This window comes from Pseudomonas sp., assembly GCF_049590575.1.
Taxonomy (GTDB): domain Bacteria; phylum Pseudomonadota; class Gammaproteobacteria; order Pseudomonadales; family Pseudomonadaceae; genus Aquipseudomonas.
Genome location: NZ_JBAWDE010000221.1, coordinates 1 through 56,643 on the forward strand (window position 1 = coordinate 1; position 56,643 = coordinate 56,643).

Consider the following 56,643-nt stretch of genomic DNA (forward strand, 5'->3'; position numbering starts at 1 on the left):
GGTGGAAGCGGCGGCGGCGCAGGACGCAATTACCCAGCGCCGCATTGAAGCGCGGGAATCGCCTTACAAGCCGTTGGATGTGCTCGTACAGCATCTGGTGAGCATGGCCCTGGGCGGCGGCTTTACCCCCGACGCCTTGCTGGCGGAAGTCCGCGAGGCCTGGGCCTACCGCGACCTCACCGACGCTGATTGGGCCTGGGCCCTGGGGTTCGTGCGCCATGGTGGCCTGTCGCTGACCGCCTACCCGGATTACCGCCGCGTGGAGCCCGACGAGCACGGCATCTGGCGCGTCCCCGACGCCCGGCTGGCGCGCCGCCATCGCATGAGCGTGGGGACTATTGTCAGCGACGCGAGTATCCAGCTGAAATTCTGGAGCAAGGGCGGCGGCGGCAAAAACCTGGGCAGTGTCGAGGAAGGTTTTATTGCGCGACTCAAGCCCGGTGATGGTTTTTTGTTTGCCGGGCGTTTGCTGGAGTTGGTGCGGGTCGAAAACATGACCGCCTACGTGCGCCGCAGCACCGCCAAAAAAGCCGCCGTGCCGCGCTGGAATGGCGGGCGCATGCCGCTTTCCAATGAGTTGGCGCAAGCCGTGGTGGAACGCTTCGACGCCGCAGCGCATGGGCATTACGAGGGCCCGGAAATGCAGGCGGTGCAACCTTTGTTGCAGACGCAGTTGCGCTGGTCGGGCCTGCCGACGCGCGAACATTTGCTGGCCGAAGATTTAAAGTCGCGGGAGGGATGGCACCTGTTTTTGTACCCCTTCGCCGGGCGCCAGGTTCATCTGGGGCTTGCGAGTCTACTGGCGTGGCGGGTCAGCCAGCGCCAGCCGGTGACCTTTTCGATTGCGGTGAACGATTACGGCCTGGAGCTGTTGAGCGCCACCCCGGTGGATTGGCCGGTTTTATTGAACGAAGCGCTGCTGAGCCCCGAGCATTTGCTCGAAGACGTGATCGCCAGCTTGAACGCCGGGGAGCTGGCCTTGCGGCGCTTTCGCGAGATCGCACGTATCGCCGGGCTGGTGTTCGCCGGTTACCCCGGGGCGCCAAAAAGTACACGCCAGGTGCAGGCGTCCAGTGGGTTGTTCTTCGAGGTGTTCAAGCAATATGACCCGCAGAACCTGTTGCTGACCCAGGCCGGGGAAGAAGTCCTGCGTGATGAGTTGGATATTCGTCGGCTGGAACAGACGTTGCGTCATCTGTCGGCACTGAAACTGAACCTGCACCGCATCGAACGGCCTACGCCCCTGGCCTTTCCCCTGCTGGTGGAACGAATGCGCGAAAGCATGAGTTCGGAAAAACTCTCGGAGCGCATTGCGCGGATGGTCAAGGACCTGGAAAAAGTCGCGGATAACGGGAAGCGCTGATGCATTGCACACTGACACTTGAGGGCGAAGAGCTGTGGCTGATGGCAGACAAGGCCGTGTATTGGCCAGTACGCCAGTGCCTGCTGATCGCCGATGCGCATTTTGGCAAGGCGTCAGCCTATCGCAGCCTGGGGCAGCCGGTGCCCCAAGGCACCACTACCGAGAACCTGCAGCGGCTGGAACGGCTGATAACGGCTTTGCCATGCACCCAGGTGATCTTTCTCGGTGACTTTCTGCACGGCCCCGGCTCGCATGCCAGTGGCACCCTGAGCGCGTTGCGCGGCTGGCGCGCCCGGCATCCCACACTGCCCATGACCCTGATTCGCGGTAATCACGACAAACGCGCTGGCGACCCGCCTGCGGACCTGAACATTGAAGTGGTGCCGGAGCCTCTTCTGCTGGGTCCGTTCGCGCTACAACACGAACCCGACGCCCATCCCAGCCACCACGTGCTGGCAGGGCATGTGCATCCGGTTTATCACCTGCGCGGCAGGGGCCGGCAGCGATTGCGCCTGCCGTGCTTCCAGATCGGAACGCGGGTAAGTCTGCTACCGGCGTTTGGAGCCTTTACGGGAGGCTATGCAGTGGAAGCCGAGAATGAGCACCGGATCTATGTGATCGGCGATCAGGAAGTCTGGCCAGTCCGCTAAGGGACTGACCGGGCTCCTACCCTGCCAGGTCAGGCGACAGGCGCGGGTGGCGGCTCATCTGGAATGGTTGGCACACCGGGTTCGGTGGGCTGTGGGTAGTCTTCATCGGGTTGGCCGGGAATGCCGCCCGCATAGGCGGGGTCGGCCATCAGGGACCAGGCCAGAACGCCAATCTGGTTGGGTTCAAGTCGGGCAAGTTCGGCGCTGATTCGCGGGTCGATCTTCATAAGGTACTCCTCAAGCGTGGCCCGGCGCGTTTTGCACGCGCCGAGGCAGTACACCCAATAGAGTCACTTTCCGCAGACTAATTCCCTTGGCGTGTAGGACCTTTCGATCAAGCGCGTGGGAGAGTGACGCCGCGCTGGCCCTGGTACTTGCCGGCGCGGTCTTTGTAGGACACTTCACAGGCTTCATCGGACTGCAGGAACAGCATCTGCGCCACGCCTTCATTGGCGTAGATCTTCGCCGGCAACGTAGTGGTGTTGGAGAACTCCAGGGTAACGTGGCCTTCCCATTCCGGCTCAAGCGGCGTGACGTTGACGATAATGCCGCAGCGCGCGTAAGTGCTTTTACCCAGGCATATAGTCAACACGTCGCGTGGAATGCGGAAGAACTCCACGGTACGCGCCAGGGCGAAGGAGTTTGGCGGGATGATGCACACGTCGCTTTTTACGTCGACGAAGCTCTTTTCGTCGAAGTTTTTCGGATCGACGATCGCCGAGTTGATGTTGGTGAACACCTTGAACTCATCGGCACAGCGCACATCGTAGCCGTAGCTGGAAACCCCGTAGGAAATCACGCGCTCGTCGCCTTCGCCACGAATCTGGCGCTCGACGAAGGGCTCGATCATGCCGTGCTCTTGCGCCATGCGGCGAATCCACTTGTCCGATTTGATGCTCATGGCGGGTGTCCTGAATAGCGAGGTGGAAAAATTCTGTTGGGCATCTTACCGGGGCCGGCGTTGTGGTTCAAAGGGCCCGGGGCTTTTGTTGATGAATGTCTGACGAATGCGCCCGCCGCTATAAGCCGCAGCCAGCGGGGCCGGGGCCCGGTTGCCGCAGCCGGTGACTGTAAATACCACCGCCAGTCACGAAAATAGAGAAACCTTCGGAAATACCATTGGCACATCCCGGAAAAACGGTTAAGGTGACGTCACTGTGTTGCTTGTGTCACTGAGAATCTCTACACGATATGTTGAATTTCGATCCAACCATCTCCAAGAATTTTTCCTGCTCTTTGCACTCAGTCTCGGCCAGGGCTTTTCCTGAGTCGCAGTTAACTTTGTTCAAGGAGTTACACCATGTCTAATCGCCAAACTGGTACCGTTAAGTGGTTCAACGATGAAAAAGGCTTCGGCTTCATCACTCCACAATCCGGTGACGACCTGTTCGTTCACTTCAAAGCTATCCAATCCGACGGCTTCAAAAGCCTGAAAGAAGGCCAACAGGTTTCTTTCATCGCTACCCGCGGTCAGAAAGGCATGCAAGCTGAAGAAGTTCAAGTTATCTAACTTGTACTGACTTAGTCGAAAAAACCCCGCCCTCAAAGCGGGGTTTTTTTATGCCTGTAATTCGGCAATTCGGCGCTACCGCCAGCGTCATGGTCAGGCACAAAAAATAAGGGAGGGGGCTTGCCCCCGATAGCGGTGGTTCAGTCGATTTTTTAATGACTGTTCCACTGCCATCGGGGGCACGCCCCCTCCCACATTCAAGCTGCGTCGTTATTGAAACAACGACTCACTCGACAAGCCGTTCTTCTCCAGGATCTCACGCAAGCGCTTGAGCCCTTCTACCTGGATTTGCCGCACCCGCTCACGGGTCAGGCCGATCTCCAGGCCTACGTCTTCCAGGGTGCTGCTCTCATGGCCGCGCAGGCCGAAGCGGCGAATCACCACCTCACGCTGCTTGTCCGTGAGTTCCGACAGCCACTGGTCAATACTTTGGGAAAGATCATCGTCCTGCAACAGCTCGCAGGGATCTGTAGGGCGATCATCCGTCAGGGTGTCCAACAGGGTTTTATCCGAATCCGGACCCAGCGAGACGTCGACCGACGACACCCGCTCGTTAAGGCCAAGCATACGCTTGACCTCTCCTACCGGTTTTTCCAGCAGGTTGGCGATTTCTTCGGGCGAAGGTTCATGATCGAGTTTTTGTGTAAGCTCACGCGCCGCCCGCAGGTAAACGTTGAGCTCCTTGACCACATGGATCGGCAGCCGGATCGTACGGGTCTGATTCATGATCGCCCGTTCGATGGTCTGGCGGATCCACCAGGTGGCATAGGTAGAAAAGCGGAAGCCCCGCTCCGGGTCGAACTTCTCCACGGCCCGGATCAAGCCCAGGTTGCCCTCCTCGATCAGGTCCAGCAGCGACAGCCCACGATTGACGTAGCGTCGGGCGATTTTCACCACCAGGCGCAGGTTACTTTCAATCATGCGCTTGCGCCCAGCCGGATCGCCTTTTTGCGACAAGCGCGCAAAATGGACTTCTTCTTCGGGGGTAAGCAGAGGGGAAAAGCCGATTTCATTGAGGTACAGCTGGGTGGCATCGAGCGCCCGTGTGTAATCAATGTATTTGTGTTGCTTTAACGCGGTGGAGTTCTTGGATTTGGTGCGAACTGAAGGTACAGCAGGTCCCTCATTCGACATCGATTCCGTAGCGATGCCGGTCTCCATAAGGAGAACCTCATCGTCGATGTCAAACTCCGGCGCTTCTTTACTGAGAGCCATTGTTATAGTCCTTTGGTGAGTTCGACCTCAAGCTCAAGCGACGCCTTTATCCTTGGCAACGCTGGAGCCTGTTCCTTCTACGTGAGGGAACAGGCTGTGCAACACATCAACGACGGGGTAGGAATTGCAGCGGATCTACAGGCTTCCCTTGACGGCGAATCTCAAAGTGCAGTTTCACCCGGTCTGTACCAGTTGACCCCATTTCGGCAATTGTCTGTCCGACTTTGACCTGCTGCCCCTCCCGAACCAACAGCCTGCGGTTATGACCGTAAGCACTGACGTAGGTATCGCTGTGTTTGATGATGACCAGCTCGCCGTAGCCCCGTAAACCACTCCCGGCGTATACCACTGTCCCATCAGACGCAGCTAAAACAGGCTGTCCCAAATCCCCGGCGATATCAATGCCTTTATTCAAACTACCGTTTGAAGAGAATTTTCCAATCAACACCCCGTTTGAAGGCCACCCCCAACCGGTCGGCGCGGGCCCTGCAGGTGGCAGCGGTGCGGGTGCCGGCTTGCTCGCAACGGTAGGCGCAGCGGTACCTGCAGGCCGGGTAATGATGGTGGTTTTGCTCGACGACGACGGCGAAGATCCAGTGTTTGTCACAACTGTCACCGCCGTTGAACCGGTACGCCCGTCGAAGCGAATGGTCTGACCCGGATGGATGGTATACGGCACCGGAATGTTGTTACGTGCTGCGAGGGCTTTGTAGTCCCAGCCATAACGGAAGGCAATCGAGAACATCGTATCGCCCTTGCGTACCACGTATTGCCCGGTAGTGACCGTCGGCTTTTGCGGGGCCGCACTGTTGCGGTCAACCACCCGTGCACCACTGCTTGGCGAGCTGGAGCACGCCGCCAACAGGGAACTCAAGACAAGGCCAAGCACCAGTCGCTGAAAGCTTGTTTTACTCATACGCTGCGCAAGACCTGTGAGACTCACCCGCCGCTCCCTTTGTGGTGGCTGAACATGAACGCCTGTATCAGGCCTGAAATATGACGCAAGTATAACTGGGCATTGGATTTTTACCGGCACACGACTGAAACGAAAAATTCATCATGTTGAATGTTGTCGTCAATCATGTTGACTCGATAGACCCCGCCGTAAGACACATCCTCACGGGCAGAATTCACTGCCTGCGCACAAATGATCAGGCCAGCGGGCCGTTAAGCAACGGCACAAAGCGCACAGCTCCCAGCACATGCCGGGAAAAGCCGTCGTCCTCACGGATAATGAGCATCAATTGTTGCACTTCGCCGGAACCCACCGGGATGACCAGACGCCCGCCCGGGGCCAGTTGGTCGAGCAATGCTTGCGGAACATCGGTGGCCACCGCCGTGACGATAATGCCGTTGTACGGCGCCAGCGCCGGCCAGCCTTCCCAGCCATCACCCCAGCGGAACACCACGTTGCGCAGGTTCAACTCAACCAGGCGTTCCTTGGCACGGTCCTGCAGCACCTTGATGCGCTCGACTGAGAATACCCGCTCCACCAGTTGCGCCAATACGGCGGTCTGGTAACCGGAGCCGGTGCCGATTTCCAGCACTTTGTCCAGGGGCCCCGCCGCCAGCAGCAGCTCGCTCATGCGCGCAACCATGTAGGGCTGGGAGATAGTCTGGTTATGCCCGATCGGCAACGCCGTGTCTTCATAGGCACGGTGTGCCAGGGCCTCATCGACAAACAGATGCCGCGGCGTACGTCGGATCACTTCCAGCACCTGGGCGTTGGACAAACCCTCTTCGTACAGGCGCTGGATCAAACGCTCGCGGGTACGCTGGGAGGTCATCCCGATACCGCGGCGCAGCAGGTCGTCTTGTTCACGAGCCATCAGCGCAGGTCCTCCAGCCATCCATCGAGACTACTGAAGGCATCACTGAAGGTGCGATCAAATTGCAACGGGGTAATCGAAACATAACCTTGCATCACCGCATGAAAGTCCGTGCCCGGGCCGCCGTCTTCGGCGTCGCCCGCAGCAGCGATCCAGTAGCCTTCCTTGCCACGCGGGTCGACCACCTTCATCGGTGGTTTTGCACGGGCGCGATGGCCCAGACGCGTGAGCTGAATGCCACGGATATGGTCCAGGGGCAAGTTGGGAATATTGACGTTGAGCACCGTGCGCGGCGGCAGGTCCAGGGACCCATGGGCCTCCACCAGCTTGCGCGCGAAATAGGCAGCGGTCGGCAGGTTATCCAATTGGCGCGATGCGAAGGAAAAGGCGAACGCGGTACGCCCCAGGAAGCGCCCCTCGAGGGCTGCCGCCAAGGTACCGGAATACAGCACGTCATCCCCCAGGTTCGCACCAAGGTTGATACCCGACACCACAATGTCCGGTTCCTGCTCCAACAAGCTGTTGATTGCCAGGTGCACGCAGTCGGTGGGGGTGCCGTTGACGCTGATAAAGCCGTTGGCCAGCACCTGCGGGTGCAACGGACGGTCGAGCGTCAGCGAACTGCTGGCGCCGCTCTTGTCCTGGTCGGGGGCAACCACCACGCACTCGGCATAATCCTGCAGCGCAGCATAGAGCGCGGCAAGACCGGGTGCGGTGGCACCGTCATCGTTTGATATCAGAATACGCATGGGTTGTCCGTCTGCCCCACCGGCACCAGATCAACAAGCTCGCGCACCAAGACAGTGGCGAAGCATCCGGCCGGCAGGACGAATTCCAATTGCAGAATGTCCAGCGACGGATAATGCCACGTCAACCCGCCAATGGGCAGTCGCAGAATACGACGTTCCTGGCTCATGCCGGCATTCACCAGCCAATCGCGCAGGTCAGCTTCACTGGCGGCAACCGCCTGCTCCAGCTCAAAGGTTGCGCCCGTCGCCGGCGAGTCACCCTCGCCCCACTGCGGGCCGGTGGGGTGCAGGTCCAGAATCGCCAGGCGCGGATCGCTGCACTCAGCCTCCCCGGCCGGGAAAAAACTGCGGCTGTCGGTGAAAGCCAGCAGGTCGCCGACCTGGGCGCGCTGCCAGGAACCGTCGGCGACACGCGCCGCCAGCACTTTGTTGAACAGGTAGCTGCGCGCGGTGGACAGCAACCGTGAACGCACATTGCGCTGTTCCGGCAGGGCCTTGCGGGCGGCCCACTCGCGGGCGTCGGTGACGTTGCCACCGTTGTGGCCGAAGCGCTGGGCGCCGAAGTAGTTCGGGATGCCATGCTGTGCAATCAGCTGCAAGCGCGCGTCGATGGCGGCGGTGTCGCCGGCCAGCTGAGTCAGGCGCAGGGTGAAACCGTTGGCCGAATGTGCACCACGCTGCAGCTTGCGTTTATGCCGGCCGGTCTTGAGGATCTTGAGCGTGTCGTTTTCCGCGCTGCTCATATCCGGGTCGGCCTTGCCCGGCAGTTGCACGCTGAACCACTGGCGGGTCAACGCCTGGCGGTCCTTGAGCCCGGCATAGCTGACGGTACGCAACGGCACACCGGCGGCCTTGGCGATCCGGCGCGCGGCTTCTTCGGTATTCAGACCGCGCTTTTCCACCCACAGCCACAGGTGTTCACCCTCGCCGCTGAGCGGGATGTCGAGCACCTCGTCGACCTGGAAATCTTCAGCCGTGGCCTTCAGGACTGCGCTGCCCAAAGCCTCGCCGTAGGCCCGCGGACCCAGCAGTTGCAGGTCATTCATGCGCGCAGCAACAAGGCGACGGAGTGCACCGCGATGCCCTCTTCACGACCGGTAAATCCGAGCTTTTCGGTGGTGGTGGCTTTCACGTTGACTTGATCCAATTCAATTTGCAGGTCTGCGGCAATCAACGCGCGCATCGATTCGATATGCGGCGCCATTTTCGGCGCTTGGGCGACGATGGTGGTGTCGACGTTGCCGACCTTCCAGCCTTTGGCATGGATCAGGCCAACCACGTGACGCAGCAATACACGGCTGTCCGCGCCCTTGAACGTTGGGTCGGTGTCTGGAAAGTGCTTGCCGATATCACCCAGCGCCGCCGCGCCGAGCAAGGCATCGCTCAAGGCATGCAAGACAACGTCGCCGTCGGAATGAGCCAGCAACCCATGGTGGTGTGGAATGCGCACGCCGCCCAGGGTGATGAAATCGCCTTCAGCGAAACGGTGCACATCGTAGCCGTGGCCAATACGCATAAAAAAACGCCCCGATTTAATTCAGGGCGTGATTCTACCTACTTTTGCCTCACATTAACCGAGCAAAGCACGACCATGGTGTCGCAAATGATCTTCGATGAAGCTGGCGATAAAAAAGTAGCTGTGGTCATAGCCGGGCTGCAAGCGCAGTTCCAGCGGATGCTGGGCTGCCTTGGCCGCCTGGATCAGCGCTTCAGGCTTGAGCTGCACGGCGAGGAAGTCGTCGCGGTCGCCCTGATCCACCAGCAATGGCAGCTTTTGCGCGGCTTCGCCGATCAGCATGCAGGCATCCCATTCGCGCCATTTGGCGCGCTCTTCGCCCAGGTAACGAGAGAAGGCTTTCTGGCCCCACGGGCAATCCATCGGGTTGTTGATCGGCGAAAACGCCGACACCGACAGATAGCGCCCCGGGTTGCGCAAGGCGCAAATCAGCGCACCATGGCCGCCCATGGAGTGGCCGCTGATGCCGCGCTTACCCGAAGCAGGGAAATGCGCTTCTACCAGCGTCGGCAATTCCTGCACCACGTAGTCGTGCATCCGATAATGCTTGGCCCAGGGTTCCTGCGTGGCATTCAAATAGAAGCCCGCGCCCAGGCCAAAATCCCAGGCATTGTCCGGGTCGCCCGGCACGCCGGGGCCGCGAGGACTGGTATCCGGCGCGACGATGATCAGGCCCAGCTCGGCGGCCATGCGCTGGGCGCCCGCCTTCTGCATGAAGTTTTCATCGGTGCAAGTGAGACCAGACAGCCAGTACAGCACCGGCAACTTGCCGCCCTGCTCCGCTTGCGGCGGCAGGTAGACGGCAAAGGTCATGTTGCAACCCAGCACATCGGAATGATGCTTGTAGCGCTTATGCCAGCCGCCGAAGCTTTTCTGGCACGACAGGTTTTCCAGGCTCATGGGTGACCTCAGAAGTGGATGACGGTGCGGATGCTCTTGCCTTCATGCATCAGGTCAAACGCTTTGTTGATGTCTTCCAGGCCCATGGTGTGGGTGATGAACGTATCCAGCGGGATTTCGCCGGTCTGGGCCATTTCCACATAGCTCGGCAACTCGGTGCGGCCGCGCACGCCGCCAAACGCCGAACCGCGCCAGACGCGACCGGTCACCAGTTGGAATGGGCGGGTAGAGATTTCCTGGCCGGCACCGGCCACACCGATGATCACCGACTCGCCCCAGCCTTTGTGGCAGCACTCGAGGGCTGCGCGCATCAGTTGGACATTGCCGATGCACTCGAAGGAAAAGTCCACGCCGCCATCAGTCAAATCGACAATTACGTCCTGGATCGGGCGGTCGTAGTCTTTCGGGTTGATGCAGTCGGTGGCGCCCAATTGCTTGGCGATTTCGAACTTGGCCGGGTTGATGTCGATGGCAATGATGCGACCTGCCTTGGCCTTGACTGCGCCGATGATGGCCGACAGGCCGATACCGCCGAGGCCGAAGATGGCCACGGTGTCACCCGGCTTGACCTTGGCGGTGTTGATTACCGCACCGATGCCGGTGGTGACGCCACAGCCCAGCAGGCAGACTTTTTCCAGCGGCGCTTCTTTAGCGATCTTGGCCACGGAAATTTCCGGCAGCACGGTGTATTCGGAGAACGTCGAAGTACCCATGTAGTGGAAAATCGGCTGACCCTTGTAGGAAAAGCGCGTGGTGCCATCCGGCATCAGGCCTTTGCCCTGGGTGGAACGGATGGCCTGGCACAGGTTGGTCTTGCCCGACAGGCAGAATTTGCACTGTTTGCATTCCGGGGTATACAGCGGGATCACGTGGTCGCCCACGGCCACCGAGGTCACGCCCTCGCCGATCGCTTCAACCACCGCGCCGCCTTCATGGCCGAGGATCGACGGGAAGATGCCTTCCGGGTCGGCGCCCGACAGGGTGTAGGCGTCGGTATGGCACACGCCGGACGCGACCACCCGCAAGAGCACTTCGCCGGCCTTGGGCATGGCGACATCCACTTCAACAATCTCGAGAGGTTTCTTGGCTTCGAAGGCTACGGCAGCGCGGGACTTGATCATCCAGGTTTCTCCAATGGGCTGAAAAATGATGAGGTGAGTGTAAAACATAGCCCAGTGATGAATAATCCAGACAAAAGCAAAACTTTATTGCTGTACAGGGATAATCACCATGCAGGAAAACCGCTGGGAAGGCATCGACGAGTTCGTCGCCGTGGCTGAATGCAGCCAATTTACGGCGGCAGCTGAACGGTTGGGGGTTTCGTCGTCACATATCAGCCGGCAGGTGGCACGCCTGGAAGAGCGCCTGCAAACGCGCTTGCTGTATCGCAGCACGCGGCGGGTGACGCTGACCGAAGCCGGGCAGACCTTCCTGCAACATTGCCAACGTTTGCAGGATGGCCGCGAAGAAGCCCTGCGGGCGGTGGGCGATCTGGCCAGCGAACCCAAGGGCATGTTGCGCATGACCTGCGCGGTGGCTTATGGCGAGCGTTTTATCGTGCCGCTGGTGACGCGCTTCATGGCGCTTTACCCGCAATTGCGCGTGGATGTGGAGTTGAGCAACCGCCAGTTGGACCTGGTCCACGAAGGGCTGGACCTGGCAATCCGCCTTGGGCGCCTGGCCGACTCGCGGATGGTCGCCAGCCGCCTCGCACCGCGACGTATGTACCTGTGCGCGTCACCGTCCTACCTTGCTCGGTATGGTCGGCCACACAGTGTGTCGGAATTGGGCCGGCATAACTGCCTGATCGGCAGCTCGGACATTTGGCAACTGGCCCAGGACGGACGCGAATTTTCCCAACGGGTACAGGGCAACTGGCGCTGCAACAGCGGGCAAGCGGTGCTGGATGCCGCGCTGCAAGGTGTCGGCCTGTGCCAATTGCCGGATTATTACGTGCTCGAACACCTGCACAGCGGTGCGCTGGTGTCATTGCTCGAAGCCCATCAGCCGCCGAATACCGCGGTGTGGGCGCTGTACCCGCAACAGCGCCACCTTTCGCCCAAAGTGCGCAAATTGGTGGATTTCCTCAAGGATGGCCTGGGCAATCATCCGGTCTATCGGGCATAGACAGCTACCGCCTGCGCAGCGCCTGGATCCGGGTAAATAGCCGTTCCCACTGCACATCCAGGCACACTCATGAACAGCAACGACGCGCAAATCCAGCGTATCAATCACTTCGTCCGCAAGGTCCTGGCGGACTTTCCCGTCCCGACGCAAATCGCCGCCCAGTTGATCCGTGAACACGTGCAACCGCTCACCCAACTCGAACTGGACCCGGACACCACCTTCCTGACCACCCTTGAATACAACACCGACAATCCCAACGCCGCCTATAACGCCGTGGTCATCCAATCCCTGTCGCTGACCCAGGCCATGATCAGCAACGCGCCCGCGCCACCGGGCGGCATGCTGGATACCACGAGTTTTTCCACCACCGCGCCGTACTTCAATATCGTCAGCAAGCTGCCACGCCTGATGGATAACCGTATTCCAGCGATGTTCAACGAAGAATTCATCGTGTCAGGCTGGATCCCGCCCCGGCGCTATGAGGCGCTCTACCTGCAAAGCGAGCCCCAAGTCTACGACCCGAGCACACAATTGGAGATTTCACCCAAGGCTTTCCGGCAAATCGTTCAATCAAGCCACTTTGAGCAAGCCTACGACGAGGCCATTACGCAGTTCTGGAACAAACATCGGGAGAACTACAGCACCTTGATGCGCATTGCCTTCACCAAGGCCTATCTGCAGCAGTTCCAGGAGTTCACCCTGACCGTGGCAGAGCGGCAACTGGCAGCCAGGGCGGCGTGCATCGGGGTCGACAAAGACCACGACAACCTGACACTGGAAGACTTCCTCACGCCCTACCGCCTTGATCCGAACCTGACCCTGCGGGTATTGCGTATTCACAATAGCGAGTCCACCGACATCCTCACCATCACCGATAACCGCAGCCAGGTTTCGCTGCTCTACATCCCCGGCAACTCCTCACCCTTGCATGGTTTCAACACCCCGGCAGACATGCGCAAATGGCTGGTGGAAGCAGCCCGGGACGCGACTCAACGCAAAATGCTGACCAACCACTTCGACGAGGACAACGTCGATTCCGGCCTGGTGTATAGCGGCGTTGAAGAGGCGCTGGTGGGCATGCTGGTCTATCCAGAACCAGCAACCGCCCCGGGCCTCTTCAACAGCCTGCTGCACAATAACTACTGGAACCCCGAGCATTACATCAATAACCCGACGTACCCGTCGCTGGGCAGCAACCCATTTGAGTTCACGGCGCGGCAGATCCGGTTGCGCATCGCCAAGCTGGCAGCGCGCAGCATTACCTCGCCCCTTGATACCTTCAAGGCCAACACCCTCGACGCCATGGAAAAAGCCTGCATCCTGGCCATCCCCGTGGCACTGGCCATGGGCAACGCACTGCTGGCGGAGTTTTGCTTTGTGACTTCAGGTGCAACCGAGATGGTGATCGGCGCCGATGACATGTTGCGCGGCAAACCCCATGCCGCGCAACGCCTTGTATTTGGCGCGCTTAACGCGCTGCCGGTGGCGGTTCACGGCGTTGCCAAAGGCGTCAGAAGCCTGGAAAACCTGCGCCCCAGGCTAGGCTTGGCGACCCGCCAGGATGATGGCCGGATCAGCGTCACAGTGATCCCGGACACACCCGCTGCGGGCAGCACCGAAAGCCATATCTTGAGCCCTGCGATTCGACCCACCGGGTTGCAGACCATCAGGATTAACGGTGACCTGTTCCTGACCTACAAGACGCCTAACGCATTGGGCTTCTTCGAACTCTTCGTGACGTCGCCCAGCGCCCCCGGCACGCTGCAATCCACCGGCCTGTATGCGCTCCAGAGTGCCGACATGAATTGGCGGCGTGCCGGGCTGGCTGGCGGCGGCGCGTTTCGTAATGCCTGGCAACGGATCTACACATTGTTGGGGGGGCCGGAACACTCAACCCTCTACAGTGCCTACGAGATGCCACCGCCCGTGCGCGGCACCCTTTCAAGCATGCTCACCAACGCCAGCTCGTTCTCGGAAAACCTTGAACCGGTGGGCAGCGACGCCCAGCCCATAAGGGACGCGCGCAAGGTGTTCTTCGAAAAAAGAATCAAGTTGTCCGAAGACGCCGAGGTGTTCTTTGCCAATAGGCCGTTTTCACCGATGCAGCCCATGCTACCAAGGCTCAGCTTGAATGAGTCACAACCGAGCATCATTCAAAAACTGCTGCACGCCTGCGACGGCCTGGTGATCGGCGAAAGCCACGGCGCCGTGGCGAGCAAGGCCTTCCTGATCGATAACATGCAGCTGCTGGCCAGCCAAGGCGTCAAGCGCCTGTATTTCGAACACCTGCTGACGGATGTGCACATGCCGTTACTCAAGGCGTTCTACCGCTCCCGCAATGCATTGATGCCCGAAGAGCTGAAAGCGTACCTCAATACTATCTACCCGCCTTTGAGCGACCAGCATTTCTCGTTCGTCAATATCGTCACCCAGGCCCGCGACGCTGGCATCAAGGTCCAGCCGATCGACTGCACCGTCAGCTACATGCTCCGCGACCTCCCGGACAGCGCCGACAACTTGCGCCAACGAATGATGAATTACTTCGCCACCGAGGTGATTGAATGGGTGCAGACCACCAAGCCGCGCCCGGGCAAATGGGTCGCATTGGTGGGTGATACCCATACCAATACTTACAAAGGTATTCCCGGGATCGCCGAACTCACCAGCAGCATCGGCCTGCGCATAGAAGATGCAACGGCTGGCGGGCACCTGGGCATCGAAGTCGACACCGGGCGCACTGCCAGCCTGGGCATCGGCAAGGGCCAGGGAACGGTCAAGGCCAACCTGGTGCTGCGGGTTGACAAGGCCACCTTGCAGCGCCCGGCGTCACCGCTGCCGGGCCCCTCACAACTCCTGGCAAACACACCACAGACGCAATTAAGCAAACCCGGTCAATTCATGCTCACCTCGGCCACCCCCACGACCACGGCACACCTTCACTACCGCTCACGTCGAGGCGACTTGCGCGACTTCAGGATTAATCAACAGGGCAGCCGGTACTTCATCAGCGCTCCCGGTTGGGCCGTGGACACGGTACCGTTCGACAGCATTCAAGCGTTGGTAGAGGCGCTCAAAAACTCGACCGGGCTTATGCAGGTGGGCAGCTGAGCATCAAGAAGCCTGGAAAGCCCGGCGCTGACGCAACCACTCAAGGTCTTCCGGGCGGGTGACCTTGATGTTGTCGGAGCGGCCTTCGATCAGGCGCGGCGCATGCCCGGCCCACTCCATGGCGGAGGCTTCGTCGGTGATCACCACGTCCGAAACCAGGCTGTCGGCCAATGCGCGGTGCAGCGCGCCAAGACGGAACATCTGCGGGGTGTAGGCCTGCCAGATCTGACTGCGGTCGACAGTTTCGCTGACACGCCCGTGCTTGTCGGCACGCTTGAGGGTATCGCGCGCCGGCACCGCCAACAAACCGCCGACGGCATCGTCGGCGAGCTCACCCAGCAATTTGTCAAGATCGTCGCGGCCAAGGTTGGGGCGAGCCGCGTCGTGGACCAGCACCCAATCTTCGTCGCTGGCGCCCTGGCCATGCAGGTACAGCAACGCGTTGAGCACCGAACCGGAGCGCTCGTCACCGCCGTCCACACGCACGATGCGCGGGTCGTTGGCACACGCCAGGTTGGGCCAGTAGGGATCATCGACAGCCAGGCTGACCACCACGCCCTTGAGGCCTGGGTGATCGAGGAAACAGCCGAGGCTGTGTTCGAGAATTGTGCGCCCGCCCAGTTGCAGATACTGCTTGGGACGGTCCGCGGCCATACGGGCACCGACGCCCGCGGCAGGAATCACGGCCCAGAAGGCCGGCGAACGGTGATTCATTGGGCCAACTGGTAGAGGGTCTCGCCCTCCTTGACCATGCCCAACTCATGACGAGCCCGCTCTTCAACGGTCTCCGTACCTTTTTTCAGCTCGAGTACTTCGGCATCGAGGACGCGGTTGCGCTCCAGCAGGACCTCGTTTTCGGCATGCTGTGCAGCAATTTGCTCGGTCAGGTCTTTCACCTGCGCAAAGCTGCCATTACCCACCCATAGGCGGTACTGCAGGCCAGCCAGCAACAAGAGCAAGACGAGGAACAACCAATTGGGACTGCGCATCGAATATCGGGTATCCAGTGAAAAAAGACAGCCATGCAAAACTTTTACAACAACGGATAGCACGAAGCCTGGAAAAACCAGGCTTGTGCTTGATAGCCATCAGATTAGCGGCGAATGACACACTGTCGTGAGTTTTCCGACGCAATCCGCTGACTTTTTAACATGCTTTACCATCAAGTAGCGATCAGCCGCGAAACTCGCCACGACCGTTGTACTTGGCCTTGCCCGCCAGTTGCTCTTCGATACGCAGCAATTGGTTGTACTTGGAAACGCGGTCGGAGCGGCACAGGGAACCGGTTTTGATCTGGCCTGCCGAAGTGCCCACGGCCAGGTCGGCAATGGTCGAATCTTCGGTTTCGCCGGAGCGGTGCGAGATCACGGCGGTGTAACCCGCAGCCTTGGCCATCTGGATGGCTTCCAGGGTCTCGGTCAGGGTGCCGATCTGGTTGAACTTGATCAGGATCGAGTTGGCGATCTTCTTGTCGATGCCTTCTTTCAGGATCTTGGTGTTGGTCACGAACAGGTCGTCACCCACCAGCTGGATTTTCTCGCCGATCTTGTCGGTGAGGATTTTCCAGCCATCCCAGTCGGACTCGTCCAGGCCGTCTTCGATCGAGATGATCGGGTAGCGCTCGGTCAGACCCTTCAGGTAATCAGCGAAACCTTCGGAGTTGAACACCTGGCCTTCGCCGGACAGGTTGTATTTACCGTCTTCGTAGAACTCGCTCGCCGCGCAGTCCAGCGCCAGGGTCACGTCGGTGCCCAGCTTGTAGCCAGCGTTGGCCACAGCTTCGGAGATCACTTTCAGTGCATCTTCGTTGGACGCCAGGTTCGGTGCGAAACCACCTTCGTCACCCACGGCAGTGCTCAGGCCACGGGCCTTCAGTACAGCCTTGAGGTGGTGGAAAATCTCGGTGCCCATGCGCAGGCCTTCGGAGAAGGTCTTGGCGCCGACCGGCTGCACCATGAACTCCTGGATGTCGACGTTGTTATCGGCGTGCTCGCCACCGTTGATGATGTTCATCATCGGTACCGGCATCGAGTACACACCCGGCGTGCCGTTCAGGTTGGCAATGTGCGCGTACAGCGGCAGGTCCTGATCCTGTGCGGCGGCCTTGGCAGCGGCCAGGGACACGGCGAGGATTGCGTTGGCGCCCAGGCTGCCTTTGTTTTCGGTGCCGTCGAGCTTGATCATCGCGTGATCGAGGGCTTTCTGGTCAACCGGGTCCTTGCCCAGCAACAGGTCACGGATCGGGCCGTTGATGTTGGCTACAGCCTTGAGTACACCCTTGCCCAGGTAACGGCTCTTGTCGCCATCACGCAGTTCCAGCGCTTCGCGCGAACCGGTGGAAGCACCGGACGGCGCGCAGGCGCTGCCGATGATGCCGTTATCGAGAAGCACATCGGCTTCGACGGTGGGGTTGCCACGGGAGTCGAGAACTTCACGACCTTTGATGTCGACGATTTTTGCCATTGTTGTAAACACTCCAAAGTTGACGAAAACGACGCAGCTGAAGGAAATCTTTTGACCGACCGCAAGGGTGGAACAACCGGGCAGGCTTGCAGGCGACAAGGCTCAGGCCCGCAGGCCTGAGCGTAAAGCGAGGGAAAGTCTACCGGAGAAATGGCGCTTACGCGGTCTCTACCGTCGGAAAACTCTTGACCAGTTCATCCAACTGCTTGAGCTGAGCCAAAAACGGCTCCAGCTTGTCCAGGCGCAGCGCGCATGGGCCGTCGCATTTGGCGTTGTCCGGGTCCGGGTGGGCTTCCAGGAACAGGCCGGCCAGCGACTGGCTGATACCCGCCTTGGCCAGGTCCAGCACCTGGGCACGCCGCCCGCCCGCGGAATCGGCGCGACCACCGGGCATTTGCAGCGCGTGGGTCACGTCGAAGAACACCGGGTATTCGAACTGTTTCATGATGCCGAAACCGAGCATGTCCACCACGAGGTTGTTGTAGCCGAAGCTCGAACCACGCTCGCAGAGGATCAACTGGTCGTTACCCGCTTCGACGCATTTGTTCAGGATGTGTTTCATTTCCTGGGGCGCGAGGAACTGGGCTTTCTTGATATTGATCACAGCGCCGGTCTTGGCCATCGCAACGACCAGATCGGTCTGGCGCGACAGGAAGGCCGGCAGCTGGATGATGTCGCACACCTCGGCGACCACGGCAGCCTGCTCAGGCTCGTGGACGTCGGTGATGATCGGCACGCCGAAGGCTTGCTTGATGTCCTGGAAGATCCGCATGCCTTCTTCAAGGCCCGGGCCGCGGTAGGAGGTCACGGACGAACGGTTGGCCTTGTCGAAGCTGGCCTTGAACACGTAAGGGATCCCCAGTTTCTGGGTAACCTTCACGTACTCTTCACAGACCTGCATCGCCATGTCGCGGCTTTCCAGCACGTTCATGCCGCCGAACAGCACCATGGGCTTGTCGTTGGCAATCTCGATGTCGCCTACGCGAATGATCTTCTGGGCCATCAGGGTTACGCCTTCTTCTGATGTTGCGTCAGTGCTGCTTTGACGAAACCGCTGAACAACGGGTGACCGTCGCGCGGCGTCGAGGTGAACTCAGGGTGGAACTGGCAGGCCACGAACCAAGGATGATCCGGCGCCTCGACCACTTCAACCAGCGCGCCATCACCGGAGCGCCCGGAGATTTTCAGGCCGGCCTCTTTGATCTGCGGCAGCAGGTTGTTGTTCACTTCGTAGCGGTGACGGTGACGCTCGACGATCACGTCCTTGCCATAGCAATCGTGAACCAGCGAGCCCGGCTCCAGCAGGCAGTCCTGTGCGCCAAGGCGCATGGTGCCGCCCAGGTCGGACGCTTCGGTACGGGTCTCAACGGCGCCGGTGGCGTCTTCCCACTCGGTGATCAAGCCCACGACCGGGTGGCCGCTCTTGCTGTCGAACTCGGTGGAGTTGGCGTCTTTCCAGCCCAGCACGTTACGGGCGAACTCGATGACGGCCACTTGCATGCCCAGGCAGATACCCAGGTACGGCACCTTGTTTTCACGGGCGTACTGCACGGCGGTGATCTTGCCTTCCACGCCACGCAGGCCGAAACCGCCTGGAACGAGGATCGCATCCACACCTTCGAGCAGCGCGGTGCCCTGGTTCTCGATGTCTTCGGAATCGATGTAGCGCAGGTTGACCTTGGTGCGGTTGCTGATACCGGCGTGGCTCATCGCTTCGATCAGCGACTTGTACGCGTCCAGCAGTTCCATGTACTTGCCGACCATGGCGATGGTGACTTCATGCTCAGGGTTGAGCTTGGCGTCGACCACGGCTTCCCACTCGGACAGGTCCGCGCCGTTGCACTGCAGGCCGAAACGCTCGACCACAAAATCGTCCAGGCCTTGCGAATGCAGGATGCCCGGGATCTTGTAGATGGTGTCGGCGTCTTCCAGGGCAATCACCGCACGCTCTTCAACGTTGGTGAATTGCGCGATCTTGCGACGCGAGGAGATGTCGATCGGGTGGTCCGAGCGGCAGACCAGCACGTCCGGCTGCAGGCCGATGGAACGCAGTTCCTTGACCGAGTGCTGGGTAGGCTTGGTTTTGGTTTCGCCGGCAGTGGCGATGTACGGCACCAAGGTCAGGTGCATCAGCATCGCGCGCTTGGCGCCGACTTCGAAGCGCAGCTGGCGGATGGCTTCGAGGAACGGTTGGGATTCGATGTCACCCACGGTGCCACCGATCTCGACCATCGCCACGTCGGCATCGCCTGCACCCTTGATGATGCGGCGCTTGATTTCGTCGGTGATGTGCGGGATCACCTGGATGGTTGCACCCAGGTAGTCACCACGGCGCTCTTTGCGCAGCACGTGCTCGTAGACACGGCCGGTGGTGAAGTTGTTGTTCTGGGTCATGGTCGTGCGGATGAACCGCTCGTAGTGGCCCAGGTCCAGGTCGGTCTCGGCGCCGTCGTGCGTGACGAACACTTCACCGTGCTGGAACGGGCTCATGGTGCCCGGGTCAACGTTGATGTACGGGTCCAGCTTGAGCATGGTGACCTTAAGTCCCCGCGCCTCCAGGATGGCCGCCAATGAAGCGGAGGCAATGCCTTTCCCCAATGAAGAAACAACACCGCCCGTGACGAATATGTAGCGCGTCATGAAAAACCCTAGAAGTCTGCGTTAAAGCGGTCCGAGCCGCCGGGGAAAGCGAAGGAAGGCCGAAGCCCCCGATCACCTGCATTAATCACAGTGCACCTTTCAAAAAAACCGCCGCGTTGTGACAGACCAGCAATGGAACACCGGTACGTTGATCGCTACACATTTTTTGGAATCGCCCAGCAAAGACTGCTTGGTAATCGGCAACTGCTGCGATTCAGGCGAATCCACAGAAGTTGTATCAAGAAGGGAGCGTAGTCTACCGGAAAGGCTCTATCAGCTCAAACCTTGATCGCAGGTCTGTGGCACCCAATGCAATTGCCAGTCACCCGGAGGCAGGGTCCATAGTCCCGCAAGGCTTGGGACCGCGAGCAATTGCTCACCCTGATACAGCAGCGGCAATCTGCCACGGACGAAGCCCGGCAACCCACTTTCGTTAAGCAAGCGCTTCAAGTCGCGTCGGCCCCGACCTGGCACTACGATGCTTTCGCCACCTTGTCGATAACGGATCGCGAGCGGGCCCTCGGGGGCGCTGCCGATTATTCTAAGTTGGCCATTGCCGGGTAACTCTAGTGGGTTTTGTGGTTCAGGCCAGCTCACCGGCGCGTCGGAAAATTCCGACCACGACGCGGGTAGCCACCAGATGCGCTCACCGCAACGCTGCAGCTCGCCATCGGCCAGGCGCCATATGGGCTGGGCGTCGCCTTTGGCATCACGCAGGGAATGCCAACTGGCCCAGTGGTCGCTGTCGGGTAAACGAGTCAGCGGGTTCAGCCAATGACGCACGGCATTGCGCTGGCGAGCGTCGGAAAGCGCGCGCAATGGCGCAAGGGCCAATGACGGCAACGCCAGCCAGGGAAACGCCGAAGGCTGGTCGGCAGCGTGCAGGTCCAGCACGGCCAACTCATCGAGCAGCCCCTGGGCTTCGCTCAGGTGTCCGGCGGTGCGGGCCAGGCTCGTTACGGCCTGGGGCCAGCGTTCGGTGATGGCGGGGAGCACACGATGGCGCAGGTAATTGCGCGAGAAGCGCAGATCGGCGTTGGAGGGGTCTTCGATCCACTGCAATTGATGCTCTTGGGCGTAGGCTTGCAATTCAACACGCGAAGCATCCAGCAGCGGCCGCACCAAGTGCCCACTCGCCAACCCTCGGCAGGCAGGCATTGCCGCCAGCCCGCGCACTCCAGCCCCGCGCAAAAGGCGGAACAGCAGGGTTTCAGCCTGATCGTCACGATGCTGGCCTGTCAGCAGCACCTCCCCTGCCCCGAGCACCTCAGCGAACGCCTGATAACGCGCGTCACGCGCCGCCTGTTCAAGACTGGCGCCTGGCAGCACCTGCACGCGCATCACCTGCAGGGGCACGCCTAGGCCGTCACATACCGCCTGGCAATGACTTGGCCAGGCGTCAGCGACCGCTTGCAGGCCATGGTGAACATACACAGCACGCAGAGGTGGAATATTGGCCAGCGAGGCCAGGAGATGCAGCAGGACGGTGGAATCCAGCCCGCCGGAAAAAGCGACCTGCCAGACCGGGGCGTTGCGCCACGGGGCCAGGGATTGAAGGAGTCTGGCGGATAGAGCCGGCTTCATAACAAAGTACCGCCATCAATCTGGAGTGCGATAACCCAGCATACACAAGCAAATGTGGGAGCGGGCTTGCTCGCGAAATCGGTGTGCCAGTCACTGAACATGTTGACTGATATACCGCATTCGCGAGCAAGCTCGCTCCCACATTAGTACCGCAGTGTCTGCCGGATCAGGGTTTGATCAGAGACCGTAGCTCATCAAGCGCTCATAACGACGGGCCAGCAGCGCTTCGTTATCGAGCTTCTTGAGCATCGCCAGTTGCGAGCCCAATTCAGCGCGGATGGTCGCAGCAGCGGCGGCCGGGTCGCGGTGGGCGCCGCCCAATGGCTCGGCGATGACTTTATCGACGATGCCCAGGCCTTTGAGGCGATCAGCAGTGATGCCCATGGCTTCAGCAGCATCCGGCGCCTTTTCTGCGGTTTTCCACAGGATCGAGGCGCAACCTTCCGGCGAGATCACCGCGTAGGTCGAATACTGCAGCATGTTCAGTTGGTCGCAAACGCCAATCGCCAATGCGCCGCCGGAACCGCCCTCACCGATGACGGTGGCGATGATCGGGGTTTTCAGGCGCGACATGACACGCAGGTTCCACGCGATGGCTTCGCTCTGGTTGCGTTCTTCGGCGTCGATCCCCGGGTAAGCACCCGGGGTGTCGATGAAGGTCAGGATCGGCATTTTGAAGCGCTCGGCCATTTCCATCAGGCGGCACGCCTTGCGGTAGCCTTCAGGGCGCGGCATGCCGAAGTTGCGGCGGACTTTTTCACGCACTTCACGGCCTTTCTGGTGACCGATCACCATCACAGGCTGGTCGTCCAGGCGAGCGATACCGCCGACGATGGCCGCGTCGTCGGAGAAGTGGCGGTCGCCATGCAACTCGTCGAACTCGGTGAAGATGTGCTGAATGTAGTCCAGGGTGTAAGGACGGCGCGGGTGGCGGGCCAGGCGCGCGATCTGCCAGCTGGTCAGCTTGCCGAAGATGTCTTCGGTGAGCGTGCTGCTCTTGTCTTGCAGGCGAGCGATCTCATCGCCGATATTCAGCGAATTGTCATTGCCGACCAGGCGCAATTCTTCAATCTTGGCTTGCAGGTCAGCGATCGGCTGTTCGAAATCAAGAAAATTCGGGTTCATAAGCGTCCGTCTTGGGTCGACGGCCAAGGAGTGCCTGGCCAGCCGGTTGTCTATTCGCGCCCTACCTTAAGGGAGAGGCGCGTTTAGGTCGAGATTAAATGTTCAGCCGAGGTCAGACATATCTGACCGTCAACGGTATTGGAGGAAGACGTTGTCTCGCCCGAACTGGTCACGCAAAGCTTGAATCAAGCCATCAGCGGGATCAATTCGCCACGTCTCGCCAAACTGCAACATCGCCTTGGCGTCATTGCCGGTGTACTCCATGGTCACCGGGCACGCGCCACGGTGGCGTTTGAGCAAATCACCCAACCAGCGTAGCTGATCGCCCTTGAGCGCTTCGGTTTTGACCTTCAAGCGCAGGCTTTCGGCCAGGTTGGTACGCGCATCTTCCATGCTCATTACCCGCTTGATCCGCAGGCGCAGGCCGCCGGAGAAGTCGTCGTTGCTGACCTCCCCTTCCACCACCACCATGGCATCGGTCTGCAGCAGCGACTGCGCGGAATGGAACGCGTCGGCGAACAGCGACGCCTCGATCCGGCCCGAGCGGTCATCAAGGGTGATAAAGCCCATCTTGTCGCCCTTTTTGTTTTTCATCACGCGCAGGGCGATGATCATGCCGGCGACGGTCTGGGTGTCCCGCGCCGGTTTCAGGTCGATGATGCGCTGGCGGGCGAAACGGCGGATTTCACCTTCGTACTCGTCAATCGGGTGACCGGTGAGGTACAGGCCCAGGGTGTCTTTTTCGCCCTTGAGGCGCTCCTTGAGGGTCAGGTCCTTGGCCTTGCGGTGGTTGGCGTACACATCCGCATCTTCTTCGACAAACAGCCCGCCAAACAGGTCGGCGTGGCCGCTGTCATGGGTGCGGGCCGTTTGCTCGGCCGCCTTGATCGCCTCTTCCATGGCGGTCAGCAGCACCGCACGGTTGCGGTCGATATTCGCCTGGTAAGCCTTCGGCTCATCATGGAAGTACGGCCCAAGGCGGTCGAGGGCGCCGCTGCGGATCAAACCATCGAGGGTGCGCTTGTTGATACGTTTGAGGTCGACCCGCGCGCAGAAGTCGAACAGGTCCTTGAACGGCCCGTCCTGACGCGCTTCGGTGATCGCCTCCACCGGGCCTTCGCCCACGCCCTTGATCGCGCCCAGGCCATAAATGATGCGGCCTTCGTCGTTCACCGTGAACTTGAACTCCGAGGCGTTCACGTCCGGCGCGTCGAGGCGCAGCTTCATGGTGCGCACTTCCTCGATCAAGGTCACGACCTTGTCGGTGTTGTGCATGTCCGCCGAGAGTACCGCGGCCATGAACGGCGCCGGGTAGTGGGCTTTCAGCCAGGCGGTCTGGTACGACACCAGGCCGTAGGCGGCGGAGTGGGATTTGTTGAAGCCGTAACCGGCGAACTTTTCCACCAGGTCGAAAATGTTACCGGCCAGGTCGGCATCGATATTGTTGGTCGCGCAACCTTCAATGAAACCGCCGCGCTGCTTGGCCATTTCCTCGGGTTTCTTTTTACCCATGGCACGCCGCAGCATGTCCGCACCGCCGAGGGTGTAGCCGGCCATGACCTGGGCGATCTGCATCACCTGTTCCTGATACAGGATGATGCCGTAGGTCGGCGCCAGTACCGGCTTGAGGCCTTCGTACTGGTAATCGGAGTGCGGGTACGCCAGCTCGGCGCGGCCGTGCTTACGGTTGATGAAGTCGTCCACCATGCCCGATTGCAGAGGGCCCGGACGGAACAAGGCCACCAGTGCGATCAAGTCTTCCAGGCAGTCGGGCTTGAGCTTTTTGATCAGCTCTTTCATGCCGCGCGACTCAAGCTGGAACACCGCCGTGGTCTCGGCTTTTTGCAGCAGGGTATACGTCGGTTTGTCGTCCAGCGGGATAAACGCGATATCCAGCGGTTCTTCATTAACCTTGGCGCGATCGCGGTTGATCGTCTTAAGGGCCCAGTCGATGATGGTCAGGGTCCGCAGGCCGAGGAAGTCGAACTTCACCAGGCCGGCCGCTTCCACGTCATCCTTGTCGAACTGGGTGACCAGGCCACCGCCTTCTTCATCGCAATAGATCGGCGAAAAGTCGGTCAGCTTGGTCGGTGCGATAACCACACCACCGGCGTGCTTACCGACGTTACGCACCACGCCTTCAAGCTTGCGCGCCATGTCCCAGATTTCGGCAGCTTCTTCATCAATCTTGATGAAGTCGCGCAGGATTTCTTCCTGCTCGTAGGCTTTTTCAAGGGTCATGCCGACTTCGAACGGAATCATCTTCGACAGACGATCCGCCAGGCCGTAGGACTTGCCCTGCACCCGTGCTACGTCACGGATTACAGCCTTGGCCGCCATGGAACCGAACGTGATGATCTGGCTCACCGCGTTGCGGCCGTATTTCTCGGCCACGTATTCGATCACGCGGTCGCGACCGTCCATGCAGAAGTCGACGTCGAAGTCGGGCATGGATACCCGTTCCGGGTTCAGGAACCGCTCGAACAGCAGGTCATATTCCAGCGGGTCAAGGTCGGTAATCTTCTGCACGTAGGCTACCAGCGAGCCAGCACCTGACCCCCGACCCGGACCTACCGGTACGCCATTGTTTTTGGCCCACTGGATAAAGTCCATTACGATCAGGAAGTAACCGGGAAAGCCCATCTGGATGATGATATCCAGCTCGAAATTCAGCCGATCGACGTAGACCTGGCGCTTGGCCTCGTAGTCCTCAGTGGTGTCCTTGGGCAGCAGGACGCTGAGGCGCTCCTCCAGGCCGTCGAACGAGACTTTGCGGAAATATTCATCAATGGTCATGCCATCGGGAATCGGGAAGTTGGGCAGGAAGTGCTTGCCCAGCTTCACTTCGATATTGCAGCGCTTGGCGATCTCGACGGAGTTTTCCAGGGCCTCGGGCAGATCGCTGAACAGCTCGGCCATCTCCTCGGCGCTTTTCAGGTACTGCTCTTCGCTGTAGTTTTTCGAACGGCGCGGATCATCCAGGGCTCGGCCTTCGCCGATGCACACGCGGGTCTCGTGGGCTTCAAAATCTTCCTTCTTGATAAAGCGCACATCGTTGGTCGCAACCAGGGGCGCGCCCAGCTTGTCGGCCAGGGCCACGGCGGCGTGCAAGTGCTCTTCATCGTTGGGCCGGTTGGTACGCTGGACTTCCAGGTAGAAGCGGTCGGGGAAAACGGCCATCCACTCGCGGGCCAGCCCTTCGGCTTCGTGCGGGTTGCCGCCCAGCAGCGCGATACCGACCTCGCCCTCTTTGGCCGCCGACAACATGATCAGGCCTTCGCTGGCCTCGGCGACCCATTCGCGCTCGATGATGATCGAGCCATTGCGCTGGCCATCGATAAAACCGCGGGAAATCAACTCGGTGAGGTTGCGATAACCCGCGCCGTTCATCGCCAGCAGGCTGATGCGGCTCAAAGGGTTGTCCGGGTCTTTATTCGACAGCCACAGGTCGGCGCCGCAAATCGGCTTGATACCGGCGCCCATTGCATTCTTGTAGAACTTGACCAGCGAACACATGTTGTTCTGATCGGTCACCGCGACCGCAGGCATGTTCATGCCCACCAGGGTTTTGACCAGCGGTTTGATCCGTACCAGGCCGTCGACCAGGGAGTATTCAGTGTGCAGGCGCAGGTGAACGAATGAAGCCGGCATAGTGATCCTGTTCAAATACGTGGAGACAACAAGGCCCGGATTGTACCGGGCCTGGAGCAAAACATCAGCCTTGCGGCTAAACCTCGATGAGGCTCTCGCGCAGCTCGTAAGCCTGGCGTACCGGGGCGAACGAGCGGCGGTGGATCGGCGTGGGGCCGAGGCGCGCGAGGGCTTCCAGATGAACGGGCGTTGGGTAGCCTTTATGGCCGCCAATACCGTAGCCGGGGTAGATCAATTCGAAAGCCGCCATTTCACGGTCACGGCTGACTTTGGCCAGGATCGATGCGGCGGCAATCGCAGGCACCTTGCTATCGCCCTTGACCACCGCTTCCGCCGGCATGCTCAGCTTGGGGCAACGGTTGCCGTCGATCATGGCTATTTTCGGCGTGATGTGCAGACCTTCTACTGCGCGCTGCATGGCCAGCATGGTCGCGTGCAGGATGTTCAATTCGTCGATTTCTCCGACTTCGGCCCGCGCGATATGCCAGCTCAGGGCCTTTTCACAGATCTCGTCGTAGAGTTTTTCACGGCGCGCCTCGGTGAGTTTCTTCGAGTCGTTGAGGCCGAGGATCGGGCGGCTCGGGTCGAGGATCACCGCCGCTGTCACCACCGCTCCACACAGCGGGCCACGCCCGACTTCGTCAACGCCGGCCACCAGCTCGTGGGCCTGCGCGACCAGGCTGAAATCCAGGCCCATTTGCTTGCTCATAACGCGTCCTGTTTATGGCCGATCAAGGTCAACACGGCATCCGCAGCCTGGTTCGAGGCATCACGCCGCAGGGTGCGGTGGATGTCGTCAAAACCACGGGTCTGCTCTTCGCCGCCGTCGATCAAGGGTAGTAGAGTTTGCGCGAGCGCTTCGGGCGTCGCATCGTCCTGCAACAACTCCGGCACCAGCAGGCGCTGGGCCAGCAGGTTGGGCAAGGAGATGTAAGGGCTCTTGACCATGCGCTTGAGAATCCAGAACGTCAGCGGCGCGAGGCGATAGGCCACGACCATTGGGCGCTTGTACAGCAGGGCCTCCAGGGTGGCAGTGCCCGACGCGATCAGCACCGCATCACAGGCCGCCAGGGCCCGGTGCGACTGACCGTCAAGCAGGGTCAACGGCAGGTTGCGGCCTTCGAGCAGGGTTTCGATCTGCGCGCGGCGTTGCGGGCTGGCGCAGGGCAATACGAAACGCACGCCCGGCTTCAAAACCTGAAGACGTTCGGCGGCATCGAAAAACACGCTGGCCAGCCGGCCGACTTCACCGCCTCGACTGCCGGGCATCAGCGCCACGAGCGGCCCGTCAGGCAAGCCCAATTCGGCACGCGCGGCGGCGCGATCAGCCTGCAACGGAATGGTGTCGGCCAGGGTATGCCCGACAAACCGCACCGGCACACCCTTTTCTTCGTAGAACCTGGCCTCGAACGGCAACAGGGTCAGCATCAGGTCGCAGCCTTCGCGAATCTTGAGCACACGCTTCTGCCGCCACGCCCACACGGACGGGCTGACGTAGTGCACGGTCTTGATCCCGGCCTGACGCAACTTGAGTTCGATATTAAGGGTGAAGTCCGGGGCGTCGATTCCGATAAAGACGTCAGGCTTTTCTTCGATAAGTGTCTGAATCAGCAGCTTGCGGCGAGCCAACAGCTCACGCAGGCGACCCAGCACCTCGACCAGCCCCATGACCGACAGGCGCTCCATGGGGAAGTAGGACGTGAGGCCTTCGGCCTGCATCAGTGGGCCACCCACGCCGATAAACTCTACGGCAGGGTGCTGGGCCTTGAGAGCCCGCATGAGACCTGCGCCCAGAATATCGCCGGAAGCTTCTCCGGCCACCAGCGCGATACGCAGACTGGCCATGATCAGCGGGTGATGCCGCGAGTCGACGCCTGGATCGAGTCACGGAACACCGCGACTTCCGGGAACAGCGTTGCCGACTCGGTCAGTTGGGTCAATGCCTGATCCACCGTCAACCCCTGGCGGTAAACCACCTTGTAGGCACGGCGCAGGGCATGGATCGCTTCTTCGCTGAAGCCACGACGGCGCATGCCCTCGAAGTTCATGCTACGGGCTTCGGCGGGGTTGCCGAACACCGTGACGAATGCCGGAACGTCCTTGCCGATGGCGGTGCCCATGCCGGAAAAGCTGTGGGCGCCGATATGGCAATACTGATGCACCAGGGTGAAACCGGACAGGATCGCCCAATCGTCAACGTGCACATGGCCGGCCAACGCGGTGTTGTTGACCAGGATGCAGTGGTTGCCGATCACGCTGTCGTGGCCGATATGGGCATAGGCCATGACCAGGTTGTGATCACCCAGGGTGGTCTCGGCCCGATCCTGCACGGTGCCACGGTGAATGGTCACGCCTTCACGGATGATGTTGTGATCACCGATTACCAGGCGCGTTTCTTCCCCCTTGTACTTCATGTCCGGGGTGTCTTCGCCTACCGAGGAAAACTGGTAGATAAGGTTGTGCTTGCCAATGCGGGTCGGACCTTTAAGGATCACGTGCGGCCCGATGACAGTCCCCTCGCCGATTTCCACACCTGCGCCGATGATCGACCAGGGGCCGACCTCAACGTCGGCGGCCAGTACGGCCGACGGATCGATGATTGCGCGAGGGTCAATCAAACTCATAGTTTGCGTTCCGCACAGATGATCTCGGCGGAGCATACCGGCTTGCCGTCCACCGAAGCCTGGCATTCAAACTTCCAGATCTGGCGCTTGCAGCTGATGAACTTGGCTTCCAGGATCAACTGGTCACCTGGGGTGACGGGGTTGCGGAAACGCAACTTGTCGGAACCCACGAAATAGTAAAGCGTGCCATCGGCAGGCTTGAGGTCGAGCATTTTGAAACCAAGGATACCGGCAGCCTGGGCCATCGCTTCAATGATCAACACGCCCGGCATGATGGGATGCGCGGGAAAGTGACCGTTGAAGAACGGTTCGTTGATGCTGACATTCTTGTAGGCACGAATGCGCTTTTCCTCAACATTGAGGTCCACTACACGGTCCACCAGCAGGAACGGGTAACGGTGAGGCAGGTATTCGCGAATCTCGTTGATGTCCATCATTTCGGGGGGAAGCCTGTAATAAAGATTGGGGGCGGGCGGACGAAAAGCACGCCCCGCTAGCAAATCAAGGAGGCAGTCTATCGGCTGAACACACTTGATATGGAAATGGTATCAGCCTTCTGATGAAGCATTACCGCCAGGGGTCACGTCTCCAACACGCTTTTCCAGCTGTTTGAGGCGTCGAGCCATGTCGTCGAGCTGCCTCAACCGTGCTGCACTCTTGCGCCATTCAGCTGCGGGCTGCATGGCGGTGCCGGAAGAATAGGCGCCCGGCTCGGTAATGGAGTGGGTCACCATGGTCATGCCGGTGATGAATACGTTGTCGCAAACTTCAATATGCCCCACCAGCCCTACGCCACCGGCGAGCATGCAATGCTTGCCGATTTTGGTACTGCCGGAGATACCGACACACGCCGCCATGGCGGTGTGATCGCCAATCTGTACGTTGTGGGCGATCTGGATCTGGTTATCAAGCTTGACTCCGTTACCGATCACGGTATCGGCCAGGGCCCCGCGATCAACAGCGGTATTGACGCCGATTTCCACGTCGTCGCCGATCAGTACGCCACCGACCTGGGCAATCTTGTTCCAGATGCCTTTGGACTGTGCAAAGCCGAAGCCTTCGCCACCGATCACGGCACCCGATTGAATCACCACGCGCTCACCGATACGCACATCGTGGTACAGGGTCACGCGGGGGGCCAACCAACCATCCGCACCGATTTCGCAGCGCGCGCCGATAAAGCAATGCGCGCCGACCGTTACACCGGCGGCGATGCGTGCGCCACTCTCGATCACCGCAAAGGCGCCGACGCTGGCCGCAGGATCAACCTGAGCATCGTCGGCAATGACGGCTGATGGATGAACACCCGCCGTCGCCTTTGGTTTCGGATCGAACAGATGCGACACGCGGGCATACGCCAGGTACGGGTCGGGCACCACCAGCGCATCCCCGGCAAACCCTTCGGCGTCAGCGGCTTTCAGCAACACGGCTGCGGCTTGGCTGTCGAGCAGGTATTTACGGTATTGGGGGTTTGCGAGGAAGCTCAACTGAGCTGGGCCAGCCTCCTGCAAGGTGGCTAGCCCAGTAATTTCTTTCTCCGAGGAGCCACGTAACGTGGCCCCGAGGAACTCGGCCAACTCGCCGAGCTTGATAGTCGCGGTCATGGCTTACTTCAGCTGGTTCATGCGCTCGATCACCTGGCGGGTGATGTCGTATTGAGGCTTGACGTCGATGACGGCGCCACGCTCGAACACCAGGTCAAAGGCACCTTTCTTGATGACTTCTTCCACGGCGCTGTCGAGTTTAGGCTTCAGCTGCTTGAGCATTTCACGGTCGGCAACAGCCTTGGCTTCGTTCAGCTCCTTGGATTGGAACTGGTAGTCACGGGCCTTTTGCTTGAATTCAAGCTCCAGACGCTCGCGCTCGCCTTGCTGCATCTTGTCGCCACCGGCTACCAGACGATCCTGGATGCCTTTGGCACTGCTTTCCAGGGTTTTCAGCTTGGTCAGTTGCGGACCGAATTTTTTCTCGGCATCTACCGCGTAGCGCTTGGCTGCGTCGGATTCGAGCAATGCCATCTGATAGTTCAGAACGGCGATTTTCATCTCGGCGAAGGCCGGGGTGGTTACCAGCACGGTGGCCAGCAGAACCAATTGAGTCAACTTACGCACGATGTACTCCTACAGAATCCGTTGTCGTTATCTTGGGTCAGACGCTTAGAACGTCTGGCCGAGGGAGAATTGGAAAATCTGGGTTTCAGCGTTATCCGGTTTCTTGATCGGCATGGCCAGAGCAAAGCTCAATGGGCCCAGCGCAGTCACCCAAGTCACACCCACACCCACGGAGCTTGCCAGGTTACTGAGGCTAACATCGTTGCACTCGGTATTGGACTTCACGCCGCTCGGGTTGCGGATCTGCTCGCACTTGGAGTCGAACACGTTACCCACGTCCCAGAATACCGAAGTACGCAGTGAACGCTGATCCTTGACGAACGGCAGCGGGAACAGAATCTCCGCACCACCCTGGATCAACACGTTACCACCGAACGGCAGCGGGTCGTCGTCGGAGTCCGCCACGGTGCCTTGGTTACCGGTTACGCCAACACCACGGCTCGGGGTACCACGTGGGCCGAGGGTGCTGTCTTTGAAACCACGTACGGAGTTAAAGCCACCCGCGTAGTAGTTCTCGTAGAACGGCAGGCCGTTGGTGGAACCATAACCATCGCCATAACCCAGTTCAGTGTGCAGGCGCATGGTGTAGTTGTCGCTCAACGGCGTGAACAGCTGGCCACGGTAGTCGAGTTTGAAGAACGACAGGTCGCTGCCCGGCGTGGTGGTTTCCAGGGTCAGGCTCTGGGAGTGACCACGGGTAGCCAGTACGCCTTTGTTAAGGGTCGACTCGGACCAGCCGGCAGACGCCTTGAAGTTCAGGAACTTGTCACCTTCACGACGGGTGAAGTCGAAGATCTCATCCACGGTGTACACACCGGTCTTGATCTCATCCTGTTGCGCGGTCAGGCCGAACGTCAGGCGCGAGGTCTCGCTGATCGGGTAACCGATGTTCACACCGGCGCCGAGGCTGTCGATCGCATAGCTTGCAACGTCAACGTCGAGGTCTTTGTAGTCGGTGGTGCGGTAGAAGGCGTTGTAGCCCAGGCTCACACCGTCTGCAGTCCAGTAGGGGTCGGTATAACCGAAGTTATATCGGCTCTGGTATTCGCTTCGGGTCAGGCCGATGGACACACGGTTACCGGTACCGAGGAAGTTGTTCTGGGTGATCGAACCACCAAGGATCAGGCCGGCGCTCTGGGCGAAACCGACGCTGGCGGTGATCGAGCCCGACGCTTGCTCTTCTACGGCGTAGTTCACGTCGACCTGGTCATCCACGCCCGGTACGGCCGGGGTCTCGACGTTGACTTCTTTAAAGAAGCCCAGGCGCTCAAGACGGGTCTTGGACTGGTCGATCAGGTAAGTCGACGCCCAGCCACCTTCCATCTGACGCATTTCACGGCGCAGCACTTCGTCGGCGGACTTGGTGTTGCCACGGAAGTTGATACGGTTGACGTAGGCACGCTTGCCCGGGTCGACGACAAAGGTGATGTCCACAGTGTGGTCATCATCGTGCGGGGTCGGCACGCCGTTGACGTTGGCGAAGGTATAGCCTTCGTTACCCAGGCGGCGGGTGATCAGTTCGGACGTGGTGGTCATCAGCTTGCGCGAGAACACCTGGTCCTTCTGCACCAGCAGCAGGGCCTTGACCTGGTCTTCAGGGACTTTCAGGTCGCCGCTCAGCTTGACGTCGCGAACCTTGTACTTCTCGCCTTCGTTAACGTTGACGGTGATGTAGACGTGCTTCTTGTCCGGGGTGATGGACACCTGGGTCGAAGCGATATCCATGTTGATATAGCCACGGTCCAGGTAGTAGGAACGCAGACGCTCCAGGTCACCGGAGAGTTTTTCACGGGCGTACTTGTCATCGTTCTTGAAGAACGACAGCCAGTTGGTGGTTTTCAGCTCGAACAGGTCGATCAGGTCGTCATCAGCAAACTTGGTATTGCCTACCACGTTGATGTGCTGAATCGCCGCCACGGTGCCTTCGTTGATGTTGACCTTGAGGCCGACACGGTTACGAGGCTGCGGGACCACTTCGGTTTCCACGGTCGCGGAGTAGCGGCCCTGGGCAACGTACTGGCGCTGCAGCTCGTTACGTACACCCTCAAGGGTGGCGCGCTGGAAGATTTCGCCCTCGGCCAGGCCGGATTGTTTCAAGCCTTTCATCAAGTCTTCAGTGGAGATCGCTTTGTTGCCTTCGATCTCGATACTGGCGACAGAAGGTCGCTCGACCACGGTGATAACCAGGACGTTGCCTTCGCGACCCAGTTGGATGTCTTGAAAGAAACCGGTTTTGAACAGCGCACGAGTGGATTCTACCAGGCGACGGTCATCAGCCTGTTCACCAACGTTCAACGGCAAAGCACCAAAGACGCTACCCGCGGAAACCCGCTGGAGGCCATTGACGCGAATATCGGAGATGGTGAAGGACTCGGCGTGAACTTCGGCGATCATCAATACGGTGAGAACCGCAGTTAGCAGCAGACGTTTCATGAAGTCCTTTCTTATTCCAACTGGCAATAAACAAACTGCCGCAAAATGCGGCAGATTCGCAATTCAGCGAAGCGTTACAGTCGACCCAGATCGTTGACAAGGGCTAACAACATCACCCCGACCACCAAACTGATACCGATCTGTATCCCCCAACCCTGCACCCGATCCGACAAGGGGCGACCACGCACCCACTCGACCAGATAAAACAACAGATGCCCCCCATCCAATACTGGAATGGGCAGCAAATTCAGAACACCCAGGCTAATACTCAGATAAGCCAGGAAATTCAGGAAATCCGCGACACCCGACTGGGCAGAAGCGCCCGCCACTTTAGCAATGGTTATCGGTCCACTCAAGTTTTTTACCGAGAGCTCGCCGAACAACATTTTCTTGAGCGATTCGAGGGTCAGTACACTCATGGTCCAAGTGCGTTTTGCACCCTCGCCAATCGCGGCCAACGGCCCGTAGCTGACCTCACGCACCATCGATGGCGGCCAATCGACACCTTTGACGCCGGCACCCAGGTAACCCCCGGCCGCCTTGGCCTCCCCGCGTACCGACAAGGTCACGGGGACCTCGATTTGAGCACCGTCGCGCTCAACTTTCAGCACAATTTTGGTATCAGGACGTACACGTACCAGATCGACCACCTGCTGCCAGTCGCCCAGCGACTGCCCATCAAGGGCCAGCAGGCGATCGCCGGCTTTCAGGCCTGCGGCCTGGGCCGGGCCTTTCGGATCCAGCTCGGCGAGCACCGGCGGCAACGCCGGACGCCACGGACGGATGCCAAGGGACTTGATCGGATCAGGCTCGTCAGCCCCCTTCAGCCAATGGTCAAGGGCCAGCTCACGCGGGGTTTCGGTGGTGGAATCCTGATCGCGCACCACGACATTGACGGTGCCGCTCTCGCCCAGACGACGAACCAGCTGCAAATTGACTGCGCCCCAGCCTGTGGTCGGCTCGCCATCAATCGAAACAATTTCCTGGCCGGCAACCAGCCCTGCCTTGGCCGCCATGCTGTCCGCCTCGACCGCGCCGATAACCGGACGCACCTGCTGGCTGCCAAGCATGGCCAGAACCCAGAAAAACACCATCGCCAACAGGAAGTTGGCAATCGGGCCTGCGGCTACAATCGCGATACGCTGACGAACGGTCTTGCGATTGAAGGACTGATCCAACTGGTCAGCCGGCACTTCGCCCTCGCGCTCGTCGAGCATCTTGACGTAACCACCCAATGGGATGGCCGCAATCACGAACTCGGTGCCACGGCGATCGTGCCAGCGCAGCAACGGCATGCCGAAACCGACGGAAAAGCGCAATACCTTGACGCCGCAACGACGCGCGACCCAGAAGTGGCCGAATTCGTGGAAGGTAACCAGCACACCCAGAGCAACCAGGGTGCCGACAATCATGTAAAGCGCACTCATCTAATTTCTCCGCATTCCAATCCAGTGCCTGAAGGCTCAAGCGCGCCCACAAACTAACGCGCGTTGCGGTTCAACCAGTGTTCGGCCAGCGTCCGGGCCTTGGTATCCGCCTCGAACACTGCCCCCAGATCATTGACTGCCACTACAGGCTCAAGCCCCAAAACGTCTTCGATGATACTCGCGATCTGCGGAAAACGGATGCGCCGCTCGAGAAACGCAGCCACAGCCACTTCATTGGCCGCGTTAAGCATCGCCGGCGCACTGTTACCCGCCTCCGCCGCTTGCCGCGCCAGGCGCAGACACGGAAACCGCTGCTCGTCCGGCGCTTCGAAGTCCAGCCGCGCAATCGCGAACAGGTCCAGGGGCGCCACGCCGGAATCAATCCGCTCCGGCCAGGCCAGGGCGTTGGCGATCGGCGTGCGCATATCAGGGTTGCCTAACTGCGCCAATACCGAACCGTCCACGTAGTCGACCAGCGAATGGATCACACTTTGCGGGTGAATCACCACTTCGACCTGCTCAGGCCGCGCATCGAACAACCAGCACGCCTCGATCAACTCCAGGCCTTTGTTCATCATGCTCGCCGAATCGACGGAAATCTTGCGCCCCATAGACCAGTTCGGATGCGCGCAGGCCTGGTCGGGCGACACATGCTCAAGCTCAGCCAACGGCGTCTGCCGGAAAGGCCCACCGGAGGCCGTCAGCAGAATCCGGCGCACACCAACCTGGCTCAGGCCGCGGGCAAAGTCACCGGGCATGCACTGGAAGATTGCATTGTGTTCGCTGTCGAGTGGCAGCAGCACAGCACCGCTTTTGCGCACCGCCTGCATAAAGAGCGCACCGGACATCACCAGCGCTTCTTTATTGGCCAGCAGGATCTTTTTGCCGGCGTCGACGGCGGCCAAGGTAGGGCGCAGGCCCGCAGCGCCGACGATCGCAGCCACCACGGTATCGACCTCGGCGTCCGCCGAGACCTGGCACAACCCCTCCTCCCCCACCAGCACTTGAGTGGCCAGCCCGGCAGCCCGCAGGTCATCCTGCAGGCCGCGCGCCGCGCCAGCCTCAGGCACCACGGCAAAACGCGGCGCGTGGCGTACGCACAAGGCCAGCAGTTCGCTCAGGCGAGTGAAGCCGGTCAGGGCGAAAACCTGATAGCGGTCCGGGTGGCGAGCGATCACATCCAGGGTGCTCAACCCTACCGAGCCGGTTGCACCCAGCACAGTAACCTGCTGCAGCCGACTCACGAAGCAGTCATCCACAACAGCACGGCAAAGATCGGAATGGCCGCGGTGAGGCTGTCGATACGGTCCAGCACACCGCCGTGACCTGGCAGCAGGTTGCTGCTGTCCTTGATCCCGGCCTGGCGCTTGAACATGCTTTCGGTGAGGTCACCCACCACCGAAATGAACACCACAATGGCGGTACCCAGCAGGGCCAGCAGGATTTGCTGCACAGACCAGTCACGCACCACACCCACCACCAGCGTGATCAACAACGTCAACGCCAAGCCGCCGTACACGCCTTCCCAGCTCTTGCCTGGGCTGACGGCAGGGGCCAGCTTGCGCTTGCCGAATGCACGACCGGAGAAATAGGCACCGATATCAGCGCCCCACACCAGCACCATGACAGCCATGATCAGCCAATTGCCCATCGGGGCATTCTTGATCTCGACCAAGCCTTGCCAGGCCGGCAGCAGAACCAACAGGCCAATCACCAATTTGCTGGCAACACTGGACCAATGCCCGCTGGTGCGCGGATAAGTCAGCACGAGGAAGGTCGCGAGCGCCCACCACAGCACCGCCGCACCCAACACCCAGGGCACCACAATGCTGGACAAGGTATGCATCAGGAACAGCAACAGCGCGACCACGGCGGCATACACCACTCGCGGCAACTGCGCATTGAAACCGGCCAGACGCGCCCATTCCCAGGCACCGAGGGTCACCACCAGGCCAATAAACAGCGCAAAGCCGGAACCTTCGAGCAGGAAAAACCCGCACAAGGCGATCGGCAACAGGATCAGGGCTGTGATGATTCGTTGTTTAAGCATTAAACCCGGGCTCCAGCTTCGATCTGCTCGCTCGTTTTACCGAAACGACGCTGACGGGAAGCGAAATCGGCCAGCGCAGTGCGCATGGCATCGTGTTTGAAGTCCGGCCAGAACAGGTCGGAGAAGTACAGTTCGGTGTAAGCCAGCTGCCACAGCAGGAAGTTGCTGATGCGGTGCTCGCCACCGGTACGGATGCACAAGTCCGGCAACGGCAGGTCGCCGGTGACCAGGCAGGTTTGCAACAGTTCGGGCGTGATGTCGTCGGGTCGCAGATGCCCGGCCTGCACTTCGCGGGCCAGCCGCTGTGCCGCCTGGGCGATATCCCACTGGCCGCCGTAGTTGGCCGCAATCTGCAGCACAAAACGGTTGGCGCCGGCGGTGATGGCCTCGGCTTCGCGCATGGCCGCCTGCAGCTCAGGATGGAACCGCGAGCGATCGCCAATGATACGCAGGCTGATGTTGTTGTCGTTGAGACGCTTGGCCTCACGACGCAGGGCCTTGAAGAACAGGTCCATCAAGGCACTGACTTCTTCGGCCGGGCGCTGCCAGTTCTCACTGGAGAAGGCAAACAAGGTCAGCACTTCGACCTTGGCCTCGGCGCACACCTCAATCACCGCCCGTACCGCATCGACACCCGCTTTATGCCCGGCAACACCCGGCATAAAGCGTTTCTTCGCCCAGCGATTATTCCCATCCATGATGATCGCGACATGGCGCGGCACCACAGAGGGTACAGTCTGCTTGGTCTTTTCCATGAAGGCGTCCTGACCCCTTATACGGCCATCAGGTCCTTTTCTTTTTCCTCGGTGGCCTTGGTGATCTGGGCCTCGGCATCTTTGGTCAGCTTGTCGATATCGGCGACGGCACGGCGCTCTTCGTCTTCGCTGATTTCTTTGTCCTTGACCAGCTTCTTCAGGTCACCCAAGGCATCACGACGGATGTTGCGCACGGCAACGCGCGCGTCTTCAGCCGCGCTGCGCGCCTGCTTGGTGAAGCCCTTGCGGGTTTCCTCAGTCAGTGCCGGCATGGAGATCAGCAGCAGCTCACCCAGGTTGGTCGGGTTGAGGTTCAGGCCGGCGCTCTGGATGGCTTTGTCGACGGCGGCAAGCATGTTGCGCTCGAAGGCCACGACTTGCAGGGTGCGCGAATCTTTTACGGTAACGTTGGCTACGCCGCTCAGCGGGGTGTCGGCACCGTAGTAAGGCACCATGACGCTACCCAGAATGCTCGGGTGCGCTTTACCGGTACGAATCTGGCCGAACGCATGGCTCAGCGATTCGAGGGATTTCTGCATACGCGCTTGGGCGTCTTTCTTGATTTCGTTGATCATTGTTGGCCTTCCTCGATCAGAGTCCCTTCTGCGCCGCCGTGTACGATATTCAGCAGGGCGCCGGGCTTGTTCATGTTAAATACGCGCAGCGGCATCTTATGGTCGCGGCACAGACAAATTGCCGTCAGGTCCATCACACCCAGCTTGCGATCCAGCACTTCATCGTAGGTCAGATGATCGAACTTCTCGGCATGCGGGTCTTTGAATGGATCTGCGGTGTACACGCCATCCACCTTGGTGGCCTTGAGCACCACGTCGGCATCGATCTCGATGGCACGCAGGCAAGCCGCCGAGTCGGTGGTGAAGAACGGGTTACCAGTGCCGGCAGCAAAGATCACCACCTCTTTGGAGTTCAGGTGGCGCATGGCTTTGCGGCGATCATAGTGATCGGTCACGCCAACCATGGAAATAGCCGACATCACGATAGCCGAGATATTGGCACGCTCCAGGGCGTCACGCATCGCCAGGGCGTTCATCACAGTGGCCAGCATGCCCATGTGGTCGCCAGTCACCCGATCCATGCCGGCTGCACTCAGTGCCGCGCCGCGGAACAGGTTGCCACCGCCGATCACCAGGCCGACCTGCACGCCGATACCGACCAGTTGGCCGACTTCCAGCGCCATGCGATCAAGCACCTTGGGATCGATCCCGAACTCTTCCGAGCCCATCAGGGCCTCGCCGCTAAGCTTGAGTAGAATGCGTTTATAGCGAGCCTGATAACCACTGCCCTGCTGAGCCATTGCGAATCTCTCCTGCGGCGTATTTTTTAAAAAATTCTTGGCGAGCCGTTTACGGCTTGCGTTCACTCTAGCTGGACGCTGTCACAGCGCCATCGGAACACGGCTTTGTAAGCCAGTTCCGGGGGTAAGCCAAATAAAATCGGCCATCCCATTTGAAAAGAGGCTGCGCGCGTGAGCGGGCAGCCTCTTTCGGGCGACAGTTGGAAACCGTCTTATTGCTTGGCGGCAGCCAGCTGGGCAGCAACTTCTTCAGCGAAGTTGTCGACCGGCTTCTCGATGCCTTCGCCTACTTTGTAGTAAGTGAAGGAAACGATTTCAGCACCGGCTTTCTTGGCCAGTTCGCCAACCTTGATTTCAGGGTTCTTGACAAACGCCTGCTCAACCAGGCTCGCCTCAGCCAGGAACTTGCTGATACGGCCTTTGATCATGTTTTCAACGATGTTTTCCGGCTTGCCGGCGATTTTGTCAGCGTTCAAGCTCAGGAACACGGCTTTTTCGCGCTCGATTGCTTCAGCAGACACTTCCGATGGCAGCAGGAACTCAGGGTTGCTGGCTGCTACGTGCATGGCGATGTCTTTAGCCAGCTCAACGTCGCCGCCTTTCAGAACAACCGCTACACCGATTTTGTTGCCGTGCAGGTAACCGCCAACCACATCGCCTTCAACGCGAGTCAGGCGACGGATGTTGACGTTTTCGCCAACCTTGCCGACCAGTACCAGACGATCAGCTTCTTGAGCTTCGATCAGCGGCTCAACGGTAGTCAGCTTGTCGTCGAAGGCTTTCTTGACGCTGGCAGCAACGAATGCCTTGAAGTCGTCTTGCAGAGCGAGGAAGTCGGTCTGCGAGTTCACTTCCAGCAGAACGGCGGCTTTGCCGTCTTCAACCAGAGCGATAGCGCCTTCAGCAGCAACGTTGCCTGCTTTCTTGGCAGCCTTGATGGCGCCCGAAGCACGCATGTCATCAATGGCTTTTTCGATGTCGCCGCCGGCCTTGGTCAAGGCCTTTTTGCAATCCATCATGCCTTCGCCGGTGCGCTCACGCAGTTCTTTAACCAACGCTGCAGTAATCTCTGCCATTTCAAAATCCTCTTGGATAGGTTTTCAACCATTCCACCCGATCAAACGGGCGATCAATTCTTCCCGAATCACCCTTGTAGGCCGCTGCACGTTACAGTCGCTAGGTTGCGCTGCCGCAAGCGGGAGCCGACAAATGGTTTTCGAGGTGGCAAAAAGGGGGCCAAGCCCCCTTTTTGCTTACTGAGTCAACGCCAGGGCGTCAATTACTCAGCGGCAGCTACCGGAGCTTCTTCAACGAACTGCTCGGTACCACCAGCAACGTGGTTGCGACCACGGATTACAGCGTCAGCCATCGAACCCATGTACAGCTGGATAGCGCGGATTGCGTCATCGTTGCCTGGGATGATGTAGTCAACGCCTTCCGGGCTGCTGTTGGTATCGACTACGCCGATAACAGGGATGCCCAGCTTGTTGGCTTCGGTGATCGCGATGCGCTCGTGATCAACGTCGATAACGAACAGTGCGTCAGGCAGACCGCCCATGTCCTTGATACCACCCAGGGAACGATCGAGCTTTTCCAGGTCGCGAGTGCGCATCAGCGCCTCTTTCTTGGTCAGCTTGGCGAAAGTACCGTCTTCGGCTTGCACTTCAAGGTCACGCAGACGCTTGATGGAAGCACGGATGGTTTTGAAGTTGGTCAGCATGCCGCCCAACCAGCGGTGATCGACGTACGGCGAACCGCAACGTGCTGCTTCTTCAGCAACGATCTTGCCAGCGGAACGCTTGGTGCCGACGAACAGAATCTTGTTTTTGCCCTGGGCCAGGCGCTCTACGAAGGTCAGCGCTTCGTTGAACATTGGCAGGGTTTTTTCAAGGTTGATAATGTGAATCTTGTTACGCGCGCCGAAAATGTACTTACCCATTTTCGGGTTCCAGTAACGGGTCTGGTGACCGAAGTGCACACCGGCCTTCAGCATATCGCGCATGTTGACTTGGGACATGATAGTTCCTTAATAAGTCGGGTTTGGCCTCCACGTATCCCAATGACCAACCAGCGGCATTCGCCTCCGGCACCCAGGTCATCGTGTCGACACGTGTGTGGATTTAAGCTTCGCGGGGTATCCCCGGAAAGCGGCGCATTTTATACCATACGAAGGCAGAAAACGGAACACGCAATCACATCGGGTGTGCGCGGCGCTCACGCAACCCGTTGAATAGAGCCGACTTGGCCCCACCTTATAGAGAGAAGCGATGATCAGACGCTCATGATTTGCCGCCATCGTCTGTTAGAATCGCGTTTTTTGGGGCTTGTGCGGATTCTGCAACCTTTTGTCGCACGCCCGTAAACCGTATTGATTTCAGCGCGTCGCGCTAGAGAGAGCCCGTATGACCGTTAGCTTGAAAACCGCCGAAGACATCGCTGGCATGCGCATCGCCGGCAAACTGGCTGCCGACGTGCTGGAAATGATCGCCGAGCACGTCAAGCCCGGCATCACCACCGAAACCCTGAACCAGATCTGCCACGACTATATAGTCAACGTGCAAGGCGCCATCCCTGCACCGCTGAACTACAAGGGCTTTCCCAAGTCGATCTGCACCTCGGTCAACCACGTGGTCTGCCACGGGATTCCCGGCGATAAACCGTTGAAGGACGGCGACACCCTGAACATCGACGTGACCGTGATCAAGGACCGCTACTTCGGCGACACCAGCCGCATGTTCCACGTCGGCACCGTGCCGGTCTGGGCTGAGCGCCTGTCTCAGGTCACCCAGGAGTGCATGTACAAAGCCATCGAAATCGTCAAGCCTGGCTGCCGCCTCGGCGATATCGGTGAAGTCATCCAGAAGCACGCCGAAAAGAACGGCTTCTCGGTGGTCCGTGAGTTCTGCGGCCATGGCATCGGCACGGTGTTCCACGAAGAACCGCAGATCCTGCACTACGGCCGCGCCGGCACCGGCATGGAACTCAAGGCAGGCATGACCTTCACCATCGAGCCGATGATCAACCAGGGCAAGGCCGACACCAAGGTGCTGGGCGATGGCTGGACCGCCATCACCAAGGACCGCAAGCTCTCGGCCCAGTGGGAACACACCCTGCTGGTCACCGAAACCGGCTACGAAATCTTCACCCTGCGCGCCGACGACACCATCCCACGGGTTTCGGCGTAAAAAGGCTGCCAAGGTTTTCCCACACTGTGTTGTGACTGACTGATAGATAGAAAGGAAAGCCGATCGATGCCCCAGGTGGATCCCGAACTCTTCGACCGTGGCCAGTTCCAGGCCGAGCTGGCACTGAAGGCGAGCCCCATCGCCGCCTTCAAGAAGGCTATACGCCAGGCCCGCGAGGTGCTCGACGCGCGTTTTCGCAGCGGCCGCGACATCCGCCGACTGATCGAGGACCGCGCCTGGTTCGTCGATAACATCCTGCAAAAGGCCTGGGAACAGTTCAACTGGAGCGAAGACGCCGATATCGCCCTGGTGGCGGTCGGCGGCTACGGTCGCGGCGAGCTGCACCCCTACTCCGACATCGACCTGCTGATCCTGCTGGACAGCGCCGATCATGAGATCTTTCGCGATTCCATCGAGCGTTTTCTGACCCTGCTGTGGGACATCGGCCTGGAAGTCGGCCAGAGCGTACGCTCGGTGGACGAGTGCGCCGAAGAGGCCCGCGCCGACCTCACGGTGATCACCAACCTGATGGAAAGCCGCACCATCGCCGGCCCCGAGCGCCTGCGCCAGCGCATGCTGGAAGTCACCAGCACCGCGCACATGTGGCCGAGCAAGGAGTTCTTCCTGGCCAAGCGTGCCGAGCAGAAGGCCCGGCACCACAAGTACAACGACACCGAATACAACCTGGAACCCAACGTCAAAGGCTCGCCGGGCGGGTTGCGGGATATCCAGACGATTCTCTGGGTAGCGCGTCGCCAGTACGGCACCCTGAACCTGCGGGCCCTGGCCGGCGAAGGTTTCCTGGTAGAAAGTGAAAACGCCCTGCTGGCCTCGTCCCAGGAATTCCTGTGGAAAGTGCGCTACGCCCTGCACATGCTCGCCGGGCGCTCCGAAGACCGCCTGCTGTTCGACCACCAGCGCTCCATCGCCACCCTGCTGGGTTTTGAAGGCGAGGACGCGAAGACCAGCATCGAAAGCTTCATGCAGCAGTATTACCGGGTGGTCATGAGCATTGCCCAGCTCAGCGACCTGATCATCCAGCACTTCGAAGAAGTGATCCTAGCCCCCGAAGACGAGGCGCCGCCGCAGCCGATCAACTCGCGCTTCCAACTGCACGACGGCTATATCGAGGCGCGCAACGACAACGTATTCCGCCGTACGCCGTTCGCCATGCTGGAAATCTTCGTGCTGATGGCCCAGCAGCCGGAAATCAAAGGCGTGCGCGCCGATACCATTCGCCTGCTGCGGGAAAACCGGCACCTGATCGACGACGATTTCCGCAATGATATCCGCAACACCAGCCTGTTTATCGAGCTGTTCAAGTGCAAGATCGGCATCCACCGCAACCTGCGGCGCATGAACCGCTACGGCATTCTCGGGCGCTACCTGCCGGAGTTCGGCTTTATTGTCGGGCAGATGCAGCACGACCTGTTCCACATCTATACCGTGGACGCCCACACCCTGAACCTGATCAAGCACCTGCGTAAGTTGCAGTACACGCAGGTGTCAGAGAAATTCCCGCTGGCCAGTAAGCTGATGGCCAAGCTGCCCAAGCCGGAGCTGATCTACCTGGCCGGCCTGTACCACGACATCGGCAAAGGCCGGCATGGCGATCACTCGGAGATCGGCGCGGTCGATGCCGAGGCCTTCTGCCAGCGCCACCAGTTGCCTATGTGGGACAGCCGCCTGATCGTCTGGCTGGTGCAGAACCACTTGGTGATGTCCACTACCGCCCAGCGCAAAGACTTGTCCGACCCGCAGGTCATCCACGATTTCGCCGGGATCGTCGGCGATGAGACCCATCTGGACTACCTGTATGTGCTGACCGTTTCCGACATCAACGCCACCAACCCGACCCTGTGGAACTCGTGGCGTGCGAGCCTGCTGCGTCAGCTGTACACCGAGACCAAGCGCGCGCTGCGGCGTGGCCTGGAAAACCCGGTCGACCGCGAAGAACAGATCCGCCGCACCCAAAGCGCAGCCCTGGATATCCTGGTGCGCGGCGGCAACGACCCCGACGATGTCGAGCAACTCTGGTCGCAGCTGGGCGACGATTACTTCCTGCGCCACACCGCCGGCGATGTCGCCTGGCACACTGACGCCATCCTGCAGCAGCCCGCCGATGGCGGCCCGTTGGTGCTGATCAAGGAAACCACCCAGCGCGAATTCGAAGGCGGCACGCAGATTTTCATCTACGCCCCCGACCAGCACGATTTTTTCGCGGTGACCGTGGCTGCCATGGACCAGCTCAACCTGAACATCCATGACGCCCGGGTCATCACCTCGAGCAGCCAGTTCACCCTCGACACCTACATCGTGCTCGACACCGAAGGCGAGTCCATCGGCGACAACCCGGCGCGGGTGAAAAAGATCCGCGAAGGCCTGACCGAAGCGCTGCGTAACCCGGACGACTACCCGACCATCATCCAGCGTCGGGTGCCGCGCCAGCTCAAGCACTTTGCCTTTGCGCCCCAGGTGACCATTTCCAACGACGCCCAGCGCCCGGTGACCCTGCTGGAGCTCAGCGCCCCGGACCGTCCTGGCTTGCTGGCACGGATCGGCGGGATTTTCCTGGAATTCGACTTGTCGTTGCAGAACGCCAAGATCGCGACCCTCGGCGAGCGCGTGGAAGACGTGTTCTTCATTACCGATGCCGACAACCAGCCGCTGTCCGACCCTGAACTGTGCCAGCGTTTGCAGGAAGCCATCGTCCAGCAGTTGAGCGTCAACCAGGAAAGCGGCGTCGAACTCACACGCCTGACTATTTGATTATTTAACTTTGCAACCACGAGCCCTGTGGGAGCTGGCTTGCCTGCGATGCGGGCGCCACGGTGCCTCTGGCACACCGAGGTAATGCCATTGCAGGCAAGCCAGCGCTCCAGGGTCCGTGCCCACCGTGATTGAGGCTCTCATGAACAACGCCCTGAACCAGCTGCAACCTTACCCGTTCGAGAAATTGCGCGCCCTGCTGGGCAGCGTCACGCCGAACCCGGACAAGCGCCCGATTGCGCTGTCCATCGGCGAACCCAAGCACACCTCTCCGCAATTCGTGGCCGACGCCCTGGCCAACAATCTCGACCAGATGGCGGTGTACCCGACCACCCTGGGCATACCTGCGCTGCGCGAGGCCATCGGCACCTGGTGCGAACGCCGCTTCAACGTACCCAAGGGTTGGCTGGACCCGGCGCGCAATATCCTGCCGGTCAATGGCACCCGTGAAGCGCTGTTCGCCTTCACCCAGACCGTGGTCAACCGCGGCGACGATGCCTTGGTGGTCAGCCCCAACCCGTTCTATCAGATCTACGAAGGCGCCGCGTTCCTGGCCGGGGCCAAGCCGCACTATCTGCCGTGCCTGGACGAAAACGGCTTCAACCCGGATTTCGATGCAGTTTCTCCCGACATCTGGAAGCGTTGCCAGATCCTGTTCCTGTGCTCCCCCGGCAACCCCACAGGCGCGCTGATTCCGGTCGACACCCTGAAAAAACTGATCGCCTTGGCCGACGAATACGACTTCGTGATCGCCGCCGACGAGTGCTACAGCGAACTCTACTTCGACGAACAAACCCCACCGCCGGGCCTGCTCAGCGCCTGCGTCGAACTGGGTCGCCAGGACTTCAAACGCTGCGTGGTATTCCACAGCCTGTCCAAGCGTTCCAACCTGCCGGGCCTGCGCTCCGGGTTTGTGGCGGGCGACGCCGAAATCCTCAAGGCTTTCCTGCTGTACCGGACCTACCACGGCTGCGCAATGCCGGTGCAAACCCAGCTGGCCAGTATTGCCGCCTGGCAGGATGAAGCCCACGTGCAGGCCAACCGTGACCTCTATCGTGAAAAATTTGACGCGGTGCTGGCCATTCTCAAGCCAGTGCTGGATGTCCAAGCCCCGGATGGCGGCTTCTATCTGTGGCCGAACGTGAATGGCGACGACGCCGCCTTCTGCCGCGACCTCTTCGTGGAAGAACACGTGACCGTGGTGCCGGGCTCGTACCTGTCGCGGGAAGTCGACGGCACCAACCCCGGCGCCGGGCGCGTGCGCATGGCGCTGGTAGCGCCGTTGGCCGAATGTGTGGAAGCGGCTGAGCGGATTCGAGCGTTTATTCAGCGTCGCCGATAAACACCCGACGGGTCATTTCACATGACCCAGGTTGGCTTCACTCATATCCAGATCCGCCAATATCTCCCTCAACACGTCATCACCGATCTGGTGATGACGGCTCAGGCTGTACAACTCCAGACGCTGCGCGCGCAGGGCCTTGAGCCGCAGCTTGCGTTCAAGCTGGTCCATCTGCAGCGCCAGCGCCTGCGCTTCGGCCGAATCGTTGAACACGTCCAATTGATGACGGTATTCCGACATCAGCCGCGCCTTGAGCTCAGTGGCGAGCGCAGCCTGGGCGGCGTCCTGGGTTTCTGTTTCGGCGCTCTCTTCAGCCTCCAGGGCATGGATCGCGGCCACAGCGGTCTTTTTCCAGGCCTCGCGCACTTCGTTGTGGCGCTTTTCATCCGGGCTCTTTTCGATGCCGCGCAACAGCAGCGGCAAGGCGATGCAGGCGGCAACCAGCGAAAGGAGGATCACGCCGGCGGCGATGAAGATCAATAGGTCGCGCTCGGGGAAGTCTTGCCCCGGCGCCAGCAGTAATGGCACCGACATCACACCGGCCAAGGTCACGGCACCGCGCACGCCACCGACGGTCAGCAACCAGCAGGACCGCGCAGTGGGCACCATCGTCAGCTCACTTTTCCCACGAATACGGCGTAATAAACCCGACAGCCGCCAAATACTTTGCACCCAGATAAAGCGCAACACCACCAGCACCAGAAAGATCGCAATCACATCCAGGCAGCGATACAACAGGGTTGGCCAGAGTGTCGGCTCATGGCTGACCACGGCCTTGATGATGTCCGGCAACTGCAGGCCCAGCAGCAGGAAGATCAGGCCATTGAAGGCAAATTCCAGCAATGCCCAGACGCTGCGATTGAGCAAGCGTGTGCTCGTCTGGCGCGGCAGCAGGTCGAGCCAGCTTTGCATCATGCCCGCCGCGACTGCGGACAAAATGCCCGACGCACCCAGGCGTTCAGCCAGCACATAAGCGGCAAACGGCAGCAGCAACATGAACACCACATGGGTGGCCGGGTCGTCCCAGCCACGGGCAATCATCCATGCGCGCAGGCGCCCGACCAGCCAGCTCAAGGCCACACCCACGGCGAGGCCACCCACGGCCACCAGCACAAAGGTCAGGCTGGCGTCAGCCAGGGAGAACACCCCGGTCAACGCCGCTGCCAGGGCGAACTTGAAGGTCACCAGGCCCGACGCATCATTCATCAAGGCCTCGCCCTGGAGCATGTGCATCAGCGGCGTTGGCAATCGATTCTGGGAAATGGCCGACACCGCCACGGCGTCCGTCGGTGATAAAACAGCCGCCAGGGCGAAGGCAACCGGCAATGGGATTGTCGGCAGAATCCAATGAATGAAGTAACCGGCACCGACTACGGTGAACAGCACCAGCCCCACCGCCAGCGTCAGGATTGGCCCACGCAGGCGCCACAACTCGCGTTTGGGCATGCGCCAGCCATCGGAAAACAACAGAGGTGGCAGGAACAGAAACAGGAACAGCTCAGGATCCAGCGCTACGTGCAGCCCCAACGTGGGCCAGGCCAGCAAGGCGCCGGCGGCGATCTGCACCAGGGGCAACGGCAGAGGGATGACACGCCCGACAAGACGCGAAACGCTGACCAGCATCAGCAGGATAAGAACGGTGTAGGCGGTTTGCATAACGCGGGTTTCCCGGACAATCGACTTGCAACGACACACATCAGGCAACAACTGGCCTTTGAAGTGCCATATTACCCGGCTATGTTACTTGGCCAGGCGGCCCGCTGGCTTTTGCACAAAAGTCGCACGGTGCTGACGAGCGGCACCCAAAAGCGCTGGGCGTGGCATAATCCGTGACCTTTCAGTTTCATTGGTCCAAAGGGGGGCAATTCCTTGACCGCTTCAAGCAAAACGTTGCACCTTTTCGGCATCAAAGCCTGCGACACCATGAAAAAGGCGCGCACCTGGCTCGATGAGCAGGGTGTGAGCTATGAGTTCCACGACTACAAAACGGCCGGTATCGACCGCGAACACTTGACCCAATGGTGCAACGAGCACGGTTGGCAGGTGGTTTTGAACCGTGCGGGCACCACCTTTCGCAAACTCGAAGACGAACGCAAAGCCGATCTCGATCAGTCGAAAGCCATTGAATTGATGCTCGCACAACCCTCGATGATCAAGCGCCCGGTGCTGGATCTCGGTGACAGAACCCTGATTGGCTTCAAGCCAGATAGTTATTCGGCGGCCCTCAAGTAGGCCAGCCATTCCATTTTTGTAGAGGTAACAGCATGTCCAATTCCCTGTTCAGCCTGGGCTTCGGCGTCGGCACTCAGAACCGCCAAGGTGCTTGGCTGGAAGTGTTTTACGCACAACCCTTGCTCAACCCGTCGGCTGAAATCGTTGCCGCCATCGCACCGATCCTCGGCTACAGCGAAGGCAACCAGGCCATCACTTTCACCGTCACCCAGGCGCTGCAACTGGCTGACGCGCTTAAAGGCGTCGACGCTGCCCAGGCCGCGCTGCTCAGCCGCCTGGCCGAAAGCCATACGCCGCTGGTGGCAACCCTGCTGGCCGAAGACGCCGCACTGACCTCCACGCCTGAGGCCTACCTCAAGCTGCACCTGCTGTCCCATCGCCTGGTCAAGCCGCACGGCCTGAGCCTGGCCGGTGTGTTCCCGCAGCTGCCGAACGTGGCGTGGACCAGCCAGGGCGCGATCGACATCAACGAGCTGGCCGAACGCCAACTGGAAGCGCGCCTGCGTGGCGAGCTGCTGGAAGTGTTCTCGGTGGACAAGTTCCCGAAAATGACCGACTACGTGGTGCCGAGCGGCGTGCGTATCGCTGACGCGGCGCGTATCCGCCTGGGCGCCTACGTGGGCGAAGGCACCACCGTGATGCACGAAGGTTTCGTCAACTTCAACGCCGGCACCGAAGGCCCGGGCATGATCGAAGGCCGTGTATCGGCCGGCGTATTCGTGGGCAAGGGTTCGGATCTGGGCGGCGGTTGCTCCACCATGGGCACCCTGTCGGGCGGCGGCAACATCGTGATCAAGGTCGGCGAAGGCTGCCTGATCGGTGCCAACGCCGGTATCGGTATCCCGTTGGGCGACCGCAATACCGTGGAGTCGGGCCTGTACGTGACCGCCGGGACCAAGGTCGCGCTGCTGGACGAGCAGAACCAACTGGTCAAAGTGGTCAAGGCCCGCGAGCTGGCCGGCCAACCGGACCTGCTGTTCCGCCGCAACTCCGAAACCGGTGCCGTGGAGTGCAAAACCCACAAATCGGCCATCGAACTGAACGAAGCGCTGCACGCTCACAACTAAGCAGCCACTCGATGCCACTAGCGGGCCGCGCCATCAAAGGGCGGCCCGCTTATACGAGTCTTGATCACCATGCTTGTGCCCTCCCCCTGGCGCGCCGATTTCCCAGCCATCGCCACCCTGCAACGGCAAGACCAGACCTACCTGGACAACGCCGCCACCACGCAAAAACCCCAGGCCCTGTTGGACGCGATCAGCCATTACTACGCCAACGGCGCCGCCAATGTGCACCGTGCCCAGCATTTGCCGGGCGCCCACGCGACCCAGGCCTTCGAGGACAGTCGCAGCAAGGTTGCGCAGTGGTTAAATGCAGGTGACAGCGGGCACATCGTGTTTACCCACGGCGCGACCTCTGCGCTGAACCTCTTGGCCTATGGCCTCGAGCACTTATTCAATGCGGGCGATGAGATTGTCATCAGCGCCCTGGAACACCACGCCAACCTGCTGCCCTGGCAGCAACTGGCCAAGCGTCGTGCGCTGAGCCTGGTGGTGTTGCCCCTCGGCGAAAACGGCGTGATCGACCTGCAAGCCGCCGCCGAGTTGATCGGCCCGCGTACGCGCCTGCTGGCGGTGAGCCAGTTGTCCAACGTGCTCGGCGCCTGGCAACCGTTGGAGGCCCTGCTGGCCCTGGCCAAGGCGCATGGCGCGCTGAGCGTGGTCGACGGCGCACAAGGTATCGTGCATGGACGTCATGACGTGCAAGCCCTGGGCTGCGATTTTTATGTATTTTCCAGCCACAAGCTGTATGGCCCGGACGGCGTCGGCGTGCTGTTTGGCCGTAACGAAGCCCTGCATCACCTGCGCCACTGGCAATTTGGAGGCGAAATGGTGCAGCAGGCTGACTACCAAAGCGCCAGCTTCCGCCCGGCGCCGCTGGGCTTCGAAGCCGGCACGCCGCCGATCGCCAGCGTGATCGGCCTGGGCGCCAGCCTGGATTACTTGAGTTCGCTCGACCACACGGCAGTCATCGCGCATGAAGCAGCGCTGCACGACTACCTGCTGCGCGGGCTGAAAGCGCGCAATGGCGTGCGTGTACTCGGCGCGCCGCAGGTTGCGCTGGTCAGTTTTGTGGTGGACGGCGTGCACAACGCCGACCTCGCGCACCTGCTGACCGAGCAAGGCATTGCCGTACGCGCGGGGCACCATTGTGCGATGCCGCTACTGAAGGCCATGCACTTGTCCGGCGCGATCCGTGTGTCCCTGGCGCTGTACAACGACTCCGATGACCTGGAGCGCTTTTTTGAAGCGCTGGACCAGGCGTTGGACATGCTGCGATGAGCTTGCCGGTGGATGCGGTTGCCGCGTTGGAGGCCTTTCAGGCCGTCGGCAGCTGGGAGCAACGCGCGCGAATGCTGATGCAGTGGGGCGAGCGCCTGCCCGTATTGGCGGATGAGGATAAAGTCGATGCCAACCTCGTGCAGGGCTGTGAAAGCCTGGTGTGGTTGGTCGGGCGCTTGCAGGACGGCCACTGGCAGTTCGCCGCCAGCAGTGAGGCCCGCATGATTCGTGGCTTGGTCGCATTGCTGCTGGCGCGGGTCAACGGGTTGTCGCCGGACGAGTTGCAGGCGGTCGACTTGCCTGACTGGTTCAATCAACTGGGGCTTTCTCGCCAACTGTCGCCGTCGCGCAGCAATGGCTTGAATGCAGTCCTGCAGCGCATGCGGGAATTGAGCCGTACATAAAACCAAATGTAGAAGCTCCCACACAGGCCCCACACACAGTTTGATCTGTGTTTGACGATGATATTTAAGCCGGCTTGACCCGCTCCGACGGCCTGCGCACCCCGGCCACAATCTTGTCCACCGCCTTGGTCGCCGCGACCATGCCAAAGGTCGCTGTCACCATCATCACCGCGCCAAACCCACCGGCACAGTCCAGTTTCACCCCATCCCCCACAAAACTCTTCTGCAAGCAGATGCTGCCGTCCGGCTTCGGGTAACGCAGCTGCTCGGTGGAGAACACACACGGCACGCTGTAGTGGCGGGTCACCGTGCGGGAAAAACCGTAGTCACGGCGCAAGGTGGAGCGCACTTTCGAGGCCAGCGGGTCATTGAAGGTGCGGTTCAGGTCGCAGACCTGGATCAGCGTCGGGTCGATCTGCCCGCCGGCGCCACCGGTGGTGATGATCTGGATCTTGCGGCGCTTGCACCAGGCGATCAGCGCGGCCTTGGCGTTGACCGCGTCGATGCAGTCGATCACGCAATCGATGTTCGGCGTGATGTATTCAGCCATGGTGTCGCGGGTCACGAAATCCGCCACCGCGTGCACCGTGCAATCCGGGTTGATGCCGCGCAGGCGCTCGGCCATCACCTCGACCTTGGGCTTGCCCACGGTGCTGTCCAGGGCGTGCAACTGGCGGTTGCTGTTGCTGACACAGACATCGTCCAGGTCAAACAGCGAAATTTCGCCCACTCCGCAACGGGCGATGGCTTCCGCCGCCCACGAGCCCACGCCGCCGACCCCGACGATCGCTACGTGGGCCGCCTTCAAGCGTTCCAGCCCTTCAATGCCATACAAGCGGGCGACGCCTGCAAACCGCGGATCTTCTGTGCTCATGACCATTACCCCAAAAACCGGCGCGCATTATAGGGCTTTGCCGCGACAAGTTTTAACCTACAAGCTACAAGTTAAGAACTTACATGGTCTTTCGCTGCCCAACGTCCGGTTTTTCTCGGCTTGCTGTACGGTCAGTGAAAGGCCGGTGTAGGATGCGCGCCGTTCGGCGTAGGCCGACACCTCTTTTCGTTCCACACCCTTTGGAACCCGAAATAGCTATGTCATCGCGTAAATTTGGACTCAACCTGGTGGTGGTGCTGGCAATTGCCGCGCTGTTCACCGGCTTCTGGGCGCTGATCAACCGCCCGGTCACCACCCCCAACTGGCCTGAACAGATCTCCGGGTTCTCCTACTCGCCGTTTCAGCAGGGCCAGTTCCCCCAGAAAAACCAGTTCCCGACTGACGAGCAAATGCGCCAGGACCTGGCGATCATGAGCAAGCTGACAGACAACATCCGTACCTACTCGGTCGACGGCACCCTGGGCGACATCCCTGGGCTGGCGGAAGAGTTTGGCCTGCGTGTGACCCTCGGGATCTGGATCAGCCCCGACCTGGAACGCAACGAGCGTGAAATCCAGCGAGCCATCGAAATCGCCAACAGCTCGCGCAGTGTGGTGCGGGTGGTGGTGGGTAACGAAGCCGTGTTCCGCAAGGACATCACGCCTGAAGCATTGATCGTGCTGCTGGACCGGGTACGCGCCGCGGTAAAAGTGCCGGTGACGACGTCCGAGCAATGGGACATCTGGGAAAAGAACCCACAACTGGCCAAGCACGTCGACCTGATCGCCGCGCACATCCTGCCGTTCTGGGAATATATTCCGATGGATAAAGCCGGTCAGTACGTACTCGACCGCGCCAAGGATCTGAAAAAACTGTTCCCGAAAAAGCCGCTGCTGCTGTCGGAAGTCGGCTGGCCGAGTAACGGGCGTATGCGCGGCGGCAATGAAACGTCGCCGGCCGACCAGGCGATTTACCTGCGTACGCTGGTGAACAAGCTGAACCGCCAGGGCTACAACTATTTCGTGATCGAGGCGTTTGACCAGCCGTGGAAAGTCAGCGACGAAGGCTCGGCCGGCGCTTACTGGGGGGTGTTCAACGGCGCCCGCCAGCAGAAATTCAACTTTGAAGGCCCGGTGGTGGCGATCCCGCAATGGCGCGTGCTGGCCATTGGCTCGGTGGTGCTTGCGCTGCTGTCGCTGACCCTGCTGATGATCGACGGCTCGGCCCTGCGCCAGCGTGGCCGGACATTCCTGACGTTTATCGCATTCCTCTGCGGGTCGGTGCTGGTGTGGATCGGCTACGACTACAGCCAGCAATACAGCACCTGGTTCAGCCTGACCGTCGGTTTCCTGCTGGCACTCGGGGCCATGGGCGTGTTTATCGTGTTGCTGACCGAAGCCCACGAATTGGCCGAAGCGGTGTGGACCCACAAGCGCCGGCGTGAATTCCTGCCCGTCGAGGGGGATTCACACTACCGCCCTAAAGTGTCGATCCATGTGCCGTGCTACAACGAGCCGCCGGAGATGGTCAAGCAGACCCTCGACGCCCTGGCCGCCCTCGATTACCCGGACTACGAAGTCCTGATCATCGACAACAACACCAAGGACCCGACGGTATGGGAGCCGGTGCGCGATTACTGCGAAACCCTCGGCCCGCGCTTCAAGTTCTTCCACGTCGCGCCCCTGGCCGGCTTCAAGGGCGGCGCGCTGAACTACCTGATCCCGCACACCGCCAAGGATGCCGAAGTGATCGCGGTGATCGACTCTGACTACTGCGTGTCGCCGAACTGGCTCAAGCACATGGTGCCGCACTTCGCCGACCCGAAAATCGCCGTGGTGCAGTCGCCGCAGGATTACCGCGACCAGAACGAAAGCACCTTCAAGAAGCTCTGCTACGCGGAATACAAAGGCTTCTTCCACATCGGCATGGTCACCCGCAACGACCGTGACGCGATCATCCAGCACGGCACCATGACCATGACCCGGCGCTCGGTGCTCGAAGAACTCGGCTGGGCCGACTGGTGCATCTGCGAAGACGCCGAACTTGGCCTACGGGTATTCGAAAAAGGCCTGTCGGCGGCGTATTACCACGACAGCTACGGCAAGGGCTTGATGCCGGATACCTTTATCGACTTCAAGAAACAGCGTTTCCGCTGGGCCTATGGCGCGATCCAGATCATCAAGCGCCACACCGCCAGCCTGCTGCGTGGCAAGGGCACCGAGCTGACCCGTGGCCAGCGTTACCACTTCCTCGCAGGCTGGTTGCCGTGGGTGGCGGATGGCATGAACATTTTCTTCACCGTCGGTGCACTGTTGTGGTCGGCGGCGATGATCATCGTGCCGACCCGGGTCGACCCGCCGCTGCTGATTTTCGCGATCCCGCCATTGGCGCTGTTCGTGTTCAAGGTGGGCAAGATCATCTTCCTGTACCGCCGTGCGGTGGGCGTGAACCTCAAGGACGCGTTCTGCGCGGCCCTGGCTGGGCTGGCGTTGTCCCACACCATCGCCAAGGCGGTGCTGTATGGCTTCTTCACCACCAGTATTCCGTTCTTTCGGACCCCGAAAAACGCGGATAACCACGGCTTCTGGGTAGCGATTTCCGAAGCCCGCGAAGAAATGTTCATCATGCTGCTGTTGTGGGGCGCGGCGCTGGGGATCTACCTGGTGCAGGGTCTGCCGAGCAATGACATCCGCTTCTGGGTGGTGATGCTGCTGGTGCAGTCGCTGCCGTACGTCGCAGCGTTGGTCATGGCGTTCCTCTCGTCGCTGCCCAAACCGGCGCCGAAGGTGGAGCCGGCAACGGTTGAGTAAAAACTTGCGCAATGCACTAAACGGCGGCCTCTGGCCGCCGTTTTGCTATAAGATAACGGCCCTTTTGTGAGTCTTGGGCTGGCCCTGCTTTGTGTGGGAGCTGGCTTGCCAGCTCCCACATTTGTCCTGCGCCGTTTCAAGTTCTGTATGCCACATTCGTCCTGCGCCCATTACACGCTGCCCGGAGTTTTCCCATGACGGCCCATGCCGACCTTTCGCCGACCCTTCAACTTGCTATCGACCTGATCCGTCGCCCGTCGGTCACGCCAGTCGACGCCGACTGCCAGAAGCTGATGATGCAGCGCCTGGGCGATGCCGGGTTCAAGCTTGAGCCGATGCGCATCGAGGACGTGGACAACTTCTGGGCCACCCATGGCAAGCACGACGGCCCGGTGCTGTGTTTTGCCGGCCACACCGACGTGGTCCCGACCGGCCCGGTACAGGCCTGGCAGAACGACCCGTTCGACGCCCTTATCGACGAACACGGCATGCTCTGCGGGCGTGGCGCGGCCGACATGAAAGGCAGCCTGGCCGCGATGCTCGTCGCCTCCGAGCGTTTCGTCACTGACTACCCGGACCACAAGGGCTCGGTCGCCTTCCTGATCACCAGCGATGAAGAAGGCCCGGCGCACCACGGCACCAAAGCCGTGATCGAGCGCCTGGCCGCGCGCAAGGAGCGCCTGGACTGGTGCATCGTCGGCGAGCCGTCGAGCACCACCCTGGTCGGCGACGTGGTCAAGAACGGCCGTCGCGGCTCCCTCGGCGCGACCCTGACCGTGCGCGGTGTACAGGGCCACGTGGCGTACCCGCACCTGGCGAAGAACCCGATCCACCTGGCCGCCCCGGCCCTGGCGGAACTCGCCGCCGAGCATTGGGACGACGGCAACAGCTTCTTCCCGCCGACCAGCTTCCAGATTTCCAACCTCAACTCCGGCACCGGCGCGACCAACGTGATCCCCGGTGACCTGACGGCGGTGTTCAATTTCCGTTTCTCCACCGAATCCACCGTCGAAGGCCTGCAACAGCGGGTTGCGGCGATTCTCGACAAGCATGGCCTGGACTGGCACGTGGAGTGGGCGCTGTCCGGCCTGCCATTCCTCACCGAACCAGGCGCATTGTTGGACGCGTTGTCGGCGAGCATCAAGGCGATCACCGGGCGCGAAACCAAGGCCTCCACCAGCGGCGGCACCTCGGATGGACGTTTTATCGCCACGCTCGGCACCCAGGTGGTCGAGCTGGGCCCGGTCAACGCGACGATCCACCAGGTCAACGAACGCATCCTGGCCAGCGACCTCGATGTGCTGACCGAAATCTACTACCAGACCCTGATCAAGTTGCTCGCCTGATGCTCGCCTGCCCCATTTGCAGCGCCCCGCTCAACGCAGTGGACAATGGCGTGGCGTGCCCCGCCGGGCACCGTTTTGACCGCGCGCGCCAGGGTTACCTGAACCTGTTGCCGGTGCAGCACAAAAACAGCCGCGACCCGGGCGACAACCTGGCCATGGTCGAGGCGCGCCGCGACTTCCTCAACGCCGGGCAC

Annotated in this window: 49 protein-coding genes and 1 pseudogene; 15 read left to right on the forward strand and 35 right to left on the reverse strand. The window is 60.4% G+C overall.

What is annotated here, in order from left to right; all coding sequences use genetic code 11:
* Window positions 1-1,363: pseudogene (locus WBR57_RS14695) on the forward strand (DNA ligase-associated DEXH box helicase); the annotation flags it as partial.
* A complete protein-coding gene (gene pdeM, locus WBR57_RS14700) occupies window positions 1,363-2,013 on the forward strand; it encodes a ligase-associated DNA damage response endonuclease PdeM (protein WP_424084440.1) in 651 nt (216 codons plus the stop codon). The pseudogene WBR57_RS14695 and the gene pdeM, both read left to right, overlap by 1 nt.
* A 29-nt stretch (window positions 2,014-2,042) precedes the next feature.
* Here pdeM and WBR57_RS14705 read toward each other — a convergent pair whose 3' ends face one another.
* Together WBR57_RS14705 and dcd are read right to left on the reverse strand one after the other, a co-directional pair.
* Window positions 2,043-2,240, reverse strand: a complete 198-nt coding sequence (locus WBR57_RS14705; RefSeq protein ID WP_083359791.1) for a hypothetical protein — start codon at window positions 2,238-2,240, stop codon at window positions 2,043-2,045.
* Between the two features lie 107 nt (window positions 2,241-2,347).
* Window positions 2,348-2,914, reverse strand: coding sequence for a dCTP deaminase (gene dcd, locus WBR57_RS14710; protein ID WP_003189215.1), 567 nt, complete (start codon window positions 2,912-2,914; stop codon window positions 2,348-2,350).
* 399 nt (window positions 2,915-3,313) lie between these two features.
* On the opposite strand from dcd, the gene WBR57_RS14715 reads away from it, so the two are divergent.
* Window positions 3,314-3,523, forward strand: coding sequence for a cold-shock protein (locus WBR57_RS14715; protein ID WP_002554837.1), 210 nt, complete (start codon window positions 3,314-3,316; stop codon window positions 3,521-3,523).
* Between the two features lie 210 nt (window positions 3,524-3,733).
* Here WBR57_RS14715 and rpoS read toward each other — a convergent pair whose 3' ends face one another.
* From rpoS to WBR57_RS14755, 8 genes are all read right to left on the reverse strand, one after another.
* Window positions 3,734-4,738 (reverse strand): RNA polymerase sigma factor RpoS, encoded by a 1,005-nt coding sequence (gene rpoS / locus WBR57_RS14720; protein WP_025855149.1) that lies wholly within the window; start codon window positions 4,736-4,738, stop codon window positions 3,734-3,736.
* A 106-nt stretch (window positions 4,739-4,844) separates the two neighbouring features.
* Complete coding sequence (locus WBR57_RS14725; RefSeq protein ID WP_424084441.1) at window positions 4,845-5,681, reverse strand: peptidoglycan DD-metalloendopeptidase family protein; 837 nt, start codon at window positions 5,679-5,681, stop codon at window positions 4,845-4,847.
* A 208-nt stretch (window positions 5,682-5,889) separates the two neighbouring features.
* The gene (locus WBR57_RS14730) at window positions 5,890-6,525 is read right to left on the reverse strand and encodes a protein-L-isoaspartate(D-aspartate) O-methyltransferase (protein WP_177343936.1); all 636 of its coding nucleotides are present in this window, start codon (window positions 6,523-6,525) and stop codon (window positions 5,890-5,892) included.
* Between the two features lie 41 nt (window positions 6,526-6,566).
* Window positions 6,567-7,316 carry a 5'/3'-nucleotidase SurE gene (gene surE, locus WBR57_RS14735; protein WP_424084442.1) on the reverse strand — a complete coding sequence of 250 codons (750 nt, stop codon included), beginning with the start codon at window positions 7,314-7,316 and terminating at the stop codon, window positions 6,567-6,569.
* Entirely contained in the window at window positions 7,304-8,362 is a 1,059-nt protein-coding gene (gene truD, locus WBR57_RS14740) for a tRNA pseudouridine(13) synthase TruD (protein WP_424084443.1), read from the reverse strand. Before truD ends, surE begins: the two co-directional genes overlap by 13 nt.
* A complete protein-coding gene (gene ispF / locus WBR57_RS14745; protein WP_424084444.1) occupies window positions 8,359-8,832 on the reverse strand; it encodes a 2-C-methyl-D-erythritol 2,4-cyclodiphosphate synthase in 474 nt (157 codons plus the stop codon). The genes truD and ispF overlap by 4 nt, the downstream gene beginning before the upstream one ends.
* A gap of 54 nt (window positions 8,833-8,886) precedes the next feature.
* Complete coding sequence (gene fghA, locus WBR57_RS14750) at window positions 8,887-9,732, reverse strand: S-formylglutathione hydrolase (RefSeq protein ID WP_424084445.1); 846 nt, start codon at window positions 9,730-9,732, stop codon at window positions 8,887-8,889.
* A gap of 8 nt (window positions 9,733-9,740) precedes the next feature.
* Window positions 9,741-10,853: an S-(hydroxymethyl)glutathione dehydrogenase/class III alcohol dehydrogenase gene (locus WBR57_RS14755; protein ID WP_424084446.1), complete on the reverse strand. Its 1,113-nt coding sequence runs from the start codon at window positions 10,851-10,853 to the stop codon at window positions 9,741-9,743.
* Window positions 10,854-10,962: 109 nt separating this feature from the next.
* On the opposite strand from WBR57_RS14755, the gene WBR57_RS14760 reads away from it, so the two are divergent.
* The gene (locus tag WBR57_RS14760) at window positions 10,963-11,859 is read left to right on the forward strand and encodes a LysR substrate-binding domain-containing protein (protein WP_424084447.1); all 897 of its coding nucleotides are present in this window, start codon (window positions 10,963-10,965) and stop codon (window positions 11,857-11,859) included.
* A 69-nt stretch (window positions 11,860-11,928) separates the two neighbouring features.
* Entirely contained in the window at window positions 11,929-14,967 is a 3,039-nt protein-coding gene (locus WBR57_RS14765; RefSeq protein WP_424084448.1) for a membrane-targeted effector domain-containing toxin, read from the forward strand.
* A 3-nt stretch (window positions 14,968-14,970) separates the two neighbouring features.
* Here the strand turns inward: WBR57_RS14765 and ispD are convergent, their stop codons facing one another.
* From ispD to rpsB, 23 genes are all read right to left on the reverse strand, one after another.
* Window positions 14,971-15,681, reverse strand: coding sequence for a 2-C-methyl-D-erythritol 4-phosphate cytidylyltransferase (gene ispD, locus WBR57_RS14770; RefSeq protein WP_424084449.1), 711 nt, complete (start codon window positions 15,679-15,681; stop codon window positions 14,971-14,973).
* Window positions 15,678-15,956, reverse strand: a complete 279-nt coding sequence (gene ftsB / locus WBR57_RS14775) for a cell division protein FtsB (protein WP_049709653.1) — start codon at window positions 15,954-15,956, stop codon at window positions 15,678-15,680. The genes ispD and ftsB overlap by 4 nt, the downstream gene beginning before the upstream one ends.
* A gap of 184 nt (window positions 15,957-16,140) precedes the next feature.
* Window positions 16,141-17,430, reverse strand: coding sequence for a phosphopyruvate hydratase (gene eno / locus WBR57_RS14780; RefSeq protein ID WP_424084450.1), 1,290 nt, complete (start codon window positions 17,428-17,430; stop codon window positions 16,141-16,143).
* Between the two features lie 157 nt (window positions 17,431-17,587).
* A complete protein-coding gene (gene kdsA, locus WBR57_RS14785) occupies window positions 17,588-18,433 on the reverse strand; it encodes a 3-deoxy-8-phosphooctulonate synthase (RefSeq protein ID WP_010563535.1) in 846 nt (281 codons plus the stop codon).
* Between the two features lie 5 nt (window positions 18,434-18,438).
* A complete protein-coding gene (locus tag WBR57_RS14790) occupies window positions 18,439-20,070 on the reverse strand; it encodes a CTP synthase (RefSeq protein WP_010212443.1) in 1,632 nt (543 codons plus the stop codon).
* 273 nt (window positions 20,071-20,343) lie between these two features.
* The gene (gene tilS, locus WBR57_RS14795; protein ID WP_424084451.1) at window positions 20,344-21,654 is read right to left on the reverse strand and encodes a tRNA lysidine(34) synthetase TilS; all 1,311 of its coding nucleotides are present in this window, start codon (window positions 21,652-21,654) and stop codon (window positions 20,344-20,346) included.
* 177 nt (window positions 21,655-21,831) lie between these two features.
* Window positions 21,832-22,779, reverse strand: coding sequence for an acetyl-CoA carboxylase carboxyltransferase subunit alpha (locus WBR57_RS14800; RefSeq protein WP_003172288.1), 948 nt, complete (start codon window positions 22,777-22,779; stop codon window positions 21,832-21,834).
* A gap of 129 nt (window positions 22,780-22,908) precedes the next feature.
* Window positions 22,909-26,430: a DNA polymerase III subunit alpha gene (gene dnaE, locus WBR57_RS14805; RefSeq protein ID WP_424084452.1), complete on the reverse strand. Its 3,522-nt coding sequence runs from the start codon at window positions 26,428-26,430 to the stop codon at window positions 22,909-22,911.
* 76 nt (window positions 26,431-26,506) lie between these two features.
* The gene (gene rnhB / locus WBR57_RS14810) at window positions 26,507-27,139 is read right to left on the reverse strand and encodes a ribonuclease HII (protein ID WP_424084453.1); all 633 of its coding nucleotides are present in this window, start codon (window positions 27,137-27,139) and stop codon (window positions 26,507-26,509) included.
* Entirely contained in the window at window positions 27,136-28,275 is a 1,140-nt protein-coding gene (gene lpxB / locus WBR57_RS14815; protein WP_424084454.1) for a lipid-A-disaccharide synthase, read from the reverse strand. The genes rnhB and lpxB overlap by 4 nt, the downstream gene beginning before the upstream one ends.
* A 2-nt stretch (window positions 28,276-28,277) precedes the next feature.
* Window positions 28,278-29,054, reverse strand: a complete 777-nt coding sequence (gene lpxA, locus WBR57_RS14820; protein WP_424084455.1) for an acyl-ACP--UDP-N-acetylglucosamine O-acyltransferase — start codon at window positions 29,052-29,054, stop codon at window positions 28,278-28,280.
* Entirely contained in the window at window positions 29,051-29,491 is a 441-nt protein-coding gene (gene fabZ, locus WBR57_RS14825) for a 3-hydroxyacyl-ACP dehydratase FabZ (RefSeq protein WP_003172281.1), read from the reverse strand. Before fabZ ends, lpxA begins: the two co-directional genes overlap by 4 nt.
* 111 nt (window positions 29,492-29,602) lie before the next feature.
* Complete coding sequence (gene lpxD / locus WBR57_RS14830; protein WP_424084456.1) at window positions 29,603-30,658, reverse strand: UDP-3-O-(3-hydroxymyristoyl)glucosamine N-acyltransferase; 1,056 nt, start codon at window positions 30,656-30,658, stop codon at window positions 29,603-29,605.
* A 3-nt stretch (window positions 30,659-30,661) separates the two neighbouring features.
* The gene (locus WBR57_RS14835) at window positions 30,662-31,165 is read right to left on the reverse strand and encodes an OmpH family outer membrane protein (RefSeq protein ID WP_003189173.1); all 504 of its coding nucleotides are present in this window, start codon (window positions 31,163-31,165) and stop codon (window positions 30,662-30,664) included.
* Window positions 31,166-31,210: 45 nt separating this feature from the next.
* Window positions 31,211-33,598: an outer membrane protein assembly factor BamA gene (gene bamA, locus WBR57_RS14840; protein ID WP_424084457.1), complete on the reverse strand. Its 2,388-nt coding sequence runs from the start codon at window positions 33,596-33,598 to the stop codon at window positions 31,211-31,213.
* 74 nt (window positions 33,599-33,672) lie between these two features.
* Complete coding sequence (rseP, locus tag WBR57_RS14845; RefSeq protein ID WP_424084458.1) at window positions 33,673-35,025, reverse strand: sigma E protease regulator RseP; 1,353 nt, start codon at window positions 35,023-35,025, stop codon at window positions 33,673-33,675.
* A 53-nt stretch (window positions 35,026-35,078) separates the two neighbouring features.
* Window positions 35,079-36,269, reverse strand: a complete 1,191-nt coding sequence (gene ispC / locus WBR57_RS14850; protein ID WP_424084459.1) for a 1-deoxy-D-xylulose-5-phosphate reductoisomerase — start codon at window positions 36,267-36,269, stop codon at window positions 35,079-35,081.
* Window positions 36,266-37,075, reverse strand: a complete 810-nt coding sequence (locus WBR57_RS14855; RefSeq protein WP_424084460.1) for a phosphatidate cytidylyltransferase — start codon at window positions 37,073-37,075, stop codon at window positions 36,266-36,268. The genes ispC and WBR57_RS14855 overlap by 4 nt, the downstream gene beginning before the upstream one ends.
* The gene (gene uppS, locus WBR57_RS14860; RefSeq protein WP_116628370.1) at window positions 37,075-37,830 is read right to left on the reverse strand and encodes a polyprenyl diphosphate synthase; all 756 of its coding nucleotides are present in this window, start codon (window positions 37,828-37,830) and stop codon (window positions 37,075-37,077) included. The genes WBR57_RS14855 and uppS overlap by 1 nt, the downstream gene beginning before the upstream one ends.
* A gap of 17 nt (window positions 37,831-37,847) precedes the next feature.
* Window positions 37,848-38,405 carry a ribosome recycling factor gene (gene frr, locus WBR57_RS14865; RefSeq protein WP_016974404.1) on the reverse strand — a complete coding sequence of 186 codons (558 nt, stop codon included), beginning with the start codon at window positions 38,403-38,405 and terminating at the stop codon, window positions 37,848-37,850.
* Window positions 38,402-39,145, reverse strand: coding sequence for a UMP kinase (pyrH, locus tag WBR57_RS14870; RefSeq protein WP_003189161.1), 744 nt, complete (start codon window positions 39,143-39,145; stop codon window positions 38,402-38,404). The genes frr and pyrH overlap by 4 nt, the downstream gene beginning before the upstream one ends.
* 212 nt (window positions 39,146-39,357) lie before the next feature.
* The gene (gene tsf, locus WBR57_RS14875) at window positions 39,358-40,221 is read right to left on the reverse strand and encodes a translation elongation factor Ts (protein ID WP_424084461.1); all 864 of its coding nucleotides are present in this window, start codon (window positions 40,219-40,221) and stop codon (window positions 39,358-39,360) included.
* 203 nt (window positions 40,222-40,424) lie between these two features.
* The gene (gene rpsB / locus WBR57_RS14880) at window positions 40,425-41,162 is read right to left on the reverse strand and encodes a 30S ribosomal protein S2 (protein ID WP_003219330.1); all 738 of its coding nucleotides are present in this window, start codon (window positions 41,160-41,162) and stop codon (window positions 40,425-40,427) included.
* Window positions 41,163-41,547: 385 nt separating this feature from the next.
* Between rpsB and map the strand changes: the two genes are divergently transcribed.
* The 3 genes from map to dapC all read left to right on the forward strand — a co-directional run bounded on the left by map (window position 41,548) and on the right by dapC (window position 46,441).
* The gene (gene map / locus WBR57_RS14885) at window positions 41,548-42,330 is read left to right on the forward strand and encodes a type I methionyl aminopeptidase (RefSeq protein WP_424084462.1); all 783 of its coding nucleotides are present in this window, start codon (window positions 41,548-41,550) and stop codon (window positions 42,328-42,330) included.
* A 66-nt stretch (window positions 42,331-42,396) separates the two neighbouring features.
* Complete coding sequence (locus WBR57_RS14890; protein ID WP_424084463.1) at window positions 42,397-45,099, forward strand: [protein-PII] uridylyltransferase; 2,703 nt, start codon at window positions 42,397-42,399, stop codon at window positions 45,097-45,099.
* Window positions 45,100-45,241: 142 nt separating this feature from the next.
* Window positions 45,242-46,441 (forward strand): succinyldiaminopimelate transaminase, encoded by a 1,200-nt coding sequence (gene dapC, locus WBR57_RS14895; RefSeq protein ID WP_424084464.1) that lies wholly within the window; start codon window positions 45,242-45,244, stop codon window positions 46,439-46,441.
* A 12-nt stretch (window positions 46,442-46,453) separates the two neighbouring features.
* Here the strand turns inward: dapC and WBR57_RS14900 are convergent, their stop codons facing one another.
* Window positions 46,454-48,097: a Na+/H+ antiporter gene (locus WBR57_RS14900; RefSeq protein ID WP_424084465.1), complete on the reverse strand. Its 1,644-nt coding sequence runs from the start codon at window positions 48,095-48,097 to the stop codon at window positions 46,454-46,456.
* Between the two features lie 213 nt (window positions 48,098-48,310).
* Here WBR57_RS14900 and WBR57_RS14905 point away from each other — a divergent pair, with 213 nt between their 5' ends.
* The 4 genes from WBR57_RS14905 to WBR57_RS14920 all read left to right on the forward strand — a co-directional run bounded on the left by WBR57_RS14905 (window position 48,311) and on the right by WBR57_RS14920 (window position 51,419).
* Window positions 48,311-48,673, forward strand: a complete 363-nt coding sequence (locus WBR57_RS14905) for an ArsC family reductase (RefSeq protein WP_424084466.1) — start codon at window positions 48,311-48,313, stop codon at window positions 48,671-48,673.
* A 32-nt stretch (window positions 48,674-48,705) separates the two neighbouring features.
* On the forward strand, window positions 48,706-49,740 hold the full coding sequence (gene dapD / locus WBR57_RS14910; protein ID WP_424084467.1) for a 2,3,4,5-tetrahydropyridine-2,6-dicarboxylate N-succinyltransferase: 1,035 nt from the start codon (window positions 48,706-48,708) through the stop codon (window positions 49,738-49,740).
* Between the two features lie 69 nt (window positions 49,741-49,809).
* Window positions 49,810-51,015: an aminotransferase class V-fold PLP-dependent enzyme gene (locus WBR57_RS14915; RefSeq protein WP_424084468.1), complete on the forward strand. Its 1,206-nt coding sequence runs from the start codon at window positions 49,810-49,812 to the stop codon at window positions 51,013-51,015.
* Window positions 51,012-51,419 (forward strand): SufE family protein, encoded by a 408-nt coding sequence (locus WBR57_RS14920; RefSeq protein WP_424084469.1) that lies wholly within the window; start codon window positions 51,012-51,014, stop codon window positions 51,417-51,419. The genes WBR57_RS14915 and WBR57_RS14920 overlap by 4 nt, the downstream gene beginning before the upstream one ends.
* Window positions 51,420-51,483: 64 nt before the next feature.
* Here WBR57_RS14920 and tcdA read toward each other — a convergent pair whose 3' ends face one another.
* Window positions 51,484-52,293: a tRNA cyclic N6-threonylcarbamoyladenosine(37) synthase TcdA gene (gene tcdA / locus WBR57_RS14925; protein WP_407017898.1), complete on the reverse strand. Its 810-nt coding sequence runs from the start codon at window positions 52,291-52,293 to the stop codon at window positions 51,484-51,486.
* A 218-nt stretch (window positions 52,294-52,511) separates the two neighbouring features.
* Between tcdA and WBR57_RS14930 the strand changes: the two genes are divergently transcribed.
* The 3 genes from WBR57_RS14930 to WBR57_RS14940 form a co-directional block, all read left to right on the forward strand.
* Window positions 52,512-55,103: a glycosyltransferase gene (locus WBR57_RS14930; RefSeq protein WP_424084470.1), complete on the forward strand. Its 2,592-nt coding sequence runs from the start codon at window positions 52,512-52,514 to the stop codon at window positions 55,101-55,103.
* 194 nt (window positions 55,104-55,297) lie between these two features.
* Complete coding sequence (gene dapE, locus WBR57_RS14935; protein ID WP_424084471.1) at window positions 55,298-56,449, forward strand: succinyl-diaminopimelate desuccinylase; 1,152 nt, start codon at window positions 55,298-55,300, stop codon at window positions 56,447-56,449.
* Window positions 56,449-56,643 (forward strand): putative RNA methyltransferase (locus WBR57_RS14940; protein ID WP_424084472.1); only part of this gene is annotated, 195 nt, incomplete at its 3' end. The genes dapE and WBR57_RS14940, both read left to right, overlap by 1 nt.

What these genes read in the sequence shown, in the direction of transcription:
- pdeM (WP_424084440.1), top strand. Translation starts at nt 1,363, where the DNA reads ATGCATTGCACACTGACACTTGAGGGCGAAGAGCTGTGGCTGATGGCA.
- WBR57_RS14705 (WP_083359791.1), bottom strand. Translation starts at nt 2,240, where the DNA reads ATGAAGATCGACCCGCGAATCAGCGCCGAACTTGCCCGACTTGAACCC.
- dcd (WP_003189215.1), bottom strand. Translation starts at nt 2,914, where the DNA reads ATGAGCATCAAATCGGACAAGTGGATTCGCCGCATGGCGCAAGAGCAC.
- WBR57_RS14715 (WP_002554837.1), top strand. Translation starts at nt 3,314, where the DNA reads ATGTCTAATCGCCAAACTGGTACCGTTAAGTGGTTCAACGATGAAAAA.
- rpoS (WP_025855149.1), bottom strand. Translation starts at nt 4,738, where the DNA reads ATGGCTCTCAGTAAAGAAGCGCCGGAGTTTGACATCGACGATGAGGTT.
- WBR57_RS14730 (WP_177343936.1), bottom strand. Translation starts at nt 6,525, where the DNA reads ATGACCTCCCAGCGTACCCGCGAGCGTTTGATCCAGCGCCTGTACGAA.
- surE (WP_424084442.1), bottom strand. Translation starts at nt 7,316, where the DNA reads ATGCGTATTCTGATATCAAACGATGACGGTGCCACCGCACCCGGTCTT.
- truD (WP_424084443.1), bottom strand. Translation starts at nt 8,362, where the DNA reads ATGAATGACCTGCAACTGCTGGGTCCGCGGGCCTACGGCGAGGCTTTG.
- ispF (WP_424084444.1), bottom strand. Translation starts at nt 8,832, where the DNA reads ATGCGTATTGGCCACGGCTACGATGTGCACCGTTTCGCTGAAGGCGAT.
- fghA (WP_424084445.1), bottom strand. Translation starts at nt 9,732, where the DNA reads ATGAGCCTGGAAAACCTGTCGTGCCAGAAAAGCTTCGGCGGCTGGCAT.
- WBR57_RS14755 (WP_424084446.1), bottom strand. Translation starts at nt 10,853, where the DNA reads ATGATCAAGTCCCGCGCTGCCGTAGCCTTCGAAGCCAAGAAACCTCTC.
- WBR57_RS14760 (WP_424084447.1), top strand. Translation starts at nt 10,963, where the DNA reads ATGCAGGAAAACCGCTGGGAAGGCATCGACGAGTTCGTCGCCGTGGCT.
- WBR57_RS14765 (WP_424084448.1), top strand. Translation starts at nt 11,929, where the DNA reads ATGAACAGCAACGACGCGCAAATCCAGCGTATCAATCACTTCGTCCGC.
- ispD (WP_424084449.1), bottom strand. Translation starts at nt 15,681, where the DNA reads ATGAATCACCGTTCGCCGGCCTTCTGGGCCGTGATTCCTGCCGCGGGC.
- ftsB (WP_049709653.1), bottom strand. Translation starts at nt 15,956, where the DNA reads ATGCGCAGTCCCAATTGGTTGTTCCTCGTCTTGCTCTTGTTGCTGGCT.
- eno (WP_424084450.1), bottom strand. Translation starts at nt 17,430, where the DNA reads ATGGCAAAAATCGTCGACATCAAAGGTCGTGAAGTTCTCGACTCCCGT.
- kdsA (WP_010563535.1), bottom strand. Translation starts at nt 18,433, where the DNA reads ATGGCCCAGAAGATCATTCGCGTAGGCGACATCGAGATTGCCAACGAC.
- WBR57_RS14790 (WP_010212443.1), bottom strand. Translation starts at nt 20,070, where the DNA reads ATGACGCGCTACATATTCGTCACGGGCGGTGTTGTTTCTTCATTGGGG.
- tilS (WP_424084451.1), bottom strand. Translation starts at nt 21,654, where the DNA reads ATGAAGCCGGCTCTATCCGCCAGACTCCTTCAATCCCTGGCCCCGTGG.
- WBR57_RS14800 (WP_003172288.1), bottom strand. Translation starts at nt 22,779, where the DNA reads ATGAACCCGAATTTTCTTGATTTCGAACAGCCGATCGCTGACCTGCAA.
- dnaE (WP_424084452.1), bottom strand. Translation starts at nt 26,430, where the DNA reads ATGCCGGCTTCATTCGTTCACCTGCGCCTGCACACTGAATACTCCCTG.
- rnhB (WP_424084453.1), bottom strand. Translation starts at nt 27,139, where the DNA reads ATGAGCAAGCAAATGGGCCTGGATTTCAGCCTGGTCGCGCAGGCCCAC.
- lpxB (WP_424084454.1), bottom strand. Translation starts at nt 28,275, where the DNA reads ATGGCCAGTCTGCGTATCGCGCTGGTGGCCGGAGAAGCTTCCGGCGAT.
- lpxA (WP_424084455.1), bottom strand. Translation starts at nt 29,054, where the DNA reads ATGAGTTTGATTGACCCTCGCGCAATCATCGATCCGTCGGCCGTACTG.
- fabZ (WP_003172281.1), bottom strand. Translation starts at nt 29,491, where the DNA reads ATGATGGACATCAACGAGATTCGCGAATACCTGCCTCACCGTTACCCG.
- lpxD (WP_424084456.1), bottom strand. Translation starts at nt 30,658, where the DNA reads ATGACCGCGACTATCAAGCTCGGCGAGTTGGCCGAGTTCCTCGGGGCC.
- bamA (WP_424084457.1), bottom strand. Translation starts at nt 33,598, where the DNA reads ATGAAACGTCTGCTGCTAACTGCGGTTCTCACCGTATTGATGATCGCC.
- rseP (WP_424084458.1), bottom strand. Translation starts at nt 35,025, where the DNA reads ATGAGTGCGCTTTACATGATTGTCGGCACCCTGGTTGCTCTGGGTGTG.
- WBR57_RS14855 (WP_424084460.1), bottom strand. Translation starts at nt 37,075, where the DNA reads ATGCTTAAACAACGAATCATCACAGCCCTGATCCTGTTGCCGATCGCC.
- uppS (WP_116628370.1), bottom strand. Translation starts at nt 37,830, where the DNA reads ATGGAAAAGACCAAGCAGACTGTACCCTCTGTGGTGCCGCGCCATGTC.
- frr (WP_016974404.1), bottom strand. Translation starts at nt 38,405, where the DNA reads ATGATCAACGAAATCAAGAAAGACGCCCAAGCGCGTATGCAGAAATCC.
- pyrH (WP_003189161.1), bottom strand. Translation starts at nt 39,145, where the DNA reads ATGGCTCAGCAGGGCAGTGGTTATCAGGCTCGCTATAAACGCATTCTA.
- tsf (WP_424084461.1), bottom strand. Translation starts at nt 40,221, where the DNA reads ATGGCAGAGATTACTGCAGCGTTGGTTAAAGAACTGCGTGAGCGCACC.
- rpsB (WP_003219330.1), bottom strand. Translation starts at nt 41,162, where the DNA reads ATGTCCCAAGTCAACATGCGCGATATGCTGAAGGCCGGTGTGCACTTC.
- map (WP_424084462.1), top strand. Translation starts at nt 41,548, where the DNA reads ATGACCGTTAGCTTGAAAACCGCCGAAGACATCGCTGGCATGCGCATC.
- WBR57_RS14890 (WP_424084463.1), top strand. Translation starts at nt 42,397, where the DNA reads ATGCCCCAGGTGGATCCCGAACTCTTCGACCGTGGCCAGTTCCAGGCC.
- dapC (WP_424084464.1), top strand. Translation starts at nt 45,242, where the DNA reads ATGAACAACGCCCTGAACCAGCTGCAACCTTACCCGTTCGAGAAATTG.
- WBR57_RS14900 (WP_424084465.1), bottom strand. Translation starts at nt 48,097, where the DNA reads ATGCAAACCGCCTACACCGTTCTTATCCTGCTGATGCTGGTCAGCGTT.
- dapD (WP_424084467.1), top strand. Translation starts at nt 48,706, where the DNA reads ATGTCCAATTCCCTGTTCAGCCTGGGCTTCGGCGTCGGCACTCAGAAC.
- WBR57_RS14915 (WP_424084468.1), top strand. Translation starts at nt 49,810, where the DNA reads ATGCTTGTGCCCTCCCCCTGGCGCGCCGATTTCCCAGCCATCGCCACC.
- WBR57_RS14920 (WP_424084469.1), top strand. Translation starts at nt 51,012, where the DNA reads ATGAGCTTGCCGGTGGATGCGGTTGCCGCGTTGGAGGCCTTTCAGGCC.
- tcdA (WP_407017898.1), bottom strand. Translation starts at nt 52,293, where the DNA reads ATGAGCACAGAAGATCCGCGGTTTGCAGGCGTCGCCCGCTTGTATGGC.
- WBR57_RS14930 (WP_424084470.1), top strand. Translation starts at nt 52,512, where the DNA reads ATGTCATCGCGTAAATTTGGACTCAACCTGGTGGTGGTGCTGGCAATT.
- dapE (WP_424084471.1), top strand. Translation starts at nt 55,298, where the DNA reads ATGACGGCCCATGCCGACCTTTCGCCGACCCTTCAACTTGCTATCGAC.